Genomic DNA, 43,704 nt, shown 5'->3' with positions numbered 1-43,704 from the left:
CGATTATGATGCAGCAGAGCTGAAACATAATCCCGCGAACAGTTAGAGCCAAATGCCGGGTTCGGCAAAATTCCTATTATTTCTAACCATGTATCAATACGCGCTCCCGGTTTATAATTGTTGTCGCGATTCACTTACCAAAAGGAAAATATGATGAAAAAGGGACTACTTTTACTTGGCCTGCTGACCGCCGTACTGCTTACCGGTTGCGATGCGGGCGCTAAAAGTCTTGAGTGGTATAAAGCGCACGATAAAGAGCGGACCGCTAAATATGAGGAATGCAGGAAAGCTTCCGATCCGCGCGGCACAGAAGACTGTCGCAACGCTATTGATGCCACAGTCCTCGGAGGCTCCTTCACAAAAAGTCCGGAAAAGAGTTGGTAGGAGCCCGGCAGACCGCCACCAGACTTTTTTTCGCCCTTTTCGAGACAGTCTGGTTTTCCGACATTCATGAATTAAACTGACGCAGGGTTGTGTCCGCTATTAGCGATGAGCAGAATTAGGCGGATAATCTATGAGATGATTAGTGAGTTAATGGTGATGTACTATAACTAATCATCACGGCGGTTACGTTCATATCCTCTGCGTCCTCTCATCGCCTGTTCGTTGTTGAGCGCAATATAGCGCTCAAATCGGCCACTAAGTTGCGTAAGTTTGCGTGGCAAATCTTTGGTGACAAAGGCTTCCGGGATATCAAAGTCATCCAGATGCCCTACCAGAAACTGGTGCACTTTTTCCAATACGTCTAACAATGTAATGTTGTTACTTTGCTGCTTCTCTAACAACGGTCCCTGCCAGATGTGCCAGAATGCTTGCTGACGAAGACAATTTTCACTGCCCGCCAGTTGCCAGAGTTCCATAAACATTTTCCGAGCAATCTTAAACGGCTCACCATCAAACGCCTCGATAAGAAAGTAGTAACATGGAATTTTAAGCGCGTTGATTCTGGCGATCTCAATTTCAGGATCACGACGCAAATCAATGAGGTTACTGAATCGTGAGCGCATACAGGCTATGGGATTTAACACCCTGACTTTTTCGTTCATTTCCGGGATATCTGGGCCGGTTGCTTCCACATAAAACGGGGTGGTATGGAGGTAAAGCTTGCTCCCCAGAAAATCAGAGCGTTCAAAGCCTCCAGGATGGTCGATAATATCCACTACATTTGGCTCGTCAGGCGCATCCGGCACAGCAAACAAACGATTATCATCTCGTTTAATATCATGAGTGTCCTGATCGATAAGCATGAATTTAGCTAGAGATGGTGGTTGACCGTCCTTGTTTTCCCACGCCTTTACGTTGAGCGTTTCAGCTATGGCTGCAATATCGTCTCTTCGGGCGCTGTAGTCGCAGTCCACAGAGGTAGTAAGACGCTCATCAGGCAACTTGTCGCCGTATTGAGCATGATAATAGGATATCCAGTATTGAACGGCTTGGCCGCCCACAGTGATCACCGCATGCTTGAACTGATCTGCGTTGCAGATCAGTTGCTGATTTAGCAGGTACACCTGCTCGTAAGGGGGGATAACATTTTGAATAGACATAAAAAAACCATCAGTGGATGATGGTTTATTTTGCAACAAAGTTCATTGTCAGGCAAAAGCGATCTTATGGGCAAACTTGTTGCTGGCTGACTTGCTGAATCGACTTTTGACTGCAGGTTGGTACCCAGCACGACCAAGCGCAACCTGCACTGCTACAGCATTGTAGCGTTTATGCTGCTTCTGTTTAGCTTGTGCGGGAGTCATAATCTAGTACCTGAAGGTAGTTATATAAAAATGAGTTGCAGTAAATATACGTCACGAATCTTCGTTACGCAATAGTATACTATTAATGCAACCATTGAGTACTTTCAGAGTACAAAGTAAGTAGTAAACTCTTGGATAAGAGTATAGATATCCTTGTTTGCCAGATACTCATATATCATTTCCAAGAAACTCTACTACCCTTAAGTCTTTGAAATAAAAATTTATTTTCTCGCAGTAAAAGAGTAGGAAAGTCTGCCATCATTGTACAAACTTGGCGAAACCACTTGAAACCCCGCTCATGGCACAAAGTGGATTAATGCTTTTCAGTTCACTCACATTCGATAAAACCCCTTTCCTTACAAGCTACTGCTCTGCAGCAGGCAGGGCACTACATCATCTTGTAATGACTGCAGCTGACAGTGCTACCATATGTTGTTCCGGACGGGGCGATACATCTTCCCTCGGGCGTTGTTCTGCACCCGCCCCGTCCGGCCCGTTAGGTTATACTTCGATGAGTGCGGGTTTCCCCGTACCGGATTCTGCGCCAGCAAAGTTTTGATTTTTGCTATTACACTGAGCTCAGAGTGGCGTAGTTCAGGCCCAAAAATGACACCTCTGTCTTCAAGCCAGTCTCCGATTTTCGCTCAATGAAGCAGCTATTTCTCAGGTTCCTTCTGATAAACAGGATCGCTGCCTCGCGGGAACTTCAGCGCTTCTTGCCGGTAAAATTTCAGGCGCTCCCGGAAGTATTCACGCATTTCTTCTGGCTACTGCCGCTCAACTTCTGCAGGTATTACCGGCTGGTTCAGTCGCTCTTTGTAGGCCACGCCTGACGCAGCTAAATCCACATTAACTCTGTCGCGCTCTTCCCGGGTCCGGGCTGCAAGGTTATATGACATGATGATTCCTCCGGATAACAGTATACCGCCTATGCTGAATAGCAGGAGGTGCTTATGTGTGGACGATTTGCGCAGTACAGCAGCAGGGATGACTATTTTGAAGCGCTGGGGATTGGCCCGGAGGAATTAACCCGCGATCCGGAGCCAATTGGGCGGTACAACGTGGCGCCAGCCACAAAAGTTCTGTTACTCAGTGAGCGTGACGGAGAGCTGAAGTTCGATCCGGTGTACTGGGGCTACGGGCCCGAATGGTGGGATAAACAACCACTCATCAATGCCCGCAGTGAAACTGCCGCATCAGGTCGCATGTTTAAACCGCTGTGGGAACACGGCCGGGCCATCGTGCCTGCAGATGGCTGGTTTGAGTGGCAAAGAAACGGTGCCGGAAAACAGCCATATTTCATTTACCACCGTGAGAGGCAGCCGCTGTTTTTCGCGGCCATCGGGAACCCCCCCATTGATAGGGAACACGGCCGGGAGGGCTTTGTTATCGTCACCGCAGCCAGCAATCAGGGCATGGTAGACATACATGACCGCCGTCCACTGGTCCTGACTGCAGACGCGGTCCGGGAATGGCTGAGTAATGACACTTCGCCGGCGCGTGCAGCTGAGATCGCACATGACAGCGCACTTCCTGAGTCCGCTTTTACCTGGCATCCGGTCACCACAAAGGTGGGCAACGTTCATAACCAGGGTCCGGAGCTTGTTCAGACAACTGACAGCAACTGATCTAACAGTCATTGCACTCGTCTGCAAATCACCCTGGAAGTGCTTTGCTGTTTGCGCCAGCCCCCAACGCTCGCCGCAGTCACGGCTGAGGCGTACCGCAGCAGCGCGAGGAACGAACAGTCGTGTCGAGGAAGCGTCATTCCACCGATGCCGGTATTGACTGCTTACGCACAATGCGCTTTTTATGCATTTCAACAAAACCAGCCCGGCCACAGAGCGCCGGGCTGTTACGGTATAACCGGAAACGCCTCTCCACGTCTGCCGGCCCTGACCTGAGCATAGTGGCGCTGCTCAGCATCAGCCAGGCCGACCTTCATAAAAATTTTCCGGCAGGTCAGTCAGATGGCTTCGCTTCTGCGCCAACCCGTTTCGCTCCCTCTTGCCAGACAATTCTGCCTCAATAACACTGTATGTATAAACAGCAAAATAACGGGAGGAATTTTATGCGCGATTTACTCAGCTCTTTCGCAGTCACACTGAAGCATGGCAAGGGCATCAGATTATGAACTCGGTCAGCTGTACCGCCGGCCTGACGCTCCTCTGGCCCCCCATTTTTACGCCCCGGGTCCGGGTACCGCTTTATGCCGATCCTTGCGCCGCCGGCTTTCCCTCCCCTGCGCAGGATTACGTCGAGAAAGAGCTCGATCTGAATGAACTGTGTATCCGCCGGCGTGCATCAACCTTCTTCGTGCGCGCCAGCGGCAACAGCATGCGGGACCTGGGCCTCTGTGACGGCGACGTCATGGTGGTTGACCGCGCCGAGCAAGCGGCTCACGGCGATATCGTAATTGCCGAGGTCAACGGCGAGTTTACGGTAAAGCGCCTGCAGCTGCAGCCCAGGCTCGCTCTGTTGCCCATGAACCCGTCCTACCCGGTGATCTACCCGGAGGAGCTGCAGCTGCTTGGCGTTGTTACCTGGTTCTTTAACAGCACCCGTGCCCGCCGGAGGTGGTCATGCCCATGTTTGGCCTGGCCGACGTTAACTCCTTTTACGCCAGCTGCGAGGCGCTGTTCCGCCCAGACCTGCGCGGCAGGCCGGTGGTCGTGCTGAGTAACAACGACGGCTGCGTCATCGCACGCAGCGCCGGCGCCAAAAAACTCGGCATAAAAATGGGCGCCCCGTGGTTCCAGATAAAGGGGCAGGAATTTGCCGAGTGTGTGCATGTGTTCAGCTCAAATTATGCGCTTTATCATAGCCTTAGCCAGAGAGTAATGACTGTGCTTGAAGAGATCACGCCCCGCGTCGAGCAATATTCCATTGACGAAATGTTCCTGGACCTGACCGGCATCGATGGCTGCGAGGACTATGAGCACTTCGGCCGGCGCCTGCGCGCGCACGTGCTGGCCACTACAGGCCTGACCGTCGGCGTGGGTATGGGGCCGACCAAAACCCTGGCAAAATCGGCGCAGTGGGCCAGCAAGGAGTGGCCGCAATTCCGGGGAGTGCTGGCGCTGACGCCGGGCAATCCGAAGCGCACCGCAACGCTGCTGGAAAACCAGCCCGTTGAAGAGATATGGGGCGTTGGCCGGCGCATCGGCAAAAGACTCAACCTGATGGGTATCGAAAATGCTCTGCAGCTGGCGCGCGCGCACCCTGCCCTCATCCGAAAGAACTTCAGCGTGGTGCTTGAGCGCACCGTTCGCGAGCTCAACGGTGAATCGTGCATTCCCCTTGAGGAGTTTGCGCCGGCGAAACAGCAGATCGTCTGCAGCCGCTCCTTTGGGGAGCGCATTACGACAAAAGTGGCCATGCAGGAAGCGCTGTGTCAGTACGCTACCCGGGCGGCGGAAAAACTGCGAAAAGAGCGCCAGTTCTGCCGGCGCATCAGCGTTTTTATCCGGACCTCGCCGCATGCGCAGGGAGAAGTCTTTTACGGCAACAGCGCCGGCGAAAACCTCACCATACCCACGCAGGATACGCGGGACGTGATCGGGGTGGCTATGCGATCGCTCAACCGCATCTGGCTTGACGGGCGGCGCTACATGAAGGCCGGCATAATGCTCGATGACTTCACGCCCAACGGCGTCAGTCAGCTGAACCTGTTCGATGAGGATACGCCGCGGGCGAACAGCGCGCAGCTGATGAAGGTGCTTGACGGTATCAACCAGTCCGGTCTTGGCAACTTGTGGTTTGCACGTCAGGGAGTGAATACGGAATGGAAAATGAAGCGGGAAATGCTATCCCCGGCGTGGACAACGCGCTGGAGCGACATCCCCGTAGCGCGCGTTGAATAGCCAGGCGCAGGCAGCTGAAGCTGGACCTGATGCCTGCCGTCAACCTGCCCTCTCAGGAAAACCGATGCCAGAATTCATCCACAATATACAGAGGCTTGCCGGGTTTCTTACCGCGGAAATAACTACCGCGTGGCAACTTGTCACCACTTGAAAGCTGACGAATCCAGTCTTCAAAAGCAGGGCAACGCCGGCGGTACCTCCCCTTAAACATGTCGGCTGACTGACTATACTCATGCAGGTTTACTCCATACCCGCGCGCCTGCTGCAATAGACCCTGTATTCCCATCTTTGTGCCCTTTTTTTTGCTGTATTCTTCAGCGTGAGCTGTTTTTCTTCCAGGTATCATTGGCCATGAATGCCGCACGCGACACGCAAGCGCCCCACAGCAGCTGCAGGCCGATTTTTATCAACTCGCTGGCGTGCGGCAGGAAGAAGAGCGGCACGATAAATACCGCACTCAGCAGGAATCCCCATTCAGCAGCACTTTTTTTGTCTTTTCCATCGAGCTTTCTAAGCCCCATAAATCCCAAAATTAAATTGATCAGTCTGTTCATTGTGACCTTCAGATTCAGTGCCCCCAACATCTTCTCAAATGGCTTGCAACTTTATAGCCAGCAGATTAATCAGGGGATCGCTTTTATTCGTTCTCTTTAAGCCAGTCATCAACAAGGAAGTTGATTACGTCTGTTATAGAAGTACCTTTTCTGGCGCAAGCAGCCTTGAATCTTAGGTGCTTTTCCTCATCAAAATTGACGTTTACACGCTTAGCTTTTCCAGTCACAACTGGAGTGGTGACAACATTTTTAAGATCCCTGTTTTCACCAAAAGTCATTTTCTTATTACTGCTGCTATGAGCCTTTTCAAGCGCCATGTGACTCTCCACGGAAAAATTTCACTGAGTATCTGAGTATCTGAGTATCTGAGTATCTGAGTATCTGAGTATCTGAGTATCTGAGTATCTGAGTATCTGAGTATCTGAGTATCTGAGTATCTGAGTATCTGAGCATCGAAAGCTTTAGTCAAATGAGTAATTGAGCACATGAGTATCATTAACACTCATATGTGTAAATACTCAATCACTCAACACTACTAACTATCTCTTTTGTAAGGATTTCTATTTCACCCTTCGCTGCACCATCATTGGATTCAAACACACTGTCGCCATCGAGGATTGATTTCACATACACCTGTCGCTGAGTTATTGCAGTGCGAAAACATTTAACGCCTGTATCCTTAATGCTTTCTTTAAGAACATTGAGCATGGTTGCCTGCTCAATTTTTCGAGTGATCAGGAAACGGGCTTCAACTTTCCGGCTGTATGCTTGCGCTTCAAGCACCGTAACTACACTGCCAGCTGCAGAGAAATCTAAAGGACTTGGGGTAACAGGAATTATGACAAGATCGCTGACCATCACGGCAGCGGAGGTGATTACGGAAAGCGAACCAGCACCGTCGACGATAACGTAATCATACTCAGCAAGATCTTTGCGGATTCCGTAGACATCTTTTTCTGAGGCAGCTGTATATACATCGAATACTGCTTTGTCAGACTTACTCCAGTTTGTCAGACTCATCTGTGGGTCTGTATCAACTACAGCAATATTGTACCCGCTTCTGGCCATAGCAGTGCTGACATTGATAACAGCAGTCGTCTTACCAGAACCACCTTTTGGGTTCAGAAAAGAAATAACCTTCATGTTAGATAATCCCTACGTTAAAACTCAAATGAAGCTGTGAGTAAATGAGTATAGAGACTTAAAGCGCATGAATAAAGATATTTTACACATTAACTCAAAAACACAAATGAGTACACACTCAAAAAAAACATTCCTATGTTATTGATAAAAAAGAAGTATGGCAACCTCATTCTACTCACTTGAGTAAAAACACATATGAGAGTTTACTCAAATGATATTTTGAAGATGCAGGGCGAGTATCATCTCAAGCTGGTTAACGCACTGCGCGCCGGACATCTGCACCTGGCGGTGGGGCACCACGCCGGCAGGCAGGCGTCCTGCGCGGAGATCCGCCTTTACCTCGCGCTGCTTGAGCGTGGCCAGCTGCACAAACGGGTACGGCTGGCGCAGCAGAAAGTCTCCCCGGGTGAGCGCCAGCGCCTCGATGATGCGCGCGCCGGTGTTCCACAGCGTGGTGAACAGCATCTTGCGGCGCAGATCTGGCATGAGTGGAGCAGGGCGCTGACCTCCGGCGCCAGCAGGTACTTCGGAAGGTCGTCGACCAGCGCGGCCGGGTAGTCTTTGGCCACCGGCAGGTGTGCGGGCGGTGTGGTGTTCCCGTAAGAGATGAGGCCGGTCACATCGCAGACATCCTGTTTAACGTTGTGGCCATGTTTATGACTCCTTTAACTGACTCTGAACATTTTCCCAGAAAAGCTTTGTCTGGATGAGGTGCGCGACCTGAGTTTGATGGTGTTTACGCCACAGCAGCCACAGTAAGTCTCCTGCCGAACTAGGGCCGCGAAGAAGCTGAGCGTTTGGCATGCCACAAACTTTACGAAGGCGCGTAGCCAGTATGAGCGCGCGAAGTCCGAGACGCGTCGCCTGATACTGCCGGGTAAAAAAACCTTCCGTGGGCTCCAGCGGATCGTCAAATTCGAAGGCGCTATGAATAATCCGCTTTGCTTCTTCCTGCTGAATAAACAGCTCGCGTAACTGGTAAATCAGACGCTGGGGCAGGGACCGCCAGTCTCCGCTGACCTCTGTAAAATCAAATGACGGGAAGTCTGTTTCGGCATACCAGCCCCCCTGCTGTTCATCAGGTTTCCCTGCATCTGATGCGACAGGAACGCAGCCCTCACTGAACCTTTCCAGTAAAAAGACCAGCTCGGTGGCGATGAAGTACCGCTCCCGGTTCAGCTTTTCTTCTGATGCCCGCTTTTCACGACGTGTAATAAATATATGCGACAGCCACTGGCTGCACAGCGCGCCTGCAATACCGGCGCCCGCGCTGATAACCGGCACCCAAACCGAAATCCCGCCATCCATACCCCTGTGCTCCTGCTCTGTTGTGTTTTCCCGCCTGCCATCCGGAACCGGCAGGTTCAGCGGGCGCGATCGCCGTCGCGGCTCAGCCCCGGGAGGGCGGCCTGCGCCAGCATCCTGTCGCGGTGCGCGTCAAGCCGCTCCAGCCGGACGCCGGCATCCCCGGCGTGCATGATTTCGGGGCTGCCCGCGTCCCCCTGAACCGCCGGCGCGGATGCAACCCCGGCACAAGGCCGCCGTCGCCGCTAAGGGTACAGATCACCCGCCCGCCGCCGGTGACGATCTCGCGCCGCACCTGCGCCGCCTGCCACGTTCCTCCGGCGATCCGCGTTTCCCTGAGCCAGAGTTCGCGCAGCCGGTACACGCCCCGCGTGAGGGCAGCAATGTCGTCCATCGTGTGACTGTCGATCAGATTCACTGCAATCCACCTTATAATTTCTGATGCAAAAATTAACGGTAATGGCAAAACCCTCTGTGATAGTTACCCTGCATTCAGTAAAGGCCGGAAACATACCACAGGTGATATTACCAACCTGCAATTAACGTAAGGCGGCATCCGGTGGATCCGCTTTCTGCCTGATTTACGGCTTTAGCGGGAGCATAGCATGCGCCGCCGGGGAGAGAAGTTCCGGTTCTAACTGCTCATTTAAATACGGGGACTAATAGTCCCCGTGTAGGCGGAAGTATCAGCTAGTTCCAGAAAGGATCATTGTCCCAACCTTTTGGGAAACCAGTATCAGACATATAGAGTTGAGCTGCATGACTGCCAGAAAAAAGGTTTAGGATTTCAGCCTTAAGATTAATATCACTGATACCTAGAGATTTAATCATTTTGCGCAAAACACATACCGTAAGATAAGGGCGGTATTGATGAGCTTCAGTGATAGTGATTTCAGCACCTATTTGACTCGGAACCGCAAGTTTTGCGTTCCACAATCGGCTGTGATGCGCACACCTATTCCGTACGTCACGGAGGCGGCGAACCCAGTTGGTTAGAATCTTAAAATCATTAGCACCGAACTCTTTAGCAAGGTTATCAAGCAGAGCATTGTTCGGAGCAGGCAGTTGACGAAAATAGCTGTGGTCTATAGCGTCAATATGTAACCGGTGCCTTTCTTTGTATAAAAATATCTGTCGTCCAGATACCAGAAGGGATTATTTGAATAAGCAGATAGTGCGTGATCAAGCCTACTCCTGAGTTTAACCTCTAGACGAGCAATGATGCCAAATAGCAATACACGAAGCTTCTCGTCAAAACGGTACAGCTCTACTCCATACTCAAAATATTCATCCTTCCTGTAATGCTTTCCACCGGGACTTACTGGATCTAATAAAGGATGAAGGTAGATTTTGAAATGATAGTAACTTATCAAACTGAGGGTATTTTCAGCCTCAGCCTCATCTAAAAATTCTAGTTTCTTAGCCTTAAGGTCATTAATAAGATCTGCCGGAGTACGATAAGGCTTGCTGTATAGGGTTGTTGGCATGCAGCATCATCCCTGAGTAGGCAAAAAAAAAGCCCACTAACTTCCCCTAAGGGTTGTTGCAGGCATCATTGACTCTAATACTACTCTTGCTGACGAATACGTCAACCTCATTTAATCAAAAATGATCAATTTGTCTCCTAGCAGGACATCACCATGACTAAGCCATTAACATCGAGAAACCATACAAATCATAGGTGTATGTCAATCAATACATTGGCCAGTCAGGTACGCGATGCCAACGAAGGGGGGGGTGATATGGTTAAATGCAAAAAGATCGCCAATTAAATAATTGCGCACTATTTGATAGCTCTAAATGTAATGGATGGCGCAGATATCCTAATCTGATCAATTAGGCACCCAAAAAACCATAACCAACGAAATCATAACGATATAAACTATATTTTAGACGCTAACACCATGCAAAAAACAAGGTTATTTTTAAAAAGGACATTTTGAATAGCCAATAAAGACATAGCCAATTTAAACCGCATATTGCTATTATTGTCCTGTTAAAACCAACAGGACAATTTAAGTATACTCAAAATGACCAGTGCAAGACCTGAAAAAAAAGGGTGATGTATGCCGGTGACAAAAACGAAAACTTTTTCGGGCAGGGTGGAACGCGTTGTACATGTGGCCACTGTTAATGACGTTAACCTGATGCTGTATGACGTTCTGCTTGCGGAAGAGCCGGAATGGTTGCGCATCTGCACTACCGAGGTTGAGCATGCAGAGAAAATTGCGTTTCTCAGCCCAGACGCTCACATTGAAATCAGTGTACGGGGCGACATAAATATCCAGGGGACGACGTACAGAGAATTTCACTCCCTCCGCTCATGCGCACTGTGAGCGACTTGCCTGAAGACAACGGCGACCGGGAAGCGCTCAGGGATTATTTACGTTAAGAGGAGGGACCGCTGAACCTATGCAGATTGCACGTATTTATCTTCGCGTCAGTACGGATGAACAGGAACTGACCCGGCAGAACAGCATTATTGAAGATGCCCGTGGCAGGGGTTTTTATGTCGCCGGCGTCTATAAAGAGAAGGCTTCAGGTGCCAGAGCTGACCGCCCTGAACTTCAGCGCATGATTGCCGACCTGCAGCCCGGAGAGGTGGTTGTGGCCGAAAAGATTGACCGCATCAGTCGTCTTCCCCTTACAGAGGCTGAGAAACTGATTGGCTCGATTAAGGCTAAAGGAGCGAAACTGGCTATACCCGGCATCGTGGACCTGTCCGAGCTGGCCGTCAGCCAGGACGGCGTGGCCAGAATCGTACTTGAGTCCGTTCAGGACATGCTGCTTAAGGTCGCCCTTCAGACCGCACGGGACGACTACGAGACCCGTCGTGAAAGGCAACGGCAGGGCGTTGAACTGGCGAAGGCTTCAGGTAAGTATAAAGGGCGCAGGCCGGAACCCAAAACGCATGAGCGCATCATTGCGCTTCGCGAGTCCGGTATGACGATTGCGCGTACAGCAACTCTCGCAGGGTGCAGCATAAGTCAGGTCAAACGGATATGGGCCATTCATAAAGAAAATTCTGCTGAATCCAAAGGAGCTGAGAATAAATGACACCAGAAATCGGGGTTTGATGCTCAGTGGAACGAAAACTCACGTTAAGGGCTTTTGTAATACTATGCATGGGAACAGTTTCGAACATTAAAACCCACTCACGATTGGGCTCGCTTAAACCAGGTTGTATAGCTGAGAGGATACAGACATGATCATCTTACTGGGCAGTGCGTTTGTGGCCATGTTGCTGCTGTGCATTTATATGATGAGGAAAATCAGGCAACAGTCTTTCAGGATAAACCAGCTGGAGTCCGCGATTAGGGGGGGAAGTACCGGGAAAAAGATACCTTATGAATCGTTATCGCTTCTGGACAGTCTGAGAAGACAGGCAAAGCAGTGGAACAGTTCAGAAGACAATCCCGAACTGTTAACAGTACGTCCTGCCTTTATCGAATGCCTTGATGATTACCTTACCGGCATTTTCAGCGCAGTACCTGAACTGAACGGCCGTAATGAGATAGCGCCTGCAATTGAGTCCCGTCCGCTTTATACCTCACTGAATATGACTCATTCTGTGATGGTATGGTTTGAACCACATCCCGTCAGCTTCCCCGTGGCCAGTCGTGAACAGTCAGAGCGTATTGCAGCTGCCCTGAATGCTAAAGGAATTGAGGCAAGATGGACAACCAGAGAAACAACGATGTGACCGTTCTGTAAAGTTGCTCTTTGTCTGATCTGATATACATTTCCGCAGCGAGGCTCACCGGGGAGGAAGTGCGGGCATTTCAGAATGCTCAGTAGCGTTCCAGTACCACCAGTTTCCCTTACCGTATTCCGCATCGTAATAGGCCGTCTTCTGCTGCCTGCGCAGCTGATACTCCGGCGTGTTCATGCCGAAGACTTCCACCGGCAGCGCATCCACGCCGGGTACGTCCTTAAGCACGAAATCCGGGAATACATCATCCTCACCGTCGTAGCGCAGCGGCTTAATGAAGGCACGTTTTTCCTGCCACAGCCGGTCTTCGACCATTCCCTCATAGCCTGAATCCAGCGGAATGAAGCGGGGGCTGACCGTCATCAGCGCCACGTCGATAACGGTACTGCAGCTGGACGGCCGGTTGCGCCCGTCTACGTGCCTGAATGTCGTTTCTGGCGGCTCCGTTTCCACGATGACCACGACCTTCATGCCCCGGCGCCAGTCGCCCAGCTCGCGGCAAAAGCTCCTCTCCAGGCGCAGGCGCACGTCCTCCGGCAGCACCAGGTCAGGGAAACCGAAAAACAGCCCCAGCGGCAGCGTGGTCTGCAGCCGCTCATCGGCCGCGTCGCTCCAGGCGGCCAGCTGCGAGATCAGGATGAGGCGACGTGCGCCCCTGCCGGCGTCCTTCGCAATCTGGCGGTTCTGCGCGACCTGCGGCGAATCCTTCATGGCCATCAGCATCAGCGACTGCTGCAGCGGGATCCGGCCGATGTGGATGCGCGCTGCAGTCTCATTCAGGCGCCAGCTCACCCAGCCCGGCGAGCGTTTCTTTTTATCGAATGCAGGATGCCAGACGTTGATGCCGGACTGTTCCCAGAGCAGGTGGAGCAGCCCCAGCAGGCGCATCGAGGGCTGCCGGCGCCGCCTCCCCGGTCCGGCACCGGCCGGAGGCGCATCACGGGTTTTATCAGGAACGTCTTTCTTCTGCAGGCCGGTGGGCAGACGGACCACAAGCCGGCCATCCGCCGCCGCTTTGACCACGTCAGGGGCATAGATGGCAGCCTGTCGCTCATCAGGCCAGACGGAGTAAAAGCGGCAGTCTGGCGCGTGTTCGTGCCCGGAGAAAGCCCATGAGGCGAGCCAGCACTGGTCTGTTTTCTGTGAAAGATGCACTTTCAGGCGCCGGCGCTGCGCCTCTTCCTCCGGGGGATGGCACAGGCAGGTGACCACCGTGGTGGCCTTGTTGTCACGCGCGTGCTTCAGCCAGCGCTGCCACTGCTCCGGCTCAGCGCTACGGAAATCCGCACCGCATTCCCGCGAGCCCCGCAGCCCGGTGAACCGGACCCGATACGTTTTCTTTGCCGCCATCACAAACCCCTTTCCGTAAAGAACGCTGAATATGCGACCTGCGTGATTTTAATTCAGGCCGGCTGCCGGGCAGATTACCGGTGAGGATTCATTCCACAACCGGTTAAATTCAGCCTGATACTGCCGGGCAATATCAGGTTCGTCTTTAATCACCATCGCGTTCTCCGCATTTCTTTTTTCAGCAGAAGACGTGTAATTAAATGAGCCGGTTTCCACCGCACTGCCGTCGGCCACAATAAACTTGTTGTGCATGATGCTGTACATGCCGTTAAGGCGCACGTCCACGCCAGCGCACGCGAGCTGGCTGACAAGAGACCAGCGGTCCCGGCTTTTCTTTTCATCGGCGACCAGCCGGACCTTAACGCCCCGCGCAACGGCCGCTGACAGCGCCTGTGCCACCGGCCGGCTGGTGAAATCATAGGCCGCCACGTCGGCGCTCTGACGCGCGCTGCCGGTGAACTGCAGTATCAGATCCAGCGCCGAGCCCCCGGGCGAAAAGCCGGCCGTTACGGAGGCCTCCGCCCCGTGAATAACGGGAAGGGTCAGTAATGCCGTCATGATTAAAGCCTGTTTTTTCATTATCCTTCACCGCCATAAAATAATGTTAAAATATTTTAACACCTGAAAGACATTAATATAAACATGTTAATATGAATATATTATAAATATAAAATCAGAGCTGAAGATATTCCGTAATCTGACGATAACAGTTACGTGTCAGGGAGCAGATAATATGAATGAATTTCACGAATTAAATATCATGACGTCACGCGGCGATATCCACGGCGCCTTTTCGCTCATCCGCAGCTGGAGCGAAAACGTCGCCCGGAAAATCATGAAAAAAGCGGGCTACCCTGTGACGCCGCACACGGGCCGCGCGTTCTGGACGTGGGTGCAGGAGACCCTGATCCGGGCGGCCCGCGAGCGGCGCTGCGGCTACCGGGCGCGCGCTGAACGCCGGGCACCGGTGCGTCGCTGGCGGCAGCAGGCCGCGGAAGACTATGATGCCTATGCGCAGATGATGGCGTCAGACGCCGCGCCGCAGGCTGCCCCGGAGGGAAATATAGCGCCCCCCGATGTTGCTCCTGAAAAATGCGTCGCCATCCGCGGCCGCGCAGAAGGCCTGATACACCTTTGCCGGCACCGCGAGCCAGCGCCGGCACGCGCCGTTCCGGCACTCCAGCTCCGGCACGCCGGTGGTCGGATCGTAGCCCGCGCTGCGAAACAGCTGAGACGTCACTTCATGCCTGTTCATGGTGTGGCTCCTGTCAGGGCCATCGCTCACGTGGCCGCCGTCCGAAAAAGCGGGGTGCCGCCGGTCAGCGCCCCGTTCAGGGAGTAAAATCAGACGATTTATTATTCAGATTACGTGGGTGTTGTTACCGGCCGCCCGCCGTGAAACCTGAGCTGGCGCGCAGGTTCACTGTAGTCTGAGAAGTTCGTCAGCTTTCCGTCCTGCCTTCACGCTGCACTGAATCCGTCCGCGAGGAGAAGATGCTGATGTTCATCAGAACCTCCGGCCGCCTCGCGTCGCCAGCCCGAACGCTGCAGCAGCTTATCCAGCGCGGCCAGGTCGCCGGTGATGCGCGCGTCCAGGGGGCTGTGCTGCCGTCCGCGTTCGTCAAAGCCGTTATCCAGTGCGCTGCGCCGGAGGTAAATACCGGAAACTGACGGGCTGAGCCGCAGCTGGCGGCGGCCGCTCCATTCGTTTTCTGACAGCACCATATAAATCCAGCCGGTGAGCTTCACGGCGTGCAGGGCGTGCTGGAGCCGGAACAGGTCGTTCTGCGCCTGCAGGTTGCCGTTGCCGGCGCGCCACAGGTAGTCGAGCTTGCCGGGCAGGTCGGCGCGCAGGCCCTTCTCCCGGCCCTCTTTCAGCAGCCAGCTGATGTCGCTCGCCAGCGCCCGGGGAAAGCGACGCTGCTTTTCGGCGGTGGCCAGCCAGCGGGTCAGAAACAGGTTGTCCTGTGCAGGTGAAGTCACGATCCCGTCGCGGCGGGCGGTATGCAGCGCAATCAGGCCGCACCACGCCAGGTGACTGACGTTCACGTTGTCGTTATTCATAAGCCGCGTCCTTCATGCCGGACCACATGAAAAAATGGCCCTGAAATACGGCATTTTATGACATCATCAGGCCTGAGAAAACCCGGCGGAGCCGGAAGGAGGTTCAGCAGCACGGCCTGACTTTATCCGGCTGGCTCCGCAGATTTTCAGTCCCGCAAATCAGGGCGGGAGCAGGCGTAATGAGAGCGGTCCTGGTATCCGGAATCCTCCGCGGCAGTTTACGATTTGTTGAGCATCAGCCCCCATTTGAGGACTGACGGGCAGTGTGCAGCCCGCCCTCTATGCCGCGTCAGCGGCATATGTAAGTGCCTTTACTCATTGTTTAAAATCAGAAAAAACATCGTCAGTGATTTGCGCAGTAAACCGAATACCTCTTGGCAGCTCAATATTTACACTCTTTTCAGAGTTAAGCTGAACAGTCACTGGAGGAACCGGAACTGATTCAATGACGTCGCCTACCAGTTTGCCGTTCACATATCTTTGGGTATCGTAATAGTTGATTTCCCCAGAGATTTCTGCTTTGTAACCCTCATTATTTTTAACAAGATCGATATAAAGAGTGGTCGCGTTAAATTTTCTTTCCAGCGCATCGTGGAATTGTTTACCCGGAAGAGGCAACAACGGATAGAGGCGGATGTGACGGATTTTATCCTCCTTAATGTAGCTAAGTACCGGATCTGTATATCCTGCTTTTCCGGAAACAGGAGACTGCATTTCCGTTTTCAGATAGAGGGGAGCAGAAGATTGCGGTTTTGTTGCACAGCCTGTCAAAAGAACAGCTGCAGCCAGAGTTAAGCTGGTTAATAGTTTCATTTTATTCCTGTTTCTATGTGGGATCTGTTCAGTATATCGGCTGAATTATGCGTGGCTTGATACCATTTATAACGAGGATTTTGATAGAAGCAGGCAAGCAGTGCGCAGCCGGCCCCTGAATGCCGCATGAGCGGCATGGAGGCGTCAGAAAGAATTCAGGACGGCGCTGATGCCATCGGGCGCAGTGAGCCGGAGCCGGTTACAGCGCCACAGAATAAACTGGCCCTGATATTCGGTATTTCAGGACGTCATCAGCCCTCAGAGAGCCCAGTCGCCGCCATCGCGGTGCCTCTCCACGACCTCCTGGTCAGGATAGATTTCCAGCGTCTCGATCGCACTCAGCATGGCCGTTTCCATCTCCGGCGACCATGCCTGCGTTCTGGCCAGTTCTCCGCGGATAAAGCCGGCAATCCGCAGCCGCGTGGTTTCAAGACCGTCGCCGGCCATGGCCATGACGACGGCGCCGATCATGGTGTAAACCCTCTCCAGCTCCCCGTGCTGCTGTTGAGTCATCTGCATCGCACTTACCTCTCAGACGTAGCCGGACGGGCGAGCAGTGCGCAGCCCGTCCTGTGAATGCCGCGTGAGCGGCATGGAGGCGCCAGAAACCGTTCAGGACTGCTCAGATGCCAGCTGGCGCCGTTAGCCCGGCAGAGCCGGTTACAGGGCCGATGGTGGCGAAAGCCCAACCCCGCCCTGATCGACGCCGTTTAAGCAGCGGCCTGTCAGCAGCTTATCAGTCAGATGGTCGGAGACGAAAGAAAGATACCGCGGGCCTCCGGCCATAAAGCAGCTCAGACTCTGTAGTTACAGCATCCATTTATCAGCCACTGCAGTTCCGGCCCTCCGGGCCGGGCGGCCGGGGCTGGTCAGTGGGGGCAACCGGGCTTCAGGTACGGCGCGGGTCCGGCCTGAGAGGGGCTGGATGGTTCAGAACTGGCTGATTACAGTGAATTCTTTGTCTGTTGTAACTAACTGCTCAGAAGGGGCCCGCGTCAGCGGGAGGTGCTTCAAATTCTGAGTGGCGCGGACGTTTACGGCCGCTGTAAGCGAAGGCCTTATTTATCCCCGCAGAATGCCGGCATGAACACCTTATTTATCTTTTCTGATTAATTCTTTCTGACGTAAGTCAGGAATGTTTTGCGGGTAATTTCAGATCTGTTTGCAGGTAAGTCACGCTTTACGATTGCGGGTAAGTGTGGATAAAAAATTCCGCGACCGGAGAGCAGCGCGAATGAGGGATATTTTGCGGGAAAACGGATGCCGCGGCGGGCCGGAAATGCGCGATTTTATCTGCGGCACAAACGCCTTTACCGCCAGTTAAGGCGGTAAAATTCGCAGGTGTTCGTCAGTGGACGACGTCGGGCGGGGCCGGCTCGTAGCCGAGGCCGAGCTCCAGCTGGTTCAGGTTCTGCCACACCAGGCGGTCAAAGGCCTCCGCGTCGGTGTTCATCAGCTCGTGGTTCGGCAGCGTCCGGATAAGCCAGCTGGCCATCGCCGTACGGCGCTCGTCGAGCGGAAGTTTGCCCAGCTTTTTGCGGCGCTTCTCTTTCACGGCCTTTTCACGCCGCTTCAGCAGCGTGGCCATGCGCATGTTCTCATACCAGCGCTGGCGGGCGGCGCGCACCGATTCATGCGTACCCGGTTCGATAATGCCCTCCGCTTCAGCTACAAGGCGCTCGTTACGCTGGACATACAGCTTATCCATATTGACGCCGCACAGCTGCCAGAAACGATCGGTGAGCACGATATGGCGCGGCATCCAGAATTTCTCAACCGGGTCCCACTCAAGCGAAGGCATCTCCAGCAGCCCGTATCGCGCCAGCTCCGGAAAAAGGCGCGACAGCCGGCACGGCTCGACCCGGGTGCCGGGTATGACGTCGCCGTTATCATCTTTCGGGCTGAGCTCTTCTGCGAGACTGCCAACGTTAACGGTGACTACCCAGGTGGCTATATCAGCGCGCTGTATCAGCAATGGAATGATCGCGTCAATCAGCGCGCGGCGCTCCGGCCGGAAGTCGCGCTCGCGGCCGGCCGCGTGGCGCAGCCTGACGAAATACGGATTGCGTGAGATCCGCTGGCGCAGGCGCAGCTGGCCGGTGGCCCGGTCTTTCACGACGAGCCGGCGCATGGCGTGGCCGAACTCACCCGGCAGCGGTCGATAGTTCTGCGGCGCGAACCAGACGGGCTCAGGACATTTGCAGGTGACGGCGTGATCGCCGCGATGGCGCCCGTCAGGTCTGGAGGTCGGGTCGTTTAACCCGATTAAAATCTGGTCATTCACCCTGTCCTGAACTTATGGCGGACAGGGGTTGTCTTATGAACTGCATGCGTTATAATCCTTTGCAGGCGCAGCGCCTGCTTTTGGACCCCCTGATTCTGAATCTTCCGCCAAGTTGATTAAGCAGAGTCAGGGGGTTTTTGCATTCAGAGCCCGGTAAATGCCGCGCTCCGTACCCTGGACGTTTTAACGGATACGTCCCATCCGGTTCAATTCTGCCCGCGCCGCGCATGTCCGGCCACAGGTTTTCGCACATCCCCGTCATCAACCACCACAGTATTCGACAAGGATCTAAAAAGGATCGCCTCCCGGCGAATTCTGAAAAGAATACCCATCTCAACCGGTTAAATCCAGCACAGATTGCACATAGCACGAATCGTATGGATAAAAAAAGTTCACCGATAAATTTTACCGTGACCGTCATCACAACTGCGGTTGTGGCTTAACGCAGTTCTGCGCCTGGCGGGACGCTGAAACGACTGAGAGCACGGGGGACGGGTAATTTTTCATTATTCAGCGGAACGATCGCGGACGATCGCCATTCAGGCGACGGGCAGGGCGTTCAGGCTGAGGCGTACCGCAGCGGCGCGAGGAACGAACAGCCTGAACGACGTGGCCGTCAGGGGGTAAAGGTTCTGGCGGGATGGCCGATACCCCCTCAGGCGCTGGCAATGAAACCATTCTGATAATGCCGGCGCTGCTGGTTGCCCGGTTCTGCACCGGGCTTTTTTAGTTTCCGCCCGCGCGGACGATGGCCTGCTGCAGGACGTCTTCACTGACGACGCCCGGGATGACGGTGGTGTTGTCTGCCGTGGCATTCTCAGCCGGCATGACGACAATGCCCGGCGTGCCCGTCAGTCCCAGCATCTCCGCCAGCGCGTCGTTGTTTTCGATGAGCCTGTCGGAAACGGCGCTGTCATCACCGGAAGCGGCACCTGCGCCGGCGGCCGTGGCCACCTTTTCAATATCCTCTGCCGTGAGTTTCCCCTCGTTGTGCCCGGTCCGGTAAATCCCGTTGTGGAAGGCCATGTAGGCCTCCGCGCCCTGCCTGCGGTAAATACCCAGCCCGCGGTGCGAGGCCAGCGTCGATTCCGGATAGCGTGAGGCAAAGATGGTCCAGTCACGGAAGGCAAAGCGTACGCCGGCGTTGGCGGCCATCACCTTTTCCATCACCGGCGCCATCATGCTGCAGGCGATGCATTCATAGTCAAAGAACTCCGTAACGATGACCTTCGAATCCGCCGGCCCCTTAACCGGTACGCCGTCGAATTGCATCAGCAGCCGGTGAGCTTTAAGCGCAGACTGCACGTAAGCCTGCTGCTGCATCGCCTGCTGGCGCGCCTGCAGCTTTTTGCTCACCTCAATGAGCACGTCGGGATGCGCCACCAGGTAGTCAGCGGCAATTTCACCTATGCGGGCCTGCTGCGCGGGGGTAAAGTCTGCAGCCTCAGCCGCATTCGATGGTGCTGAGGGCAAAGCGGTGCTCATGGCCAGCGCAATGGCGGCCAGTTTCAGGATCTGTTTCATGATTTCTCTCGCATGCCTGCGCGGAGCAGGCGGAAGGTGAGGCGGCCGCACAGGGCGGGCCGCAGTAATTAACGTTCTTTTTGTATGTTCCGGGACGGCTCGTGAGAAAGTTCGGGCGGCAGGCGCTCGGGGCCCTCGTGCTGAGCCGGCATGCTGATCCCCGCCGCAATCTCCCTGTCCGTCCGCGAACCTGCGGCAAGCTCTGTTGCCAGCTCTGATTCTCCTTTTCCTGAAGGCACCGGCTGCTCCCGGCTCTCCTCCGGCATCCTGACCTCCGGATAAGCCTGCCGGCTACCTTCCAGAACCCGGCCGGCCAGGTCCGTTTCGTCCACGGCAGGCTTCGCGACAGGGTCCACAGGCTGCTCAATGTCAGCCGCCTCCTGTGGAACTGCACGGCTGAGGTCTGCGGCGAGTTTTTCCTCTGCCGCCACGTCTGCCCGCCCGTCTCTGACGCTTGTCTGCACCTCCGGCGCGTCCGGCACATCAGGCTGATGCACGTCCTGCCTGACGAGGTCTCTGATGGTCTCGTCGCCAATGCCGGTGGGTGCCGCCGGCGTGACCGGTTCATCCGGAACAGGCGGCGGGCTCTGCAGGCTTCTGACCGCCTCTTCCACCGCCGCCCCGGCGAGCGGCTCCAGGCCGCCGGAAACCTTCAGCAGCTGCGGAGACGGAGCGGCGTCCCCGGTCTTCAGCAGAATGCCGGATGTCGGGTATTCTCGCGCCGCGCTGAGCGCCTCTTCCAGCGTGGCCACCACAAGTGTTTCTCCGTTCCGGCTTTTCTGTACAAGTGCGGCCTGCGCGCCGTCGGTGACGATACGCCGCTCGGCCCCCCGATCGACGTCACCGCTTCCGGGGCGCAGCGGAACCATTGTCAGGCCCGCCGGTTTACCGTTACCGTCAAACACCGGCAGGGCCAGGTGGGGTTCAGGGAACTTTCGCGTCGGCGGGATGATACGTGCCGTCACGGGGCTGCCGCTGAGGCCGTTTGACCGCAGGTACGCACGGCCAATTGCGGTTTTCGACGCGGCCTGCCCCATCGCCCAGATCCGCCGGGCCTGATCCCGCTCAGGCTCCGGCATAAGCGCGTCATGCGCCGTCGCCGGTCCGTTTTTTCGGACGCCGAGCGTCTCCATCCAGCCGGCTCTGTCATCTGTAACAATCTGGACATGGTCCTTCGCGCGTGAGACGTTGATATAAAACGCCCGCGCGCCGCTCATCCGCTTACGGGCACCTTCCACGCCTTCCAGCGCCAGCGAGTACCGGGCACTGGCACCCTGTGCACCATAGCCGGTGACCGCCCAGCTGTAATCCACGTGCCGGTCTGCCAGCGTTGTCGCCGGGTCGATGACCTTCACCCCGCTGCCGTTACGCAGAACAATCTCACCGTTTTCGCGCAGTTCATCGACACGGTATTGCTCGTGCGCAGCGTGACCGGCCTGCTTCTGGGTTTTACTCAGGCGGACGCTGTCACCGGTGCGCAGCTCAATTTCACGGTGTTCAAAAACCTCGATTTCCATTGCGTTAAGCTCCTGCGGCGACCAGTAGTGCGTGCGCCCCGCTTCATCCCGCAGGGTGACGTTGCCATTTTCGTGGTCCACGCCGGTAACGTGCAGATACCGCTGGTTCGCCATGACCACTTGACCGGTTTCCCAGTCCTTTATGCGGTTAAAATCGTGCCGCCCGCCATTAATCCGGTCCAGGACAGAGACGGTCCGGGCTTCCCCGCCCAGCTCTTTCGCCGCCACCATCGCATTATGGATGCCCTCGTTGATGGCTCTGCGGTCTTCATGCAGCTGCACCATGATCATGGTCTGCTCCCGCGCCTCATCGGTGCGGCTCATAAAGTCAGCCACAATGCTGGACACCGGGTCTGCTGACTGAACAATTGATCCGCCAGGTACCACCGTACCTGACCGGCGGGGTACAACGTCTGGCGCGACGCTTTCAATCTTTCTCAGCGCCGCTGCGGAATCATTACCGATGATGCTGTAAACCGCAGACTTCAGCGCCGTATCACGCTGGCGCACGATTTCCTTCATCACCGCGACGTCGATCGGGCTCCGCTCCTGCATCAGCTGGAACGGCGCGCCACTTTCAGGCGACTGCAGCTGCGCAATGTCCCCCACCGCCACGGCACGGCCGTTGCCGGCAGCGATTGCGCGGTACGCCGCCGCGGTGTCCTGGTTACCGATCATGGAAGACTCATCGATAAGAAACAGCATATTGTCGTAGCGGACGTCCTCACCGGCGGCGCTGCGCGTCTGCCAGTCCAGTACAAACGACTTAAGCGTCTGCGCATCGATGCCCGTCCCCGCCATCTCTTTTACCGCCCGGTGAGTCGGCCCCAGCCCGACGATAACCGGACGCACGTCAGCCGGCAGGGTATCAATAGCCGCCTTTACCGCATTAAACTGGGTGGTTTTACCGACGCCCGCATACCCCTGCACGGCCGTAAAGCGGTCCGGACTCTTCAGAATAAGCGAGGTGGCCTCTTTCTGCCCCTGCGTCAGGCCTGACAGAAGAGACGGATCGACCTGTGCCATCAGCGGCACCTGTGTGTTTTTGCCCCGATCGATTTCACCGAGGATGGCTTTTTCCATCTCCCATGTGGACCGCGCAACGAAGTTGGGCCCGGCGCTGGTCTGTACCCCGATGAGATCACCTTCCTTAACCTGCCGGGTAATTTCATTTTCGATGAGCTTCAGGTCACCACAGAACGTCAGCGCCTCATCAAGCAGTTTTGTCCGGGAGAAAGCGACCTCCCGCATCTGCGCGACGCCGCGCGTAACGGCTTTCTGCGCGTCAGAGAGCAGCTGCGTACTGAGCGTGTCTATGGCCTCACTGGCGTCTTCCTTCCCGCTGGCCTGACGGACCAGAGACAGCGGGGAGCGTGTTGAGCGCAGGCGGCCGAGCTTCTCTTCCGCCCGGCTCAGGGCTTCGCCGGTAAATATTTCGGCCTCATGGCCAGACTGCGCCAGCGCGTTAATCATGCTGACCGACAGATCCTGAGCCCCGAGGCTGGCCAGCACGGTACCGTGCTCGTTGTCCCGGCTTCCGGGGGCACTGACGTAGCCGTATGTAACGTAAAGCGGATTTGCCGGGTCGATACGCAGCGGCTTTTTCTGCCCCTCCCGCTGCACGACAAGTGCGCCATTCTCAACGGACGTGACGGTGAGGCGATCACGTGCCTTCAGCCCGGCGTTTTTGTCGCCGGCAAGCGCAAACAGCCGCTCCCCCGCAGCAACCTCCAGCTGAGACTGTGTAAACAGGCGCCAGTCACCGGAAAGTGCGCTGAGCTTTACACGGGACAGTACACCATCCCCGTCGATCAGGGAGAGCATGCGGGTTTCATCATGTACGCGGTCAATGACGTAGTGATGCGTTTCATTTCTCTCCGACCTGTCTTCCAGCACCATACCGGCGCGGTAGGTCTGAGGGAGGCGACGCTCTTTTGCTGTCATATATACCGGCGTGCGCGCCACAATGCTGACCGGCGCCTCCCCCAGTCGTCCGGCTTCTTTCAGCGCATTCCGGATGACACCGGTCAGCTGGGCCTGCTCACGCGGACCGGCCACAACCGCCGTCACGGGACCGGCTGCGGGGTCCATTCCGGCAAAACGCTCTGCGAGTGCACGATAGCGCTCGCGCTTGTCCTGAATGCTGGTCACGCGGACCTCAATACCGTCAGACGGTGCGTTCAGGCTCTGACGTTCTACCCCCGCTGCGGTCAGCACGGACAGTGCGTTCGCGTTTGACTGCCGTCCGGCGCTGTCCAGAAACAGCAGCTGCGCGTTCTGCAGCTGAGCCTCTCCGGTCAGCACCAGCATTTCCTTCAGGCTGAGCTTTTCCGCACTTTCCACGATGACTGTACTCTGGGGGGCAAGGCTGAAGGTGCCATCAAGCATGCGGCTGCGGTGGAGAAGCCGGTCTTTGAGCGCCGGTGATTTGGCAAAGCTGAGTGCGCGCTCGGCTGAACTGGTCAGTACACTGACCTCGCGCCCCTGTTCACGTGACATTGTCACCAGTTCTTCTGTTACCGCACGCAGACGGCCGACTGAGGCCGGTGCGCTGATGATAACGGCGGGCGCCCGGGCCACGTGCTCAAGGTGCCCGGGAACCGGACTGCCGGTGAGGCTGAAACTGACCACCCTGTTCTCTTTCAGAATATCCGCCGCCAGCGACTGCACCGACAGCTCATCCAGCAGGTGAATGTGCGAGGTAAATACACCCTTATCACCGTCGAGAGGCACGAGCAGGTTGTCATGAATCGCCTGATCCAGCGCCCTGCGCAGGTCCGGAATGCTGTTCTGCAGCTCACCGGCGTTGTGTGCGGTCAGCAGGATGTCCCCATAGGTAAACCGCGTTTTGTTGTCGCTCAGCACGGAAATGGCGGTGCGGACCGCCTCCATCGCCTGCACTGGCGCGTCCTGCACCTCACCGGCATCAGGCCGGGATTTTTCACGCTCGCGGGCTTCATTCATGACGCCCTGAAGATCAAAACCGACGTCGTCCATCTGCCGCTGCCAGCGATCGCGCAGACGGGCCCGTCCGTCTGCGGTTTCCGGCTTAGCGATCGGCTCCTCCTGCTCCCGGACTGCGGATTTTAACGTCGCCTCAGTGCCTGCTTCAGGGACTCTGCCAGACGTATTCACAGCCAGCTCTGGTGAGGCGGGCGGTTCCTGCCGGGTGCGTAACGGTGCCATTTCGTCTGCGCCATACTGACTGATATCCTGCTTGCGCTGGCGCGTATCCAGCGCTGCCACGTCGCGGCTTTTCAGTGAAGCGTCTTCGCCTGCGCGCGCATGGATTTCACGATGGCGCGATGAGAATTCGTCCAGTACCTCCCCGGTAAAGCCCTTTATTTCCCACAGGTCGTGCCGGCCGCCGGTGGGCAACGTTTCATACCCAATATCCTCCGCCTTACCTTTCAGCAGGTTGCGGTAAATTTTGCCGTACGTTATCTGGTTGCGGTACACCGTTTCGATGAAGCCGGCGCCGTGGATCGCATCGGTAGCCAGCGCTTTCCACTTCCCGTCCAGCTCCGTCACGTTGGCCACCACTGCGTGAGTATGGATCTGCGGGTCGAGGTTACGCGAAGTGTCGTGCGTGAACAGCGCAGCGACCATTTTCCCGGTTGGCGTGATGCGCGTGACGCCGTCCTTCGTATCGCGCGCGCTCACCATCTGTTCCATGATGGCCAGCGTTTCTTTCACCGCATCGTGGTGCGCCTCCAGCAGGCGTTTATCGCCGCCGGCGAGGATCAGCATTGAGACGCTCTTGGGTGCCGAGAAGGTAAAGTCATGACCGGGGCGGTGCACGTGTGCACCCTGAACGTCCTTACCCAGTACCACACCGTTGGGGAGGCTGCCGTGCAGAATTCCGGTGAAAGTATCGAGATCGACCGGGCCTTCCAGCCCCAGCTCGCGCGCGCCTTCCCCCAGCCACTGGGTGGGCATGTCGTCCATAAAGTAGTAGTTATCCTTGCTGCTGTAGTAGCCGGCAGCGTCGGCGGCAGAGGCCACCGGAGCAACGGTCATCATCGTTCATACCCTCCCGGGTCCAGGCTGTCACTCATCTCCTGGTACGCCGCGTAGTCGTCGCGGTGTCGCAGGATGTTTTTTTCGTCGTCGGCCATACGCTCGTTGGCGTCGCCGTGCTGTGCGGCGCGCTCCTCCTTACGTTGCTGTTCGGTTTTACGCGGGCTGATGTGCCGCACGGTCAGCCGGCCCCCGTCGTCTTTTTCCATCTGCATGTGCAGTTCGGGGGCTTCACCCGCGGGGGCTTCGCTGTCGGTTCCTGCATTACCTGATGTGCTGTTCTGGAGCCTTCTCATCCTCTCCAGTGGAGAAAGCGGCGAACCCGCCTCTTTCCTGGCCGGTGCCGGCGTAGGAACAACCCTGATGGTTTTCGACGGTGCTGTGGCGGTACCGCCCTCCGGAACAATGGCAGGTGTGGATGATTCAGCCGGAACCGTAGTGACGCGCGGAACTACTTCGCGGCGCGGGAACGGTCGCACGTTAGAAGACCCTGACGATGCGCTTATGTCGGGGGCAGGCGTAGCGGGAACAGCAGGCTGGCCCGGTGCGACAGACGGCTTCCCCTCTCTCACGGTAGCCGGCTCCGGCGTCGTCACGGGGACGTCAGCTTCTGCCGGCGCGGCGGACGGCGAGGCAGCCGCAGGTTTAACCGGAGCGGGCGCGGAAGCGCGGTCCTCCCCTTCCAGCCACTCCTCTCCGGTCGGGAACGAAATGTCCGCCGCCCGGGCGCTGCGCTCGTTATTTTCGATGATGCGCTCGAGTTCGGGACTCAGCCGGTCACGGAAGTCGCGCTCCATCAGCGCCGGATGATATTTCTTCTGTTTGCGGTACTTCAGGCTCAGCTTCACCACCGGGTATTCGCCCGGCAGGCGTACGTAAAAGCGCAGGTTGGGCATCTTCATAATCTGGTCGTAGTCCACGATGGGCTCGTTGACCTTGTCCCTGCTGATGGAGATACCGTCCCGAATCTGGTCGAGGCCGTAGCTGTTCTGTTCGCGCGCCTCGCGCCGGCGCTGATGGCCCAGCTCCTCTTCCACCATTTTGGCCACCTCGGCGCTCGGCGAGCGGCCGTAGGCGCGGGTGTTGAGCAGGTCAAAGATGGCTTTGGCCATCTCGCGGCCGTAGATGTGCACCAGCTGCGGGATGTTCTGGATACCCAGCACGAAGCAGCCGCCGAACTTGCGCGCTTCGGCCAGCGTTTCGTTGAACTCCGGTATCTTCTGCAGGCTGGCAATCTCATCGCCGACGAACCACACGCGACGGTCGCTGTTCTCCCCCATGCTCTGCAGCAGCAGGGTGGCCAGCGACAGCCACATGGATATCAGCGGGCGCACTGCCTTGCGGTGGCGGGCTGTGGTGGAGATAAACAGCCAGCTGCTGTCGTACTGCGCGTCGGTCATCCACTCGCGGATGCTGAACTCCGGTTTGCCCTCTTTATCCAGCCCCTGCAGGTAGCGCAGCGACTTGGCGTAGTTGGTCAGCACCGAGCGGATGGAGATGGCGGTTTTCTCGATTTTTTCCTCGACCAGGTTGGCCGACGGGGTGTTTTTGAGAAACTCGCGCAGGCTTTTCAGGTCGATCGAGAGGCAGGTCTTCAGGAACGTCTCGATGCTGCGATCGGGGCGTGAGGCAAACTGCATGGCCGTGTCGCTGAAGATGGTGCGCGACGAAGACACCCAGAACGGGTCGGAGTCCCCTTCCACCGGCATCAGCGCCGCCGTCATGTTCTCGTAGTCCACCACGTCGCGCGCCTCGCGCCACAGCACCCAGTTTTCACAGCGGCTGTCGTGCGCGTTCAGGATTTTGTCCAGGCGCTCGTCGTAGTGCGTCTCGATGAAGGTGCCGCCGGAGTCGTACACGATCGCGCGATCGCCGCGCCGGCGGATATAGTCCAGCAGCCAGCGGATGAGCGTGGACTTGCCGACGCCGATGGTGCCGTGGATCAGAAAGTTCATGACCTCGGCGTTCTTCACCATGTTCAGGCCGCCAATCTGCAGATCGGACTTCTCGCCAGCCTTTTTCAGCAGCCGGTTTACCTCCTTCGGCTTATCGGTGAGCGTCATACCCGAGATAAATTCGTCCTCGCTCTCCTTCTTGCCGATGCGCCCCACGTACCAGGCAATCAGGCACCAGAGCAGGCTGGCGGCGATGCCACATGCGGTCGCGATAAAGCGCAGGTTCGCCATAAACTGGCGGCCCATCTCCTGCATCCACGGATTGGCCAGCAGCTGCGCCGGCGTCAGCTTTATGGTGCAGAGCTGTGCACCTTCGCCGCAGTGCCAGAAGATGTCCCACGTAGCGCCGGCCGCGCCAGGGGACAGACCCAGTAGCGAATGGGTGGGCCACGCCGCCCAGTACCAGAAGCCGTTACGCAGTACGTCGTCAGGCGTTGTCAGCCAGAACAGACCTGCGGTGGCCGCCACGAACAGCAGCAGCATCCAGTGAAATATCCAGTTGCTGACCTGCGCAAACATGCGCAGGCGGTAGGCCGTCATCTGGCCACCCTGTGTCAGGTATTTAGGGGTAAAACTCATGGGAAACTCCGGAAAGCGCGCAGGCGCAGCCCGCCCGGGGAAATCGGGCAGGCTGTTGCAGGGAGAGAAAGTGGCTGAGGGCCGCGCGGGCCCAGGAGATTATTTCAGGGTGCGAAGTGCGGGCGTGTGGTTATGTCCCGTGCGGCGCTGCAGCCAGTGACCAGCCATCAGGGGGAGACCGCAGGCAAGGAACAGCAGGTTCCAGCAGGCAAGCGTCAGGGCAGACAGCACGCTGCCGGCCGTCAGCACCAGTAAAACCAGCAGCGCAGTGATAACACCAGGCGGCATCATATTGCCCTGCATCGTGCGGGTGGCGAGATCGAACGCGAACAGATGGCTTTCGGTCATGATGGTTTTGACGATATCAGGCCCGAACTGCCACAGCACGAGGGCGCTCCAGGCAAAAAACAGGGTAGTCCAGACAATAAGGGTGCGTGCCGCACCGTTGAATGTGAGCATGGGGTTTTCCTTCAGGAAGTTAAGAACAGGGGTTAAATACAGCCGTTACAACGCTATTCCCGACGCGCGCGAAGCGCAGCAGTAATACTTCAGGGAAATCAGAGCCACGCTCCCGCCACCCCGTGCATCAGGGGGGAAGCGTAAAAGGGGATCCCGTGAGGGAGGAGGACAGCACCCGTGGTGGTGGTGGTGCTGTCCCGGTGTCCGCAGCCCGGGGGGCACAGACGGGGGTCGGCAGGCGCCCCGTTGTCAGGAGAGTGTTCTCATTTCTCCTTAAGGCGCGTGCCGCCGGTTCTCACCGGTCGTTAAGTAATACCAGGTAATTCAGCGGCCTGCAAGCTTCAGAATGCGTTTTATGGCAGCCTGCAGCACGGCGGTCAGGACCAGCCCGCACGCCCCCATACTGATGATATAAAGCAACATCGCCGCCAGCATGAACATGCAGAACTCTCCCGTTCCCGCTCCACCCGGCGTGGCATCGAGCAACCTGAGCCAGTCCACAAAACGCCAGGGGAGCCAGCTGTCCGTTACGTTCACGAGCAGCAGGGTGATGATGGCGGCTGTCAGCATCAGATTCAGGAAGCCGGGCAGTGAAGACGCCAGTCGTTCAATTTTTCTGCGCATGGCGCCTCCCGCATCTGTCAGCTGACTGAATTACATGATCCCGGCAACAGACTTCGCCAGCTGCGCCTCCAGCACCGGCTTCGCCTCTTCAAACTTCAGGTTGACCTTGTTCGCGTTTGACACCACGCGGGTCTGGTATTTCATGCGGTTGCCCTCTTCGCTGCTGGTCTGCAGTTTGATGCCGGAAGTGCCCTGACGCAGCGCCGCCACGTTGTCCGTGGTTACTGCAGTTTTGCTGCGTTCAGAAATCTGCAGATCGGTCACCATCGTGAAATTAACATCCTCTACCAGTGCATCTGCGGCCATACCGGCCAGGCCGGTAGCCAGACCGACACCGAGGATAGCTCCGCCAGAGGTGCTGTTATAGGCGGTGATCCCGCTGCCCAGCGCGGCACCCAGCACGCCCCCTTCGTAGCCGGAGGACAGGAAGCCCTGTGCCTGACGCAGATCCATCTTCTCGGCCTTCAGAACGTTGGCCTGAATCCAGTAGTACGCAGCGTCAGGATTTGACGTCACGGTATAGCCCTTCGCGCGCAGGTCCTGCGCCAGCAATGGCTCCAGATCGCTCATGTCCTTGTCGGAGGTGTTGCGAACCTGCAGGTAAACAGTCTTCTGGCTGGATGGCTCAAGCCAGACGGTCTGACTCATCTGGGTTTTGACGTCGAGGTTGCGTTTTTTGATGGCGGTACTCATGGCACCACAGCCAGAAAGCATCAGGGAAGCAGCGGCAATCGCCGCCACGAAGGCGTTACGGTTTTTCATAGACGTATCCTTGTTTTACGGAAAAAACGGGACAAGCGCGCCCCGGGGCACGCTGTTTTAATGGGTGTTTTTTGGAGAGAACCCCTCCGTCAGAGTGCCGAAAGGGGTATCGGCAGGAGCCGAGAGAACTTAAATCTTTTTAATAATCTTGGCGAATTTACTCATCGCCCCAGCAATGCCATAACGCGTTAATTCTGAGCTTATTGATGCCTGCATGATCAGGTAACTAATTAGAAGAACGAACGGAGCGGCATAAAATAACTGCGGAATAAATGCCGCAGCGATTGCTAACATGCCATTTATGACTATTGCTACTTCACTTATTTTCCTAAAGAGAGCAGTTAACCTCTGTATCAGTAATGACTTAATCCTGACTTCTTTGGGGATGGAGGTCAAAAGCATAAACGGAGTGTACAACATGGCCATTATCGCAATGGCCAGGATAAGAGTGAAGCCGCCAAAAGCCAACGTCAGCCCCTGATAATGCAAGATTGGATTAATCCAGACATCATCTGGGGGTACAAAACTATAGATGATGTATGCGAGCGATAATGCATAAAATGACAAGCAAGACATAGGGAAAACAGCACTCGATTTGATTACATCGAATGCAGAGGGAATCAATCGCTCTCCGGATGCAAGGCTTTCAAAAATAAAATCCGCATCCTTCTTAATATCGTTATACATCATCGCTAGCACCCCTTACTTATCCGGCACGCCGCCTGAGTTCCTTTAGTTTTTTATCAAAGTCGTTTCCAAGACTTTCTCTGGGCTTCTGACCTTGTTCGTTTAACTCTTTATCATGACCAGCTTTGAAACTACCCTTAGCAGCATCATGCTCATGCCTCAGTATATCACTGGACGTCTGAACAGTGGTTTTATTTTCAGCGATTTTACCGTCATTTTCCCTGATTGTTTCCATCAGGCCAGATCTTTGTGCTGCAACCTTGTTGGCCACGCTACTTTCAATGCCGGCACCCGACGCCTTCTCGCCCACGCGTTGTGAGCCACTGCGAAAATCTTCGCTCATGGCCTGCGACGGGGCACCTGCCGGCGCGGTCAGATTACGTTCACGTGTCTGCACGCTTTCCTCTGTGACGCCGCTGCCGCGTCTCTCCGCAGACGAATGCTGGCTGGGATGAGACGCCGTGCGGACAGCACCGCCGCTGACAGCTTCCGGCACGCCAACCCTCTCAACACCACTACTACGCGCTCCCCCCGGAACGTCCAGTGACTGAGCCGGCTGCAGCGGCTGGCCATTCACCTGGTCAGTCCGGGCGCCGTAGTTGCGCATTATTTCCGGCTCAAGCCGCTCGTGCATAAACTCGGTGGCCGCACCCTGCGCGCTCCGGACGTTGGTCAGGATGTTTTGCGCGTCGCTGCCGTACTTCGCCGTAGTCCAGTCCACGAACTCCTGATTGTAGTTGGCGTCCAGGCTAGCGCTCTGAGTCTGCGACAGCGTGGCCATGCGGCTGAACTCCTGGCTGCGCGTGCTGCTCTCCGTATACTGATGGTACTGACTTTTTGCATCGTTGAGCGTCGCCGCAAACTGCTGTGCCAGCGAGTTCGACTGGTTGTCCGTGTGGCTGCCCGACTCGCTCAGACGGGTCGACGTCACCATGTCCATGCCCTGACGGAAGTCGCGCGCCTCCTGGCTGTTCTGGTCATGACGGTTATCACGGCCCTCCGAATGACTGTCCTGCGTGCCGTGAGAACTACCGGTAGTACGGCGCAGATCAGCGCTGATATTACCCTCACCGCCGGCGCTGAGGCCTGTGGCCCACTTACCGAGTTTCCCGGCCAGCTGGTCGCCGGAATCAAATTTCACATATCCCCTGACACCCGCACCGGCGCTCCCCTGATTGGTGATATCCATCAGCTGGTTATACGCCTGCTGCTCGGAAACGTTGTGCGACTTCGCATAGCTTTCCACCGCCGACTGCATTTTGCTGACCCCGCGACTCACACTGGTGGCCACGCTGTTGTCGCTGCCCTGCGTGACGGTGTCGCTGTTGCCGCTCTGCTGCGTCAGCTGGTTCATCTGCTGGAAGCCGCTGGTCACGCTGTGGTTGTAGCCATCCAGCGAACTTTGCGCCTGCTGCTCCGCCTGCCGCGCCTGTTCGGTGAACCCGCTGCTGGCCAGCGAGCTCAGCCGCATGCTCACCGGCAGGTTGGATATCGCCTGGCTGGTATCCACCACCGTGTGGCCGTCCGCCGTCTGCGTCATCATCGCATTGTTGCCGGTCTGGATGCTCTGCGACCCCGAACGGCGGAGCATGTTGGTGTCAAACTTGTTGGCGCTGACGTTATCCATCGACATGTTGTTAAACGACCAGTTGCCGTCCGCTGTGGTGGACGCCTGCCCGCCGGTTGCAAACGCAGCCGAACTCATCACGCTACCCACAACCTGCGAGCCCACTGACGCCGCCCCTTTGGTCAGGAAGAACGCCAGCACCGGAATGGACATACTCAGGTAGCCCGCGATGTTGGCCGCGTCCGAATGCTGCAGCGCCACCTGGTCCTGATTGGCCAGCACCAGCGGCGTCGCCCCGGTTTTGGTCTGCAGGTAGAAGTTGGCCAGCGAGTTGAGGATGGCGAACATCACCGGCCACATCGTGAAATAGATAAACCCGCCCGCGTACAGCTTCAGCGTTTTCAGTCCGAAAATATCGTGATTCACCAGCGCCAGCGCGATCACCAGCGGGAACAGCGCAATCAGGACCAGCATCATCAGCGACTGGAACATCGGCAGCGTGCGCGCGGCAATAACCCCGCCCGCACCCCAGCTGATGCGCTGCTTGGTCAGGCTTGACTCGGTGGCGAGGTTCAGCAGGTTGGCGGTATCCGACGATCGTGCCGCAAAGCCCTTCCAGCCGTCGCGGATGGCCGCGTTGGTAATGTTGTTGCGCATGATCTGCGAGGCGCTGAGGCCGCCCGCGTAAAAGAAGTTGTAACTCTCGTCCATCGCGTTGCCGAGCAGCGTATCCCCGCTCACGCGGGTGCCGAATATACGCGTGGCCAGCGCGTGCCACGTCGTGCCGCCGATGCGCACGTCCGCACCGATAAGGTTTTTGATGACCGCCGCCGCCTGCTGGCAGGTGATAAACTGGCGTCCGCCGCCGGTATCCTGATACAGGCCGCGCAGCGGGCTCGGGTTATCGGTGATCAGCGTCAGCGGATCGGTGCTATTGAGCAGTTGCGACACGGTGTACTTGTTGTTCAGCAGGATGTCGCCTACCACGCAGTTCTCCACGTAGTCGGTCAGCATCTGCGACAGCTGCGGGTTCTGCGAGCGGAAGTCCGTGGTCTGCGCCACGATCTGCGAGCCGAACAGCATGCCCGACTTCGTGTAGGTCAGCGAGTCCGGACGCGAGAAGCTGTACTCATAGAGGCGCGCCAGCCCGAACTCCGTGGACGTGGTCAGCCCGGCGATGAAGGCGAGCCCCGCCGGCACGTTGTCCACTTCGTACACCGCCGCCGGGTCCGTGACGTCGACAATCTGCACGCTGCGCTTCGGTACGAGCAGCACTGAAGTGATCACGAAGAAGACGGCCAGCCAATGGAGAAATACCGTCGGGTTGCGCGATTTGACAAAGCTGAACATTACGCCCAGCACGCCAAACAACCCGACGATGCGCTTCAGCGTGTCGTACGTGTCGCTGCCGATGACGGTGACAACGCCGTTGAACACCTGCCGCCACATGTCACCGCCGTAAATGGTCCAGACTTCAGTCATGACGGATACCCCGCTGAGAATTGCCCTGCCAGAACGCTGCGATCTTGTCCGGCACCGTAAAATCAGTCATTGCCGGTCCCCCACTGATAGTTGCCCTGATAGGACGTTGAGATAATGGTCGATACCTGCTGCTGCAGGTACTGCATGTTGCGATCGATGCCGTCCAGCGCATTCTGGTCGGCGGTCGACTGCAGCTTCATCTGCGCCAGCAGTGAGGTTGCGGTCATCACGTTGTTACGCAGCTCGCCGGCGGCCTGCTCCGGGAAGTTTTTACCCGCCAGCGACTGGCTCGCCTGCTTCACCAGCTCCTGCAGATACTGGATCATCATGTCCTGCGCGATGAAGTCCGCGACCTGAATCAGGTAGGTCGGGCTCATGCCCATGCTGCGGGAGTTGGTCAGATACTTGAGCACCGGCACCGAGGTGGTGTTAATGAAGCCCTTTTCCCTGTCCGACAGGCCGGTATCAGCACTGAGCTTGCTGTCGATGGAAATCATCAGGTTGCGCACCTGGGTGACCAGCGCCACGTCGCTGCTGACCGTCACGCTGGTAACGGTCGGACCGAGGCAGAGGTCCTGCTCGTCGCAGCCGTAAATCTTCGCGGTGCCGCCGCGCATCAGCACGGTGATGATGTCGCGGTTATCAACCAGCGGGGTCAGGATGGTAACCTGCCCGTCCTTGTTGAAAATGATGGAGCCCACCACGCTCATCACCAGCTCCTTCAGCTGACGGTTGCCGTCGAACAGGTGATTGCGGCCCAGCGCGTCCCAGATGAGGTTTTTGTTTTTCAGCACCTGGTCTTTATCTTTATCCGGGGCGCGACTGGTGACGCTGTCACCCTGCCCGCCCACCGTGCAGCCCTGACGGGACGCCGCCCAGTCAGAGAAAATGTTGCTCTCGCCGGCAATGTCCTGGCAGATTTTCTGATTGGACACCTGCGACACCGGCCAGAGGCCGCCGATGATGCCCTGTGCGGCCTGACAGGAGCTCATGTTCATGGAGTTTACGTCCGAGGCCAGCTTCTGCAGGAAGTCTTTGGCCTGCTTGAGCTCCGGCACCATCGTCTGCAGCGCGAGGTCAAAGGCGTAGCCGGCGGCGTTACTCATAATCTGCTTCACGAACCGCTGCAGCTCGGCGCCGTTGATAAAGGAAAACGCCCCGAGGTAGGCATCGATGCCGCCGCAGCCCGCGTTCAGCGAGGGCACCTGCATCGAGATGAGTTGCACCTGTTTGACGGGGTTACGCAGATAAACCGAACCGCCGGTGAAGTAGCCCGCGGCCTGCCCCTGCCACGCCTGCGCTTTTGAGACGTTGCCGTCAAAGCCGAGGCTGCCAAAGTAACCATTGAGGTCGCCTTGCACGTCGGCCAGCGCCGGGCTGCTGATGACCATCGCCGTGGCGGCGGCCAGAAAGAACTGCCTGAATTTCATGTGTCAGAACTCCGTAGCGGGCAAAGAATGAACTGCCCGCACTGAATGAGATAAACAGGCTGCGGTTATTCAGCCTGATGCAACGTCACGGAATGGCGGGCCTGGCTGGCGTAACGAAACGCCGCGATCGTCGTGAAGGCTCCCGGGTCGACAGACAGCTCTCCACGCCGTGCCGGATTGGCCGGGACAAGGGATTCCTGCGAGAAGATAAACAGGCTGACGCCCTTATCCCGTAGTTCGGTGAGCAGCGCGCTGAACGCGCGGCCTGCATGCTGCGGAAAAAAGCCATCGAGGATGAGGACCTTTTTCCTGCTGGCGACCAGCCGCGCGATGATGTCATCCCGTTCTGCTTTAAACTCTTCCGGCGACAGCAGCTCGTAACAGAACCAGTCCGCTTTAAGCTTTGTGGCCAGATTATGAGCAACGGCTGACTTGCCGGTTCCGGTCGTGCCCTGCACGTAAACGTGCCCACCACGCGTGCGCCAGAGTTCAGTCAGCACCCTGGCATGTTCTTCCACGTTCAGCTGCAGCATTTTTTCCGGCGTAAGGGCCCTGAAAAGGGCATGCAGGTTTTTTTTCATTTCAGTCAGTCTCAGTGAAGGTGCGTGCCGGGGCGGTAAGGGCCGCGGTCAGTCATGAATCCGTGCCGGCGCAGCGTGATGCTGACCAGCGCGCCGCAGCCAAAGCCGCCGGCAAGGGCAAACAGAAACAGCAGCGGGTAGAGCTGCAGCCCGCTCAGCAGCAGCGCATCGGTGCCGTAAGCGACACTGGCGGGCAGGCGGGCAAGGTCGCAGGCAAGCCAGGCGTAAATCCCGGCCGCCGCCAGCATTGAGGCGCAGACGAGCAGCAGCGCCGTCTCGGTTCGCGAGAGCGTAAAAGGTTGTTCCGTCATGATTTTTTCCGTATGCGGTGGGGCCGCGTGCGTTACTGCGGGGTCAGCGAGGCGCTGCTCGGTACCGGGCCCAGCGTGTCGGGCGGCAGGTGGTCAATATCGGCCTCGATCATCTGCGCGAGGCGCTGGCTTACCGTACCTATGTCGGTGTCGCCCTGATAAAGCGGATAAGCCATGTTGGTATTCACGTTGACCATAAAGGTGGTCGGCGTCGCGATGGGCAGACCGTTGCCGAAGAACGTCAGGATCTCGCCGGCAATGGGCTCGTTCGGCCCGGCTTTACGCGGAATGAGCGCCACCGGGAAGGACGTGTCGCCGTAGCCGTCAAGCGTATACGGATACACTTTTATGCCGGTTTCATCCGCCCACGCCTTCAGTTTTGGATCAAACTTCGCGCTGTACTGGCAGCCGCGCTGCATGAACACCACCACCGCGTAGTCGTTGAGATTTACGCGCCGGCCGTCGGTCAGCGTCATCAGATTCGGCGGCTTCGCCGGCGCTGTTCGGGCAGGCAGGTTACCCGGCAGCCCGAAGTCTGGCAGCTGAGCCCCCTGCTGCGCCTTTGCCTGCTCCAGCGCGGCGATTTCGTCGGCTACCGAAGCCTGTGCCAGCACCGGTAGCAGCAACGCTGCCGCCAGCAGAACCTTAAGCCTCATGATGGCCTCCCGGTCCGCTGCGCGCGCGGCGGTGCGCGATGATCCCGAGGAGAATCCCCAGTGCCATAAGGACAAAACACGCCACCGAAACGACGATCAGCACGTCGTACGTCAGGCTCTCGGAATACGTCAGCAGCTGGCGCAGGCAGTTGAAGATAATGCCCGCCATAAACAGCGTGACGATAAGCGGCAGCCACAGGGAAAACCATCCTGAAAACATAATTGCCGTTACTGGCGGACCTGACTATCCCGTCACGCCCGGAGTCCTGGTGACCGTCAGTGTGGTAGCGTATGTATAATGAAACTATCTGGCCTTTAGTAATGCGCTGCGGTGTGAGTGCCGCCTGTCCGCTATTGTTTACCGTGATATGATCTACCGTGAGGTCGAAAGCTTTCATGGTGTACCACAGTCGATTGCCATCCTGACTGTGATAGCCTGGCGATTTAGGGTACAGGAACTCCCACGTTCCTGCGCTGACAACGCCGGACTCTGGCGCAGTGAAGTCATAGCGCACCCAGTAATCATCCAGAAGGACTGCTGTAGAATTCGCAGCGTCAAGTACGAGCTGGGTGTTAAACGTTTCCGTCGAACCCGTTACCTGAATGCTGCCGGTCCGTGCACACGTCTGCACCTGTGCCACGTCCCGGTCGCAGCTGTAGTTCTCAAACACCGACTTTGACACCACTTTCGTGGTGCACTGCTGGTTCGTGCCGTCCACGATGGAGCCGCTGTTCGCCTCGGCGTTTTTGCCGTTCTGGATAAAGTCGGCGTTCGGGTCGATGGTCACCGCCGGGTTCTTCGTGGACGAGTCGGATATTGCCTGCCCGGCCTCGTTCTGGCTGAGTTCGGTCTGGCCCTTATCGCTGATGCCACCATCTCCGCCCTGCACCCCGCCGTAGTAGCCGCTTTGCGATGGGCTTGATGTGTAGCCCGGAATAACGGACGCCGGGTCGGTGCCTTTTGCTGCCGATGTTCCCTGACCTTTGTTTGAGCCGGCATACCCCGCACCGGCGTTATACGCATCGCTGACGTCGTCAGCACGAACCCCGGCGACTGAGAACAGCAGCAGGATGAGTAGCAGTCGCTTCATCGCGCGCCCTCCGCACTCTGCAGCAGCTGCGCCGCCGTGGCTGAACAGTCACCGCGCTGCTTCACCTCTTCCAGCGCCTGCTGCACCGGCAGGCTGCCGTAGAGCACGTCAAACTTCCCGCCGCAGGTCACAACCAGCGCGGGCACCGCCTTAATGCCGTACTGCTGGTACAGGGTCGGGTCAATCTGCACGCCCGCCTGTTTGTCCTTCTTCGACAGTTCAAACATCTTCTCTGCGGTCTGGCGGAAGTCGTTGTTCAGCAGACCGCGCAGGGTAGCCGGAATGCCGAAGCGGCGGGCATCAGAGAGCATCGGCAGCAGCCCCTCCTCCGGAATGCCCAGGCTCACGAAGTACACCGCGCGCGGGGTCTGACGGGTAGCGCTGTTCTGATCCGCCTGTCCGGCGGCTATCTCATTCTGCATCTGCGCAACCCGCCCCTGTTGCACGTCCGGCAGGGTGATGTTCATGCCCTGCAGCTGACTTTTAAACAGCGCGAGATCGCGCTGCTGCTGTTTCATATACGCCATATCGTCGCCGGCAATCGCTGGCTGATCAGCTGCGCCCGCGTCCGCGCAAAGCAGAATGGCGCTGAAGGTCAGCGCCGTAATGAGTAAGGTTTTCATGGTCATTCCTTTACAGGTATACGCAGTTGCGCTTTCGCCACATCAGGTAGCCGAAGTTTTTCTTTGATGCGGGCGTGTTGTGCGTGCTGCCCCACAGCTGCGTGGTCGTGCCGAACGGGTGGCAGTCCGAAGGTTCGGGGTACATGTTCACCATCTGATACCGCCATCGGGACTTGGGGATGATCGGGGATGGATATTCGTAGCACACCGCCACGTCCGCCCCGACCGTCTCCATGACCAGTCCCTCGCGATGCAGCTTGAACGCCATGCGTTCGCTGACCAGCAGCGAAGCCTCCAGCGGAGAAAACTCGTTGCTGGTATAGCCCGTGAACGGATACATCGAGCCCTGTGCACCGGCGCACCAGAACAGCGGGTCCAGCGGCATGCCCGCGGTAGAAGCGATTGAGTCAGCCGCGCAGGCGCCCTGCGCCAGCAGGTTACTGAAGAGCGCCACTTCCGGATTCAGGATCATGGCAAGCGTGCTGTCGTTCCAGAGCGGGTCCACTTCAGACAGGTAGGCAATGTCCATATCACCGGTCTGCATGCAGCCTTCACTGGTAATAATGTTCAGCCAGAAAATCAGCGGATACTTGTACCAGTGCACGTGATAGAAACTTCCGGGCGTCGGCGCGTCGCTCTGCCCGCCACGCCCGGTGCCGGTGCGTCCGAGGTCGATTTTAAAGCCCCCCATGTTCACCATGACGCCGGGCTCACGCGTGACGTCCGTCATGGCCAGCGGCTCCCAGAAGCCGATGGCCAGCCCCAGCCGGTAAAAAATGCCGTACGGGCAAAGCTGGATTGGCGAGGCGGGATTGGGTGTATCAGGATGCGCGCCGGATGCCAGCTGAATGCTGCCGAGCGTCATGGGAAACAGGCACTTCCAGCAGACGTCACTGATCGGATTCACCCAGCGGCCGTCGCCGGCGTTGCTGGTTGCCGCCATCACCGGCTTTGCCATAATGCCTGCTGTCAGCAGGCACAGTATGAGGAGAAAGCGCTTCATGCGTCCTGTGCCTCCGCCTTTCGCCGCAGCCAGACGCACACCGGGCCTTCATCCGTATCGTGGATGCTGCCGGTAAACCAGCCCGCGCCAGGGGGGCCGGAAGGCTGCCACTGACTGCAGTTACCGGTTTTCCGGAAAATATCCATCATCCATTCAGGCACGTCGTTTTCCATCCAGGTCGTCGCCGACTGCAGATTGTGTTCATCAAGCCAGGCTTCAAATTCACCAGGCTGCGGATAATCATTGCCGCCTGCCGGCAGGAAAAAAGCAGGATGCGTCCAGCCGCCCCAGCGATCGCGCACGACCGGCTGAGCCGATATTTCAGCGGGGTGTGTCATAAGAGGAAATTCCGTGGTTGCGGCAGCCGGGCTGCCGGGGTCAGACGTTAATCAGGCCTGCCTGCGGGGTGCAGGCTGAGGCGTACCGCAGCGTATGCGAGGAACGAACAGCCTGCGCTGCGCGGGGAGGAATAGGTTAGGTGCCGTATTTTTATTCACCTCCGGAACCGGCCTGGTCGTTTTCGTGCCGAAAGGTACGAAAGGCCCAGCCGCCAGCCGCTTGCTTTTCTGCTTTTTCCGTGATGCCCTGCTCCAGCGCTGCGGCCAATTCCGTGAACCTTTCGACAAGCTCCTCATTCTTAGCCCAGGCATCCGCCTCGAGGACGGCCCACAGACGGTCCTGCTTCACAGCGCTGTCAGTGTTCAGACCCTGATGCCATTTCCATGCAATAGGCTCCACGCAACCGGTTGGCGTCTCAGCCCGGAAAAAAGGAGAAGTGAACGTCATCACACAGGCGTGGGCTGACCACAGAACTCCCCCTCCACCGCGCCCAACTTCATCTTCTTGTTTCTGCCAGCCCTGCATTAACCCCATATCTTTGACATGGTCAGGTAAAGTCTGCGGTCCCCTGCGGGGGCCGCCGTAGAGGCAGTCAATGCTGCTCACCTGGTCGTTCCAGTAAAGTTCTTCTAATAGGTTTTTTCCGTAGTTCCTGAGAAATTCCGGTATGACCGACTGAAGCTTTCCAGGAGCCACGGTACAGCTAAGCGTGACCTGCCGCAGGGGTTCATGGCCTTCACCGTCATTTGGTATGGCGGGGTAAGAGCAGTAGCACATGCCACACTGCTCATGCATAACCACGCGGTGACGCTCGGGAAAGTTACTCATCCTGTATTTGAGGTGACTCAGGAAAAACGACAGCCCCCGGTTGGGTAACAGGCTGTCCGTCTGTATCAGAACGGTCAGCCAGTCCCGATCCTGATTCGGCCTGAAATCCCGGAATTCATCTATCCAGTGCAGTGTTCTGACCATCTGGAAATTATGCTCGTAAAATGTCAGCTCTCCTTCGGGGCACTCCTTCAGCTGCCAGTTCACACCGTTCGCACTGCCTCTAAGTTCGCCTGCAGATTCAGCGGGTGGGTGACCTTCAAACCTGTCTGCCAGAGCCTCTGCCATGTCGGGGATCCCTCTTTGCAGACCGCCCGGCGCGGCCGATAGAATCAGTCTGTATTTCGTCAGTATGCCCCTCGCTTCTTGAGGACAATCCTGTTCGGCGTTTTCCAGGTCATTCCGGCGCAGGGGCTGTTCTTCAGGAGGAACCTCTTTACGACCACGCGAACTTTCAAGAAGAAAGTTAACAAGGTTAATTAACCCTCCCCCTGCCAGCACACCTATCAGGGACAAAACACCTATTTCGGTTTGCGTCATATTCCGCTCCTCACTTCGTTACCGCATCGTCAGGTAGCTGGTCCACCTCACGCCTGATGACATACCAGCCGGCCGCCTCTGCGCCCCGCTGGCACCAGTCCGCCCTGCTGCCCGCGTAACCGTCCTCCGCCGCCTGCAGCTGCAAATCTTCCAGCGCCGCTTCACTCCGCAGCGGCGTAATATGCTGCGAGCGCGCTTTCACAATTGCCCCGCCCGCACGGGCCCGCACGGCGTGTGGTAACGCCACTTTTGCCCGTGCATCGGTGCCGAAGGTGTAACCTTCCGCCTCAATAGCGGCTGCGAAAGCGGCCAGCAGCTGCTGCCAGTACGCGGTTTCCTCATGCGCAAGTGCACGTGCAGCCATCGCCGGACTGCCGAACGGCGCCGGTACGGGAACTGACGTTCCGTGGCGAACGCTGAATGCATCACTCCGATCCGCCTGTTTTGCAGGGAAAACCCTGCCCAGACGAACCATCACAACGGACAGCACCAGCAGCATAAGGAATAAACCGACCGCGGGCAGATGATCCGTCAGGTCACCGAGTGCACGAATACTCGCCGGCGAAAGCGAAATTTCCGCGCGACACGTAGGCTCCGGCGCGGGCGCGCTCCAGACCGGCTGCACGGCTGGCGCTGCATTCTGCTGCATGGCGGAGACCTCTGAAGATTTCCAGTCATTAACCAGTCGCGGAAGCAATTCATTCTGCATGAGGCACCCCCGTCAGCACCGTCATGCCGTACTGACGCATGACCTCCCCCACGTCTTTGTCGGTGAGTGAGGCCAGTACGATGGCCGACCGGACCTCTCCGCTGCACGCCAGCAGCGTCTGCAGCGCCGCGCGCATAATCATCGACTCCGAGTACAGCGGGAACTCGGCGGTCATGCGGCGCAGCCCGGATTTGTCGTCGTCATCGAGGCGCACCTGTGCGACATGACGCTTTAACTTCTTCGGGGCCGTCTGCCCCCGTGCGTTGTGACTCATTTCAGCGCCACCTCCTCCACCTTCAGCATCCTGTCCGCGCGCGTGATGCGCACCGGCGTGTGCTCAAAGCCGAATTTTGTTGTTAACGTGCCGTACTGGTCGAAGTACACCGGCTCATCCAGCGCGATGCTGCTGTCGTGCACGTTACCGTTGACCAGAATGACCTTATAATTCTGCTGCCCGGCGAGCTGCGGCTTCAGCCACGCCATCTGCTGCGGGTTGTCGCCATCGATGAAATACAGCGTCTCGCTGAAGGCGACCTTATCCAGCGGGTTGACCCTGTCTCCCGCCCGGGCGATGACGTTGCCGCGCATGTCCCGGATGGTTTCCCGCACCGTGAAGGTCGGGTCATACAGGAATGCCCTGTCCGTTTTCGCCGGCGTCAGGCCGGCCACCGGCGCGGGCCTGACGGCGTGGGCCTTCACCCGCGCCTCGGCCTCGCGCTGCAGCCGGTCCAGCTCACCGCTGTCTTTCATGCCCTGCAGGCGCTGGCCGATAAAGGCCAGCAGGTCGGGCTCGGCAATGGGAAACAGGTGGCCGATGGTGCCGAGCTCTTTCGCCTGCGCGGACCAGATACCCTCCCAGTCCTGAAACATGAATTCAGGATCGTCTTCTGAGGCATGGAGGTCGCGGCAGGCTTCATGAAACTCGTCCTTCTCCTCAAAGTTCGTGAGATCGAACCACTTCCCGAATATGCTGCCGCAGTTATATTTGTGATAAGTCCCGACGTATACCGCTGGTCCGTTAAAAGTCATAAGCAATCCTCCGCAGTCAAAGTTGTCTCAGTTCCGGCCTGTGCCGTGCCTGAATGACAGCCCGACGAAGAGACGCAGTGGTCAAGCGGGACGAGGAGGCCGCAGCGCCAGCGAGCGGAGCCGTGATTACGCACGGCGCTGACGCGAAAACTGAGCGGAAGCCCGACGGAAGTAAGCGCGGCAGAGGGAGTGCGAACGGGCGAAGGAGGCGCGCTTGACCACAAGGCGATCGGGCTACAGTGAAGGCACGGCACTGGCCGCAGACCGCACGGGCCGGGTTTTCTGCCTTTCCCCCGCCTACTGGCGGATAAAAGCGGCGCGCAGCAACATCGTAATACTTCGTTGTCCACAACCGGCGTGCATATCCCGGCCGGAACCCTGTGGATAAACCCCTGCCGACAGCGGTAGCAGTGAAACAAAAAATAATGGTTGAAATATAACCACTCGTTGGTTATTTCAGGTGGCTGCGTATCAGTGCAGCTCGCCGGCAAAGAGAAAATCAATCCCCCTAATCAGTATCCCTTCATTCGCTGGGCTGGCACCGATTATGAA

General features: G+C 57.2%; 40 protein-coding genes and 3 pseudogenes. 6 read left to right on the top strand and 37 right to left on the bottom strand.

Going from position 1 to position 43,704, the window contains the following annotated elements:
* Window positions 1-150 precede the first annotated feature (150 nt).
* Complete coding sequence (locus C1Y43_RS22780) at window positions 151-384, top strand: EexN family lipoprotein (protein ID WP_233209879.1); 234 nt, start codon at window positions 151-153, stop codon at window positions 382-384.
* 167 nt (window positions 385-551) lie between these two features.
* Here the strand turns inward: C1Y43_RS22780 and C1Y43_RS22775 are convergent, their stop codons facing one another.
* Window positions 552-1,544, bottom strand: coding sequence for a hypothetical protein (locus C1Y43_RS22775; RefSeq protein ID WP_104094456.1), 993 nt, complete (start codon window positions 1,542-1,544; stop codon window positions 552-554).
* Between the two features lie 860 nt (window positions 1,545-2,404).
* Window positions 2,405-2,647 (bottom strand): annotated as a pseudogene (locus C1Y43_RS24280) (DNA polymerase III subunit theta).
* 54 nt (window positions 2,648-2,701) lie between these two features.
* Between C1Y43_RS24280 and C1Y43_RS22765 the strand changes: the two are divergent.
* The 3 genes and pseudogenes from C1Y43_RS22765 (at window position 2,702) to umuC (ending at window position 5,611) form a co-directional block, all read left to right on the top strand.
* On the top strand, window positions 2,702-3,376 hold the full coding sequence (locus C1Y43_RS22765) for an SOS response-associated peptidase family protein (RefSeq protein ID WP_104094457.1): 675 nt from the start codon (window positions 2,702-2,704) through the stop codon (window positions 3,374-3,376).
* A 502-nt stretch (window positions 3,377-3,878) separates the two neighbouring features.
* A pseudogene (umuD, locus tag C1Y43_RS22760) lies at window positions 3,879-4,325 on the top strand (translesion error-prone DNA polymerase V autoproteolytic subunit); the annotation flags it as partial.
* 11 nt (window positions 4,326-4,336) lie between these two features.
* On the top strand, window positions 4,337-5,611 hold the full coding sequence (gene umuC, locus C1Y43_RS22755) for a translesion error-prone DNA polymerase V subunit UmuC (RefSeq protein ID WP_104189805.1): 1,275 nt from the start codon (window positions 4,337-4,339) through the stop codon (window positions 5,609-5,611).
* Between the two features lie 314 nt (window positions 5,612-5,925).
* On the opposite strand, the gene C1Y43_RS22745 is transcribed toward umuC, so the two are convergent.
* From C1Y43_RS22745 to C1Y43_RS24205, 8 genes and pseudogenes are all read right to left on the bottom strand, one after another.
* Entirely contained in the window at window positions 5,926-6,165 is a 240-nt protein-coding gene (locus C1Y43_RS22745) for a hypothetical protein (protein WP_104094473.1), read from the bottom strand.
* Window positions 6,166-6,248: 83 nt separating this feature from the next.
* The gene (locus tag C1Y43_RS22740; RefSeq protein WP_104094459.1) at window positions 6,249-6,482 is read right to left on the bottom strand and encodes a plasmid partition protein ParG; all 234 of its coding nucleotides are present in this window, start codon (window positions 6,480-6,482) and stop codon (window positions 6,249-6,251) included.
* A 205-nt stretch (window positions 6,483-6,687) separates the two neighbouring features.
* Window positions 6,688-7,308 carry a ParA family protein gene (locus C1Y43_RS22735; protein ID WP_104094460.1) on the bottom strand — a complete coding sequence of 207 codons (621 nt, stop codon included), beginning with the start codon at window positions 7,306-7,308 and terminating at the stop codon, window positions 6,688-6,690.
* A 231-nt stretch (window positions 7,309-7,539) separates the two neighbouring features.
* Window positions 7,540-7,928: pseudogene (locus C1Y43_RS22730) on the bottom strand (tyrosine-type recombinase/integrase); the annotation flags it as partial.
* A 34-nt stretch (window positions 7,929-7,962) separates the two neighbouring features.
* Complete coding sequence (locus C1Y43_RS22725; protein WP_199189007.1) at window positions 7,963-8,616, bottom strand: hypothetical protein; 654 nt, start codon at window positions 8,614-8,616, stop codon at window positions 7,963-7,965.
* A gap of 82 nt (window positions 8,617-8,698) precedes the next feature.
* On the bottom strand, window positions 8,699-9,031 hold the full coding sequence (locus C1Y43_RS23755) for a hypothetical protein (RefSeq protein WP_146068686.1): 333 nt from the start codon (window positions 9,029-9,031) through the stop codon (window positions 8,699-8,701).
* A gap of 272 nt (window positions 9,032-9,303) precedes the next feature.
* Window positions 9,304-9,612, bottom strand: a complete 309-nt coding sequence (locus C1Y43_RS24210) for an Abi family protein (protein WP_233209880.1) — start codon at window positions 9,610-9,612, stop codon at window positions 9,304-9,306.
* Window positions 9,613-9,698: 86 nt separating this feature from the next.
* Entirely contained in the window at window positions 9,699-10,100 is a 402-nt protein-coding gene (locus C1Y43_RS24205; RefSeq protein WP_233209878.1) for an Abi family protein, read from the bottom strand.
* A gap of 925 nt (window positions 10,101-11,025) precedes the next feature.
* Here C1Y43_RS24205 and C1Y43_RS22710 point away from each other — a divergent pair.
* Window positions 11,026-11,670 carry a recombinase family protein gene (locus tag C1Y43_RS22710; RefSeq protein WP_088516746.1) on the top strand — a complete coding sequence of 215 codons (645 nt, stop codon included), beginning with the start codon at window positions 11,026-11,028 and terminating at the stop codon, window positions 11,668-11,670.
* A gap of 148 nt (window positions 11,671-11,818) precedes the next feature.
* Window positions 11,819-12,316 carry a hypothetical protein gene (locus tag C1Y43_RS22705; RefSeq protein WP_088516751.1) on the top strand — a complete coding sequence of 166 codons (498 nt, stop codon included), beginning with the start codon at window positions 11,819-11,821 and terminating at the stop codon, window positions 12,314-12,316.
* 54 nt (window positions 12,317-12,370) lie between these two features.
* Here C1Y43_RS22705 and C1Y43_RS22700 read toward each other — a convergent pair whose 3' ends face one another.
* The 27 genes from C1Y43_RS22700 to traW form a co-directional block, all read right to left on the bottom strand.
* A complete protein-coding gene (locus C1Y43_RS22700) occupies window positions 12,371-13,675 on the bottom strand; it encodes a DUF1173 family protein (protein ID WP_104094462.1) in 1,305 nt (434 codons plus the stop codon).
* Window positions 13,676-13,723: 48 nt separating this feature from the next.
* Window positions 13,724-14,233, bottom strand: coding sequence for a phospholipase D family protein (locus C1Y43_RS22695; protein WP_233209877.1), 510 nt, complete (start codon window positions 14,231-14,233; stop codon window positions 13,724-13,726).
* A gap of 469 nt (window positions 14,234-14,702) precedes the next feature.
* The gene (locus C1Y43_RS22690; protein WP_104094464.1) at window positions 14,703-14,930 is read right to left on the bottom strand and encodes a KTSC domain-containing protein; all 228 of its coding nucleotides are present in this window, start codon (window positions 14,928-14,930) and stop codon (window positions 14,703-14,705) included.
* Window positions 14,931-15,136: 206 nt separating this feature from the next.
* Window positions 15,137-15,739, bottom strand: a complete 603-nt coding sequence (locus tag C1Y43_RS22685; protein WP_104094465.1) for a DUF2913 family protein — start codon at window positions 15,737-15,739, stop codon at window positions 15,137-15,139.
* 315 nt (window positions 15,740-16,054) lie between these two features.
* On the bottom strand, window positions 16,055-16,552 hold the full coding sequence (locus tag C1Y43_RS22680) for a hypothetical protein (protein ID WP_088518027.1): 498 nt from the start codon (window positions 16,550-16,552) through the stop codon (window positions 16,055-16,057).
* Window positions 16,553-16,810: 258 nt separating this feature from the next.
* Window positions 16,811-17,071, bottom strand: a complete 261-nt coding sequence (locus tag C1Y43_RS22675) for a DUF2767 family protein (protein WP_104094466.1) — start codon at window positions 17,069-17,071, stop codon at window positions 16,811-16,813.
* Between the two features lie 829 nt (window positions 17,072-17,900).
* Window positions 17,901-18,836, bottom strand: a complete 936-nt coding sequence (gene repA, locus C1Y43_RS22670) for a plasmid replication initiator RepA (protein ID WP_104094467.1) — start codon at window positions 18,834-18,836, stop codon at window positions 17,901-17,903.
* Between the two features lie 726 nt (window positions 18,837-19,562).
* Entirely contained in the window at window positions 19,563-20,360 is a 798-nt protein-coding gene (locus tag C1Y43_RS22665; protein ID WP_104189803.1) for a DsbA family protein, read from the bottom strand.
* Between the two features lie 68 nt (window positions 20,361-20,428).
* The gene (gene mobF, locus C1Y43_RS22660; RefSeq protein WP_104189801.1) at window positions 20,429-25,900 is read right to left on the bottom strand and encodes a MobF family relaxase; all 5,472 of its coding nucleotides are present in this window, start codon (window positions 25,898-25,900) and stop codon (window positions 20,429-20,431) included.
* Window positions 25,897-28,431, bottom strand: a complete 2,535-nt coding sequence (traD, locus tag C1Y43_RS22655; RefSeq protein ID WP_104189799.1) for a type IV conjugative transfer system coupling protein TraD — start codon at window positions 28,429-28,431, stop codon at window positions 25,897-25,899. Before traD ends, mobF begins: the two co-directional genes overlap by 4 nt.
* Window positions 28,432-28,530: 99 nt before the next feature.
* Window positions 28,531-28,890, bottom strand: coding sequence for a hypothetical protein (locus C1Y43_RS22650; RefSeq protein WP_104189797.1), 360 nt, complete (start codon window positions 28,888-28,890; stop codon window positions 28,531-28,533).
* A 324-nt stretch (window positions 28,891-29,214) separates the two neighbouring features.
* On the bottom strand, window positions 29,215-29,514 hold the full coding sequence (locus tag C1Y43_RS22645) for a hypothetical protein (RefSeq protein ID WP_104189795.1): 300 nt from the start codon (window positions 29,512-29,514) through the stop codon (window positions 29,215-29,217).
* Window positions 29,515-29,544: 30 nt separating this feature from the next.
* Window positions 29,545-30,276 (bottom strand): complement resistance protein TraT, encoded by a 732-nt coding sequence (traT, locus tag C1Y43_RS22640; protein ID WP_104189793.1) that lies wholly within the window; start codon window positions 30,274-30,276, stop codon window positions 29,545-29,547.
* A gap of 129 nt (window positions 30,277-30,405) precedes the next feature.
* The gene (locus tag C1Y43_RS22635; RefSeq protein WP_104189791.1) at window positions 30,406-30,966 is read right to left on the bottom strand and encodes a hypothetical protein; all 561 of its coding nucleotides are present in this window, start codon (window positions 30,964-30,966) and stop codon (window positions 30,406-30,408) included.
* A 16-nt stretch (window positions 30,967-30,982) separates the two neighbouring features.
* Window positions 30,983-34,012, bottom strand: coding sequence for a conjugal transfer mating-pair stabilization protein TraG (gene traG, locus C1Y43_RS22630; RefSeq protein ID WP_104189789.1), 3,030 nt, complete (start codon window positions 34,010-34,012; stop codon window positions 30,983-30,985).
* A 62-nt stretch (window positions 34,013-34,074) separates the two neighbouring features.
* Window positions 34,075-35,442 carry a conjugal transfer pilus assembly protein TraH gene (traH, locus tag C1Y43_RS22625; RefSeq protein WP_104189787.1) on the bottom strand — a complete coding sequence of 456 codons (1,368 nt, stop codon included), beginning with the start codon at window positions 35,440-35,442 and terminating at the stop codon, window positions 34,075-34,077.
* Between the two features lie 65 nt (window positions 35,443-35,507).
* The gene (locus C1Y43_RS22620) at window positions 35,508-36,023 is read right to left on the bottom strand and encodes an ATP-binding protein (protein WP_104189785.1); all 516 of its coding nucleotides are present in this window, start codon (window positions 36,021-36,023) and stop codon (window positions 35,508-35,510) included.
* Between the two features lie 11 nt (window positions 36,024-36,034).
* A complete protein-coding gene (locus C1Y43_RS22615) occupies window positions 36,035-36,334 on the bottom strand; it encodes a hypothetical protein (RefSeq protein WP_104189783.1) in 300 nt (99 codons plus the stop codon).
* Window positions 36,335-36,366: 32 nt separating this feature from the next.
* Window positions 36,367-36,990, bottom strand: a complete 624-nt coding sequence (trbB, locus tag C1Y43_RS22610; RefSeq protein ID WP_104189781.1) for an F-type conjugal transfer protein TrbB — start codon at window positions 36,988-36,990, stop codon at window positions 36,367-36,369.
* The gene (locus C1Y43_RS24200) at window positions 36,987-38,081 is read right to left on the bottom strand and encodes a hypothetical protein (protein ID WP_233209876.1); all 1,095 of its coding nucleotides are present in this window, start codon (window positions 38,079-38,081) and stop codon (window positions 36,987-36,989) included. The genes trbB and C1Y43_RS24200 overlap by 4 nt, the downstream gene beginning before the upstream one ends.
* A complete protein-coding gene (trbC, locus tag C1Y43_RS22595) occupies window positions 38,078-38,704 on the bottom strand; it encodes a type-F conjugative transfer system pilin assembly protein TrbC (protein ID WP_104189779.1) in 627 nt (208 codons plus the stop codon). Before trbC ends, C1Y43_RS24200 begins: the two co-directional genes overlap by 4 nt.
* 10 nt (window positions 38,705-38,714) lie before the next feature.
* Entirely contained in the window at window positions 38,715-39,707 is a 993-nt protein-coding gene (gene traU / locus C1Y43_RS22590; protein WP_104189778.1) for a conjugal transfer pilus assembly protein TraU, read from the bottom strand.
* Window positions 39,704-40,045 carry a hypothetical protein gene (locus C1Y43_RS22585; RefSeq protein ID WP_104189776.1) on the bottom strand — a complete coding sequence of 114 codons (342 nt, stop codon included), beginning with the start codon at window positions 40,043-40,045 and terminating at the stop codon, window positions 39,704-39,706. Before C1Y43_RS22585 ends, traU begins: the two co-directional genes overlap by 4 nt.
* A gap of 151 nt (window positions 40,046-40,196) precedes the next feature.
* Window positions 40,197-41,414, bottom strand: a complete 1,218-nt coding sequence (locus C1Y43_RS22580) for a hypothetical protein (protein ID WP_104189774.1) — start codon at window positions 41,412-41,414, stop codon at window positions 40,197-40,199.
* A gap of 10 nt (window positions 41,415-41,424) precedes the next feature.
* The gene (locus C1Y43_RS23750) at window positions 41,425-41,778 is read right to left on the bottom strand and encodes a hypothetical protein (protein ID WP_146068685.1); all 354 of its coding nucleotides are present in this window, start codon (window positions 41,776-41,778) and stop codon (window positions 41,425-41,427) included.
* 334 nt (window positions 41,779-42,112) lie between these two features.
* Window positions 42,113-42,397 (bottom strand): hypothetical protein, encoded by a 285-nt coding sequence (locus tag C1Y43_RS22570; protein WP_088518010.1) that lies wholly within the window; start codon window positions 42,395-42,397, stop codon window positions 42,113-42,115.
* Window positions 42,394-43,152, bottom strand: coding sequence for a type-F conjugative transfer system protein TraW (gene traW / locus C1Y43_RS22565; RefSeq protein ID WP_104189770.1), 759 nt, complete (start codon window positions 43,150-43,152; stop codon window positions 42,394-42,396). The genes C1Y43_RS22570 and traW overlap by 4 nt, the downstream gene beginning before the upstream one ends.
* Window positions 43,153-43,704: the final 552 nt, after the last annotated feature.

Origin of the sequence: Pantoea sp. ICBG 828, assembly GCF_002928355.1 — a bacterium.
Classification (GTDB): domain Bacteria; phylum Pseudomonadota; class Gammaproteobacteria; order Enterobacterales; family Enterobacteriaceae; genus Pantoea; species Pantoea dispersa.
Note: the sequence above shows the minus strand (reverse complement) of the source record. Positions and strands in the feature narration are given on the sequence as shown.

What these genes read in the sequence shown, in the direction of transcription:
- C1Y43_RS22740 (WP_104094459.1), bottom strand. Translation starts at nt 6,482, where the DNA reads ATGGCGCTTGAAAAGGCTCATAGCAGCAGTAATAAGAAAATGACTTTT.
- C1Y43_RS22650 (WP_104189797.1), bottom strand. Translation starts at nt 28,890, where the DNA reads ATGCTCACATTCAACGGTGCGGCACGCACCCTTATTGTCTGGACTACC.
- traW (WP_104189770.1), bottom strand. Translation starts at nt 43,152, where the DNA reads ATGACTTTTAACGGACCAGCGGTATACGTCGGGACTTATCACAAATAT.
- C1Y43_RS22585 (WP_104189776.1), bottom strand. Translation starts at nt 40,045, where the DNA reads ATGACACACCCCGCTGAAATATCGGCTCAGCCGGTCGTGCGCGATCGC.
- traD (WP_104189799.1), bottom strand. Translation starts at nt 28,431, where the DNA reads ATGAGTTTTACCCCTAAATACCTGACACAGGGTGGCCAGATGACGGCC.
- traU (WP_104189778.1), bottom strand. Translation starts at nt 39,707, where the DNA reads ATGAAGCGCTTTCTCCTCATACTGTGCCTGCTGACAGCAGGCATTATG.
- C1Y43_RS22570 (WP_088518010.1), bottom strand. Translation starts at nt 42,397, where the DNA reads ATGAGTCACAACGCACGGGGGCAGACGGCCCCGAAGAAGTTAAAGCGT.
- C1Y43_RS22735 (WP_104094460.1), bottom strand. Translation starts at nt 7,308, where the DNA reads ATGAAGGTTATTTCTTTTCTGAACCCAAAAGGTGGTTCTGGTAAGACG.
- trbB (WP_104189781.1), bottom strand. Translation starts at nt 36,990, where the DNA reads ATGAGGCTTAAGGTTCTGCTGGCGGCAGCGTTGCTGCTACCGGTGCTG.
- C1Y43_RS22580 (WP_104189774.1), bottom strand. Translation starts at nt 41,414, where the DNA reads ATGACGCAAACCGAAATAGGTGTTTTGTCCCTGATAGGTGTGCTGGCA.
- C1Y43_RS22780 (WP_233209879.1), top strand. Translation starts at nt 151, where the DNA reads ATGATGAAAAAGGGACTACTTTTACTTGGCCTGCTGACCGCCGTACTG.
- C1Y43_RS22765 (WP_104094457.1), top strand. Translation starts at nt 2,702, where the DNA reads ATGTGTGGACGATTTGCGCAGTACAGCAGCAGGGATGACTATTTTGAA.
- C1Y43_RS22615 (WP_104189783.1), bottom strand. Translation starts at nt 36,334, where the DNA reads ATGACGGAACAACCTTTTACGCTCTCGCGAACCGAGACGGCGCTGCTG.
- C1Y43_RS24200 (WP_233209876.1), bottom strand. Translation starts at nt 38,081, where the DNA reads ATGAAGCGACTGCTACTCATCCTGCTGCTGTTCTCAGTCGCCGGGGTT.
- traG (WP_104189789.1), bottom strand. Translation starts at nt 34,012, where the DNA reads ATGACTGAAGTCTGGACCATTTACGGCGGTGACATGTGGCGGCAGGTG.
- C1Y43_RS22775 (WP_104094456.1), bottom strand. Translation starts at nt 1,544, where the DNA reads ATGTCTATTCAAAATGTTATCCCCCCTTACGAGCAGGTGTACCTGCTA.
- C1Y43_RS22710 (WP_088516746.1), top strand. Translation starts at nt 11,026, where the DNA reads ATGCAGATTGCACGTATTTATCTTCGCGTCAGTACGGATGAACAGGAA.
- C1Y43_RS22705 (WP_088516751.1), top strand. Translation starts at nt 11,819, where the DNA reads ATGATCATCTTACTGGGCAGTGCGTTTGTGGCCATGTTGCTGCTGTGC.
- C1Y43_RS22620 (WP_104189785.1), bottom strand. Translation starts at nt 36,023, where the DNA reads ATGAAAAAAAACCTGCATGCCCTTTTCAGGGCCCTTACGCCGGAAAAA.
- umuC (WP_104189805.1), top strand. Translation starts at nt 4,337, where the DNA reads ATGTTTGGCCTGGCCGACGTTAACTCCTTTTACGCCAGCTGCGAGGCG.
- C1Y43_RS22685 (WP_104094465.1), bottom strand. Translation starts at nt 15,739, where the DNA reads ATGAATAACGACAACGTGAACGTCAGTCACCTGGCGTGGTGCGGCCTG.
- C1Y43_RS22665 (WP_104189803.1), bottom strand. Translation starts at nt 20,360, where the DNA reads ATGAAACAGATCCTGAAACTGGCCGCCATTGCGCTGGCCATGAGCACC.
- C1Y43_RS22680 (WP_088518027.1), bottom strand. Translation starts at nt 16,552, where the DNA reads ATGAAACTATTAACCAGCTTAACTCTGGCTGCAGCTGTTCTTTTGACA.
- traH (WP_104189787.1), bottom strand. Translation starts at nt 35,442, where the DNA reads ATGAAATTCAGGCAGTTCTTTCTGGCCGCCGCCACGGCGATGGTCATC.
- C1Y43_RS22690 (WP_104094464.1), bottom strand. Translation starts at nt 14,930, where the DNA reads ATGAACAGGCATGAAGTGACGTCTCAGCTGTTTCGCAGCGCGGGCTAC.
- C1Y43_RS22745 (WP_104094473.1), bottom strand. Translation starts at nt 6,165, where the DNA reads ATGAACAGACTGATCAATTTAATTTTGGGATTTATGGGGCTTAGAAAG.
- traT (WP_104189793.1), bottom strand. Translation starts at nt 30,276, where the DNA reads ATGAAAAACCGTAACGCCTTCGTGGCGGCGATTGCCGCTGCTTCCCTG.
- C1Y43_RS23750 (WP_146068685.1), bottom strand. Translation starts at nt 41,778, where the DNA reads ATGGCTGCACGTGCACTTGCGCATGAGGAAACCGCGTACTGGCAGCAG.
- C1Y43_RS22635 (WP_104189791.1), bottom strand. Translation starts at nt 30,966, where the DNA reads ATGATGTATAACGATATTAAGAAGGATGCGGATTTTATTTTTGAAAGC.
- C1Y43_RS22675 (WP_104094466.1), bottom strand. Translation starts at nt 17,071, where the DNA reads ATGCAGATGACTCAACAGCAGCACGGGGAGCTGGAGAGGGTTTACACC.
- trbC (WP_104189779.1), bottom strand. Translation starts at nt 38,704, where the DNA reads ATGAAAACCTTACTCATTACGGCGCTGACCTTCAGCGCCATTCTGCTT.
- C1Y43_RS22645 (WP_104189795.1), bottom strand. Translation starts at nt 29,514, where the DNA reads ATGCGCAGAAAAATTGAACGACTGGCGTCTTCACTGCCCGGCTTCCTG.
- C1Y43_RS22700 (WP_104094462.1), bottom strand. Translation starts at nt 13,675, where the DNA reads ATGGCGGCAAAGAAAACGTATCGGGTCCGGTTCACCGGGCTGCGGGGC.
- C1Y43_RS24205 (WP_233209878.1), bottom strand. Translation starts at nt 10,100, where the DNA reads ATGCCAACAACCCTATACAGCAAGCCTTATCGTACTCCGGCAGATCTT.
- C1Y43_RS22725 (WP_199189007.1), bottom strand. Translation starts at nt 8,616, where the DNA reads ATGGATGGCGGGATTTCGGTTTGGGTGCCGGTTATCAGCGCGGGCGCC.
- C1Y43_RS22695 (WP_233209877.1), bottom strand. Translation starts at nt 14,233, where the DNA reads ATGACGGCATTACTGACCCTTCCCGTTATTCACGGGGCGGAGGCCTCC.
- mobF (WP_104189801.1), bottom strand. Translation starts at nt 25,900, where the DNA reads ATGATGACCGTTGCTCCGGTGGCCTCTGCCGCCGACGCTGCCGGCTAC.